Source organism: Pseudomonas sp. NPDC086251 (genome assembly GCF_044746405.1).
Classification (GTDB): domain Bacteria; phylum Pseudomonadota; class Gammaproteobacteria; order Pseudomonadales; family Pseudomonadaceae; genus Aquipseudomonas.
Map to the genome: position 1 here is coordinate 168,288 of NZ_JBIVBY010000009.1, position 53,728 is coordinate 222,015.

44 protein-coding genes and 1 rRNA gene (1 of these 45 running past the window's edge) are annotated in these 53,728 nt (G+C 60.5%); 11 read left to right on the top strand and 34 right to left on the bottom strand.

Annotation, left to right across the window (positions count from 1 at the left end):
* Positions 1-914, bottom strand: partial view of a von Willebrand factor type A domain-containing protein gene (locus tag ACIPL2_RS13440; RefSeq protein WP_401356938.1) — the 5' portion only. The gene continues 775 nt to the left of window position 1, outside the view; only the first 914 of its 1,689 coding nucleotides appear in the window; the start codon lies at positions 912-914; the stop codon falls past the left edge of the window.
* Between the two features lie 85 nt (positions 915-999).
* Positions 1,000-1,560: a YbhB/YbcL family Raf kinase inhibitor-like protein gene (locus ACIPL2_RS13445; RefSeq protein ID WP_401356940.1), complete on the bottom strand. Its 561-nt coding sequence runs from the start codon at positions 1,558-1,560 to the stop codon at positions 1,000-1,002.
* 139 nt (positions 1,561-1,699) lie between these two features.
* Between ACIPL2_RS13445 and ACIPL2_RS13450 the strand changes: the two genes are divergently transcribed.
* Complete coding sequence (locus ACIPL2_RS13450) at positions 1,700-3,223, top strand: FAD-dependent oxidoreductase (protein ID WP_401356943.1); 1,524 nt, start codon at positions 1,700-1,702, stop codon at positions 3,221-3,223.
* Positions 3,224-3,310: 87 nt separating this feature from the next.
* Here ACIPL2_RS13450 and ACIPL2_RS13455 read toward each other — a convergent pair whose 3' ends face one another.
* The 11 genes from ACIPL2_RS13455 to ACIPL2_RS13505 form a co-directional block, all read right to left on the bottom strand.
* Positions 3,311-4,816 carry a YdgA family protein gene (locus ACIPL2_RS13455; RefSeq protein WP_401356945.1) on the bottom strand — a complete coding sequence of 502 codons (1,506 nt, stop codon included), beginning with the start codon at positions 4,814-4,816 and terminating at the stop codon, positions 3,311-3,313.
* Between the two features lie 306 nt (positions 4,817-5,122).
* Positions 5,123-5,758 (bottom strand): NADH:ubiquinone oxidoreductase subunit N, encoded by a 636-nt coding sequence (locus ACIPL2_RS13460; RefSeq protein ID WP_401356946.1) that lies wholly within the window; start codon positions 5,756-5,758, stop codon positions 5,123-5,125.
* 82 nt (positions 5,759-5,840) lie between these two features.
* A complete protein-coding gene (locus ACIPL2_RS13465; protein ID WP_401356948.1) occupies positions 5,841-7,289 on the bottom strand; it encodes an efflux transporter outer membrane subunit in 1,449 nt (482 codons plus the stop codon).
* Positions 7,286-8,173 (bottom strand): efflux RND transporter periplasmic adaptor subunit, encoded by an 888-nt coding sequence (locus tag ACIPL2_RS13470; RefSeq protein WP_401356950.1) that lies wholly within the window; start codon positions 8,171-8,173, stop codon positions 7,286-7,288. The genes ACIPL2_RS13465 and ACIPL2_RS13470 overlap by 4 nt, the downstream gene beginning before the upstream one ends.
* Complete coding sequence (locus ACIPL2_RS13475; RefSeq protein WP_059404133.1) at positions 8,170-8,379, bottom strand: DUF1656 domain-containing protein; 210 nt, start codon at positions 8,377-8,379, stop codon at positions 8,170-8,172. The genes ACIPL2_RS13470 and ACIPL2_RS13475 overlap by 4 nt, the downstream gene beginning before the upstream one ends.
* Entirely contained in the window at positions 8,376-10,448 is a 2,073-nt protein-coding gene (locus tag ACIPL2_RS13480) for an FUSC family protein (RefSeq protein ID WP_401356952.1), read from the bottom strand. Before ACIPL2_RS13480 ends, ACIPL2_RS13475 begins: the two co-directional genes overlap by 4 nt.
* A complete protein-coding gene (locus tag ACIPL2_RS13485) occupies positions 10,445-10,873 on the bottom strand; it encodes a MarR family winged helix-turn-helix transcriptional regulator (protein ID WP_401356955.1) in 429 nt (142 codons plus the stop codon). The genes ACIPL2_RS13480 and ACIPL2_RS13485 overlap by 4 nt, the downstream gene beginning before the upstream one ends.
* Before the next feature lie 391 nt (positions 10,874-11,264).
* Positions 11,265-11,546 carry a type II toxin-antitoxin system RelE/ParE family toxin gene (locus tag ACIPL2_RS13490; RefSeq protein WP_401356957.1) on the bottom strand — a complete coding sequence of 94 codons (282 nt, stop codon included), beginning with the start codon at positions 11,544-11,546 and terminating at the stop codon, positions 11,265-11,267.
* Positions 11,536-11,781 (bottom strand): type II toxin-antitoxin system prevent-host-death family antitoxin, encoded by a 246-nt coding sequence (locus ACIPL2_RS13495; RefSeq protein ID WP_401356960.1) that lies wholly within the window; start codon positions 11,779-11,781, stop codon positions 11,536-11,538. The genes ACIPL2_RS13490 and ACIPL2_RS13495 overlap by 11 nt, the downstream gene beginning before the upstream one ends.
* A 144-nt stretch (positions 11,782-11,925) precedes the next feature.
* Positions 11,926-12,171 (bottom strand): DUF2789 domain-containing protein, encoded by a 246-nt coding sequence (locus ACIPL2_RS13500; RefSeq protein WP_401356962.1) that lies wholly within the window; start codon positions 12,169-12,171, stop codon positions 11,926-11,928.
* A 138-nt stretch (positions 12,172-12,309) separates the two neighbouring features.
* The gene (locus tag ACIPL2_RS13505; RefSeq protein ID WP_401356964.1) at positions 12,310-12,771 is read right to left on the bottom strand and encodes an aminoacyl-tRNA deacylase; all 462 of its coding nucleotides are present in this window, start codon (positions 12,769-12,771) and stop codon (positions 12,310-12,312) included.
* 240 nt (positions 12,772-13,011) lie between these two features.
* Here ACIPL2_RS13505 and ACIPL2_RS13510 point away from each other — a divergent pair, with 240 nt between their 5' ends.
* The gene (locus tag ACIPL2_RS13510; protein ID WP_401356966.1) at positions 13,012-13,542 is read left to right on the top strand and encodes an NfeD family protein; all 531 of its coding nucleotides are present in this window, start codon (positions 13,012-13,014) and stop codon (positions 13,540-13,542) included.
* Between the two features lie 3 nt (positions 13,543-13,545).
* A complete protein-coding gene (locus ACIPL2_RS13515; RefSeq protein ID WP_129439535.1) occupies positions 13,546-14,304 on the top strand; it encodes a slipin family protein in 759 nt (252 codons plus the stop codon).
* Between the two features lie 45 nt (positions 14,305-14,349).
* On the opposite strand, the gene ACIPL2_RS13520 is transcribed toward ACIPL2_RS13515, so the two are convergent.
* The 5 genes from ACIPL2_RS13520 to ACIPL2_RS13540 all read right to left on the bottom strand — a co-directional run bounded on the left by ACIPL2_RS13520 (position 14,350) and on the right by ACIPL2_RS13540 (position 21,449).
* Positions 14,350-15,921, bottom strand: coding sequence for a glycosyltransferase family 39 protein (locus ACIPL2_RS13520; protein ID WP_401356969.1), 1,572 nt, complete (start codon positions 15,919-15,921; stop codon positions 14,350-14,352).
* Between the two features lie 204 nt (positions 15,922-16,125).
* Positions 16,126-17,688, bottom strand: coding sequence for an efflux transporter outer membrane subunit (locus tag ACIPL2_RS13525; RefSeq protein ID WP_401356971.1), 1,563 nt, complete (start codon positions 17,686-17,688; stop codon positions 16,126-16,128).
* Complete coding sequence (locus ACIPL2_RS13530; RefSeq protein ID WP_401356973.1) at positions 17,685-18,749, bottom strand: HlyD family secretion protein; 1,065 nt, start codon at positions 18,747-18,749, stop codon at positions 17,685-17,687. The genes ACIPL2_RS13525 and ACIPL2_RS13530 overlap by 4 nt, the downstream gene beginning before the upstream one ends.
* Positions 18,750-18,775: 26 nt before the next feature.
* Positions 18,776-20,311 carry an MFS transporter gene (locus tag ACIPL2_RS13535; protein ID WP_401356975.1) on the bottom strand — a complete coding sequence of 512 codons (1,536 nt, stop codon included), beginning with the start codon at positions 20,309-20,311 and terminating at the stop codon, positions 18,776-18,778.
* Positions 20,312-20,516: 205 nt separating this feature from the next.
* Entirely contained in the window at positions 20,517-21,449 is a 933-nt protein-coding gene (locus ACIPL2_RS13540; protein WP_401356977.1) for a LysR family transcriptional regulator, read from the bottom strand.
* Between the two features lie 182 nt (positions 21,450-21,631).
* On the opposite strand from ACIPL2_RS13540, the gene ACIPL2_RS13545 reads away from it, so the two are divergent.
* Positions 21,632-22,480 carry an RHS repeat-associated core domain-containing protein gene (locus tag ACIPL2_RS13545; protein WP_401356980.1) on the top strand — a complete coding sequence of 283 codons (849 nt, stop codon included), beginning with the start codon at positions 21,632-21,634 and terminating at the stop codon, positions 22,478-22,480.
* The gene (locus ACIPL2_RS13550; protein ID WP_401356983.1) at positions 22,477-23,508 is read left to right on the top strand and encodes an RHS repeat-associated core domain-containing protein; all 1,032 of its coding nucleotides are present in this window, start codon (positions 22,477-22,479) and stop codon (positions 23,506-23,508) included. The genes ACIPL2_RS13545 and ACIPL2_RS13550 overlap by 4 nt, the downstream gene beginning before the upstream one ends.
* 108 nt (positions 23,509-23,616) lie before the next feature.
* On the opposite strand, the gene ACIPL2_RS13555 is transcribed toward ACIPL2_RS13550, so the two are convergent.
* The 13 genes from ACIPL2_RS13555 to bcsQ all read right to left on the bottom strand — a co-directional run bounded on the left by ACIPL2_RS13555 (position 23,617) and on the right by bcsQ (position 42,349).
* On the bottom strand, positions 23,617-24,483 hold the full coding sequence (locus ACIPL2_RS13555; RefSeq protein WP_401356985.1) for an ABC transporter permease: 867 nt from the start codon (positions 24,481-24,483) through the stop codon (positions 23,617-23,619).
* 21 nt (positions 24,484-24,504) lie between these two features.
* On the bottom strand, positions 24,505-25,365 hold the full coding sequence (locus ACIPL2_RS13560) for an ABC transporter ATP-binding protein (protein ID WP_401356987.1): 861 nt from the start codon (positions 25,363-25,365) through the stop codon (positions 24,505-24,507).
* 5 nt (positions 25,366-25,370) lie between these two features.
* Complete coding sequence (locus ACIPL2_RS13565; RefSeq protein WP_401356990.1) at positions 25,371-26,396, bottom strand: ABC transporter substrate-binding protein; 1,026 nt, start codon at positions 26,394-26,396, stop codon at positions 25,371-25,373.
* A gap of 17 nt (positions 26,397-26,413) precedes the next feature.
* Positions 26,414-27,310, bottom strand: a complete 897-nt coding sequence (locus ACIPL2_RS13570) for a TauD/TfdA dioxygenase family protein (protein ID WP_401356992.1) — start codon at positions 27,308-27,310, stop codon at positions 26,414-26,416.
* 318 nt (positions 27,311-27,628) lie between these two features.
* The gene (locus ACIPL2_RS13575) at positions 27,629-28,771 is read right to left on the bottom strand and encodes a cell division protein FtsQ (RefSeq protein ID WP_401356994.1); all 1,143 of its coding nucleotides are present in this window, start codon (positions 28,769-28,771) and stop codon (positions 27,629-27,631) included.
* 11 nt (positions 28,772-28,782) lie between these two features.
* Positions 28,783-30,198, bottom strand: coding sequence for an MBOAT family O-acyltransferase (locus tag ACIPL2_RS13580; RefSeq protein WP_401356997.1), 1,416 nt, complete (start codon positions 30,196-30,198; stop codon positions 28,783-28,785).
* 18 nt (positions 30,199-30,216) lie between these two features.
* Complete coding sequence (locus tag ACIPL2_RS13585) at positions 30,217-30,885, bottom strand: alginate O-acetyltransferase AlgF (protein WP_401357000.1); 669 nt, start codon at positions 30,883-30,885, stop codon at positions 30,217-30,219.
* Positions 30,885-31,553, bottom strand: coding sequence for an SGNH/GDSL hydrolase family protein (locus ACIPL2_RS13590; protein WP_401357003.1), 669 nt, complete (start codon positions 31,551-31,553; stop codon positions 30,885-30,887). Before ACIPL2_RS13590 ends, ACIPL2_RS13585 begins: the two co-directional genes overlap by 1 nt.
* A 16-nt stretch (positions 31,554-31,569) precedes the next feature.
* Positions 31,570-35,499, bottom strand: a complete 3,930-nt coding sequence (locus tag ACIPL2_RS13595) for a cellulose synthase subunit BcsC-related outer membrane protein (protein WP_401357005.1) — start codon at positions 35,497-35,499, stop codon at positions 31,570-31,572.
* Positions 35,475-36,716: a cellulose synthase complex periplasmic endoglucanase BcsZ gene (gene bcsZ / locus ACIPL2_RS13600; protein ID WP_401357008.1), complete on the bottom strand. Its 1,242-nt coding sequence runs from the start codon at positions 36,714-36,716 to the stop codon at positions 35,475-35,477. Before bcsZ ends, ACIPL2_RS13595 begins: the two co-directional genes overlap by 25 nt.
* A gap of 7 nt (positions 36,717-36,723) precedes the next feature.
* Positions 36,724-38,988, bottom strand: a complete 2,265-nt coding sequence (bcsB, locus tag ACIPL2_RS13605; protein WP_401357010.1) for a cellulose biosynthesis cyclic di-GMP-binding regulatory protein BcsB — start codon at positions 38,986-38,988, stop codon at positions 36,724-36,726.
* The gene (bcsA, locus tag ACIPL2_RS13610; RefSeq protein WP_401357012.1) at positions 38,988-41,210 is read right to left on the bottom strand and encodes a UDP-forming cellulose synthase catalytic subunit; all 2,223 of its coding nucleotides are present in this window, start codon (positions 41,208-41,210) and stop codon (positions 38,988-38,990) included. The genes bcsB and bcsA overlap by 1 nt, the downstream gene beginning before the upstream one ends.
* Positions 41,207-42,349 carry a cellulose biosynthesis protein BcsQ gene (bcsQ, locus tag ACIPL2_RS13615; RefSeq protein ID WP_401357015.1) on the bottom strand — a complete coding sequence of 381 codons (1,143 nt, stop codon included), beginning with the start codon at positions 42,347-42,349 and terminating at the stop codon, positions 41,207-41,209. Before bcsQ ends, bcsA begins: the two co-directional genes overlap by 4 nt.
* Positions 42,350-42,930: 581 nt before the next feature.
* Between bcsQ and ACIPL2_RS13620 the strand changes: the two genes are divergently transcribed.
* Positions 42,931-43,269 carry a tryptophan synthase subunit beta gene (locus tag ACIPL2_RS13620; RefSeq protein ID WP_401357017.1) on the top strand — a complete coding sequence of 113 codons (339 nt, stop codon included), beginning with the start codon at positions 42,931-42,933 and terminating at the stop codon, positions 43,267-43,269.
* A 156-nt stretch (positions 43,270-43,425) separates the two neighbouring features.
* On the opposite strand, the gene lapD is transcribed toward ACIPL2_RS13620, so the two are convergent.
* Positions 43,426-45,372: a cyclic di-GMP receptor LapD gene (lapD, locus tag ACIPL2_RS13625; RefSeq protein ID WP_401357020.1), complete on the bottom strand. Its 1,947-nt coding sequence runs from the start codon at positions 45,370-45,372 to the stop codon at positions 43,426-43,428.
* A 14-nt stretch (positions 45,373-45,386) separates the two neighbouring features.
* On the bottom strand, positions 45,387-46,079 hold the full coding sequence (gene lapG / locus ACIPL2_RS13630) for a cysteine protease LapG (RefSeq protein ID WP_401357022.1): 693 nt from the start codon (positions 46,077-46,079) through the stop codon (positions 45,387-45,389).
* A gap of 230 nt (positions 46,080-46,309) precedes the next feature.
* Here lapG and ACIPL2_RS13635 point away from each other — a divergent pair, with 230 nt between their 5' ends.
* From ACIPL2_RS13635 to ACIPL2_RS13655, 5 genes are all read left to right on the top strand, one after another.
* Positions 46,310-47,020 carry a GntR family transcriptional regulator gene (locus tag ACIPL2_RS13635; RefSeq protein ID WP_401357025.1) on the top strand — a complete coding sequence of 237 codons (711 nt, stop codon included), beginning with the start codon at positions 46,310-46,312 and terminating at the stop codon, positions 47,018-47,020.
* A gap of 658 nt (positions 47,021-47,678) precedes the next feature.
* Positions 47,679-48,455, top strand: a complete 777-nt coding sequence (locus tag ACIPL2_RS13640) for a DUF3050 domain-containing protein (RefSeq protein WP_401357027.1) — start codon at positions 47,679-47,681, stop codon at positions 48,453-48,455.
* A complete protein-coding gene (locus tag ACIPL2_RS13645; RefSeq protein WP_401357030.1) occupies positions 48,452-49,381 on the top strand; it encodes a diiron oxygenase in 930 nt (309 codons plus the stop codon). The genes ACIPL2_RS13640 and ACIPL2_RS13645 overlap by 4 nt, the downstream gene beginning before the upstream one ends.
* Positions 49,382-49,394: 13 nt before the next feature.
* Positions 49,395-52,811, top strand: a complete 3,417-nt coding sequence (locus ACIPL2_RS13650; protein WP_401357033.1) for an amino acid adenylation domain-containing protein — start codon at positions 49,395-49,397, stop codon at positions 52,809-52,811.
* Positions 52,812-52,834: 23 nt separating this feature from the next.
* Positions 52,835-53,302 (top strand): SRPBCC family protein, encoded by a 468-nt coding sequence (locus ACIPL2_RS13655; RefSeq protein ID WP_401357036.1) that lies wholly within the window; start codon positions 52,835-52,837, stop codon positions 53,300-53,302.
* Between the two features lie 333 nt (positions 53,303-53,635).
* Here the strand turns inward: ACIPL2_RS13655 and rrf are convergent.
* Positions 53,636-53,728, bottom strand: a 5S ribosomal RNA gene (gene rrf, locus ACIPL2_RS13660); the annotation flags it as partial.

A 53,728-nucleotide genomic window follows, 5' to 3' on the forward strand; every position in this document is an offset into this window, starting at 1 on the left:
TCGCTGATGCCGACATTGAAGTCACCGTCGGTGGCCAGCAGGATGCGGTTGATGCCTTGGGGAATGAACGCCTGCTGCGCCATTTGATAAGCCAGTTCAATGCCCGACGCGCCGGCAGTCGAGCCGCCTGCGGTCAGGTGATCGATGGCGGTACGAATTTTCGCTTTTTCCCGTCCGGAAGTCGGCTCGAGCACCACGCGCGATTCGCCGGCGTAGACCACCAACGAAACCCGGTCCTGCTCGCGCAATTGCTCGACCAGTAATTTCAGGGTGCTTTTGACCAGCGGCAGACCCTCGCGACGGTCCATCGAACCGGACACGTCCACCAGAAACACCAGGTTCGCCGGAGGCAGCTCGGCGACCGCGCGGTCCGAAGCCTTGATGCCGATGCGCAACAATCGGGTATGCGGGTTCCACGGCGACGGCGCCAGTTCCGTGGTTACGCCAAACGGTGAGCCATCGCTGGGCAAGGCGTAATCGTAGGGAAAGTAATTGACCATTTCCTCCAGCCGCACCGCGCCTTCGGGTGGCAAGCGGCCCTGATTGAGCAAGCGGCGGACATTGGCGTAGGCGCCGGTGTCGACGTCGGCGCTGAAGGTCGAGACCGGTGCTTCGACCACGCTGTGAATCGGGTTATCCGCCAGCGTTTGATACTGCTCGCGCTGCTCGTCCTGATACCCGGGCGCCGGGGCTTCAGACATTGGTGCCGGACGCACACTGCGTTTGGCCATCGACGCGTCCGCCATGACCGCCTCGGTACGCACCAACGCCTCGGTCTTCAACTCCCCCTGAGCCGGAGGCGAAACCGAGGCGGAATCGGGCTTGGATGAAACGCCGCAACCGGCAACGGTCAGCAGCAACCCGGCGGCGAAAGCCTGGGCGGCCGGGCGGAGGAAATGCAGTGGGAGGGACATGGGGCTGACCTCAGGACGAAATTGATTCATTCATCCTCTGAGACGGAATGCCCCCGGGTTCGGGTTAATTCACCTGAAAAATTCTTCAGCGGTGATAACGCCGTACCACGCTGCTGTTTTTCAGCACATGGCCTTGGATTTTTTCCAGCAGTTGTGCGCGCGTCAGGCCGGCGGGCAGCGCCTCTGGCGCCAGATCCAGGGCATACAGCTGAATAATGTAGTGGTGTGCACTGTCACCCACCGGAGGGCAAGGCCCGACATACGTCGTGGTGCCTTTGCTGTTGGTGCCGCCGACGCCTTCGAGGCCCGGTTTGGCGCCGACGCCGGCCGGGATCTGGTGCGTAGTGGCTTTGATGCCGTAATGCACCCAGTGGTCGACCCCTTGTCCTTTCTGGCCATCGGGGTCGTGCATGACAATCGCGTAACTGAGCGTGCCTGCGGGGCCGGTGTTCCAGTTCAATGCCGGCGAAACATTATGCCCGCCGCACCCCGGGGCATCGCTGGCGGCCACCGACGTGAACAGTCGGTCATCCGAAACACCTGGGATGTTCAGGGTGAAACGCTCCTGGGCCTGCGCCGGAAATTGCACGCAAAGGGCGACTGCAACGGCCGCCAGCCAAGGGTTCAGAGAGGTCAATCGGGTCATACCGGAACACCTTTTGCGGGTAGGGCCGTCGTCGGCGTGCAAACTATAGCCGGACCGTTCGTGCGGTGGCAGTGGGAATTGGCTGAACCTCGAGATAAGCGCCAAACTCTTAACTGAAACGCCTGCCAGGAGAGCGATCATGGCACTGCACCGCGTCGCCCGTTTCACCGATGTGCCCGAGCACCGAGGACTGGAAGTTCAGATCGCGGACACCAAAATCGTCTTGCTGCGGGTCGGCGATCAGTTGCGCGCCTATCAGGGCGAATGCCCCCACGCCGGGGCGCCACTGGCCGAGGGTGCGCTGTGCCATGGACGGCTGATCTGTCCGTGGCACAAGGCAGCGTATCGGATTGAGGATGGCGCGCTGTGTGAGCCGCCGTCTCTGGACAGCCTCAAGCGCTATCCCCTGGAAGTGCGCGATGACGAGGTCTGGGTCGACGATCATCCACTTCCGGATCCCCACACCCCGCCGGCCGACGATGAGCGAACGTTTGTGATCGTCGGTGCCGGCGCCGCAGGCACGGCGGGTGCGGCGGCCTTGCGCGAGAAAGGCTTTGGTGGCCGCGTGGTGCTGATCGACCGTGAAGCCGAGGCTGGATACGACCGCACGGTCTTGAGCAAATTCGTGATCGGCGGGGAGATGCCGCCGGAAGAAGTCCCGCCGCTGCGTGATGAAAGCTTTTACCGCGAGCAGCGGATCGAGCGAGTCATCGGTGAAGTGACGCGCCTGGATGCCGAAAACCAGACACTGCAACTGGCCGACGGTCAATCGCTGGACTACGACGCCGCATTGCTCGCCACCGGCGGCACACCCAAGCCTCTGACGCTGCCCGGCGCCGGCCTGCCGCAGGTGTTCGTCCTGCGCTCGAAAGACCAGGCGCAGCAGATTCTGAACGCGGCAAAACCCGGGCAACGGGCGGTGATCATCGGTGACAGTTTTATTGCCCTGGAGGCCGCGTCGTCCCTGCGTCAATTCGGTCTGGAGGTCACCGTCCTGGCTCGCCATGCGGTGCCTTTCGCCAAGCAGTTCGGCGAAGCCGTCGGCAAGGCCATTCGGACGCTGCACGAAGCCAAAGGTGTGGTGTTTCATACGGAGGGCGAAGCAACACACATCGAAGGCACAACCCAGGTCGAAGCCGTGCGCCTGGACAATGGCCAACGGTTACCGGCGGACCTGGTGTTGGTCGGCATTGGCGTCAGCCCGGCCACCGGCGCGTTCACCGACCTGCCCATGGCAAAGGATCAGTCGCTTGAGGTCGACGGCGGGATGCGCGTAACCGATGGGCTCTGGGCCGCCGGCGATATCGCGACCTTCCCGCTCAACGGCCAGCCGCAACGTATCGAGCATTGGCGCCTGGCCCAGCAACAGGCGCGGATCGCGGCGGCGAACATGCTCGGCGGCGACGAGCATTACCTCGACGTGCCGTATTTCTGGACCTGGCATTTCGGCAAGAACTACGACTACCTCGGCCACGCCGATGCCTGGGATGAAGTCGAGTTCAAGGGCGACCCTGACCATCCACCCTTCATCGGCCTGTTTGGCAGGAACGGTGTGGTGGTGGCGGCGGTAGCCTGCGATGAAGAACGGGCGATGGCGATGCTCGCGGAACGGATGAAACAGCCGCTGTCGGTGGACGAGGCCTGGCGCCTGGTTCGGGAGTGAACTGACCCAAACGCTCAAACCCCTGACAGCAAAACGCCCGGCATCTGCATGACACAGAGGCCGGGCGTTGCCCTGTAAGCCTAGGTTTTACTGGACCTGTTCAGGGCCACTGAGTTTGCTCATCACGAAGCCGACAAATTGTTCGACGGTCATTTTCTGGCCATTGAATTCCACCTGATTGTTGGCGTAATGCAGTTTGGTGACGATGTTGTTGCCGTCCAGTTTTGCGAACTGTGTACCGACCGCCATGCCGCCAAACATATCGGCGGTGGCCGTGGCTTGTTCGGCGATGAGCTTGGCGTCGGTCTGACCGTCGATTTCACTCTGCACGGTGAACAGGTCGACGAGCATTGGCTTGGACACTTGCACATTGATGTCCAGCAGCGCGATCAGCTGTTGGGTCAGCTGGTCTGGCGGCAGGTCCATGGATTGTGGTTTGGTCAGGTCGAGCACCAGGTTGGCGCGGCTTTCGCCGTTGGCGGTGTTGAACGAGAGGTTTTCCAGGGCAACTTGCGGGCCGGCGGCCAGCAGTTTCTCCAGGCCGGTTTTCACCTGCGCCTCTTCTTCCGGGGTCAAGACCAACTCGGGTGCCGGTTGACCCGCGGCAGCAGCCTCGGCGGCCGCCCGCTCGTACGGCTGCAGTTTGGTCTGGTAAACCTGCATCAGCGACATCGTTGCGGGGATGTCGAGGTTCTTCAGGCTCATGGCCATCTGCGCAGAGCCGACGGTCTTGCCGTTCAAGGACACTTCGCCGATCTTGTAATCGGCACGCCCCGAAGCGCTGGTGCCCGATTCTTCGGTCTGGTTCTTCATTTCAAACTTCTTCACGCCCAGCACTGACTGCTTGGCGCCGAAAGTGGTCTTGCTGTCGGTCAGCTCAAGCGTGTTCTCGCCAGTGTAGTAACCGTAGGTACTTTTGCTCAGGTTGCTGGCCACGGTCAGGCCGGTCAGCTCGATCTTCACCGGCGTCTGATCTTCGGCGACCGTGCTCAGGGTCAGGCTGTCCATGTAACCGTTGGCCTTGATCTTCTGTGCTTGAGCGTTGGCGGCGACATCCAGGTTCAGCCCGGAAAATTTCAGGTTCGACTTGGCGTCCAGCGCCAAGTCCAGCGGCAGCAATTGCAGGGTGCCGTTGGTGGAATTGTCGTAACCGATGTTGACCACGCCGGTGAGCGGCGATTTGTCCTTGGCGGCGGCGAACCACTTCTCGGTGATCGGGGTTTTTTCCAGCTCGTAGTGACTGGTGGCCAGGACCGGCAGCAATTTCAACGACGTCAGCCGCGAGAATGGCAGCGGGCCGTGTTCGATATGGTCGACGAAGAGCAATTCGACGGGCGCCTCACCGAACATCTCACCTTCACCCTTGAGGCGGTAATGCGCGGTGCTGCTGAATACGCTGCGCTCCAGCGACACCAGTTCCAGCGACGCCGTGCCGTTGGAACCGACCAGCGCGGCTTGCAGCTCTTTGTTGGCGTCGGCGATCGAGGTGTTCAGCACACCTTCGAGTTTGGTGCCGGTGTACCAGGCACCGCCGGCGCTGATTGCACCGATGGCAACGACGATTCCAAGAAGCACGCCTGCTGATTTATTCATGAATGACCCGATCAATGTCCGTTGTTGAAAATGTGGTCGTCTTCCCTGAACCCTTGACGGGGTTGCGGTCGCGACTGCGCTGAAAGTGCGGTGGAGATTAGCATCAGGCGCACGGGGCGACCCAATGTTAAAAGGTTAAAGAGTGTCTATGGACCGCACAGGGAGGGCGAGAGTTCGGCGGGCATGAGATCGCCTTCGCGGGCGAGCCTCGCTCCTACAGGATTTGGGTCGTTCACCATGGCGCACGACGATAACCCTGTAGGAGCGAGGCTTGCCCGCGAAGGCGTCCGTCCAACCAACACAGAATCAGGAATACTGCATTTCAATCTCATCAAGCTGATGATCAAAGCTTTTCAGCCGCGCGGTCCAGGTATACACCAGCACCTCGAAATCCCGGTTGATCACCGCCCCGCCCGTCACTTCCGCGCGTGGGTCGCAGAAGTCCAGTTGATAGCGTTCGCGGGCCATGGCCGTGGCGACATCGGAGAGTTCGCGGGCGTTGTTGAGCCAGTGGCGACCGTCTTCGGCGATCTGCTTGTCCAGCTCCAGGCATTGCTTCTTGAGCGCTTCGAGGCTTTTTTCCAGTGGCGTGCCGGTCAGTTCACCCATGACTTCCTGGAACGTGCGCCCGGGTTGCCAGTAGCTGCCCCAGAAATACCGGTCAAACACTGTTTCGACACGGCGCAACGCCACTTTGGTGTCCCAGATCAGCACCAGGGTCTTGCCGCGTTCGCACTGTCTTTTTTTGACGCGCTGACCCTGCACCGTCGCCACCGCCACCACGACGATCGCCATCACGGCAATCAGTGCGGCGGCGCTGTCGAGAAACACCAGAGCCTTGTCGATCTGGTGAGCCAGCATGATGCCGTAGAAATAGGTGGCCGACAGCAGGACCAATGCCGTAATTGCGCACCAGAAGCCGGGAGCATAAGGGTTTTTCATTATTAGAGTCCCCATGACCAACGCGAGCCTTGATTGATGAGTTTGACGCGCGATCTCATCAAGTCAAAGCATAGCAACGGCCTCAGGGTTTGCCGGAGTTCGAGGCTTGCGTTCGTCCGCTTTCCCAGCCACCGCCCAATGCCAGGAACAAATCGATCTGGCTCATGGCAACTTGCGTATTGGCCGAGGCCAGTTGCGCCGTGACATCGGTGTAGGTGCGAGTGGCTTGCAGGTCCGCCAGGAACGACGCGCGGCCGGCCTGGAAGAAGCGGTGGGTCTGGTCTGCCGCCAGTTGCGCCGATTGCTCGGCGTCGGCCAACGCATCGCGGCGCTGCAGCAACGCCGAGTATTGGGCCAGGCCGGTCTGGGTTTCGCGGATGGCGTTGAGCACCACGCCATCGAAATGCGCCAGTGCGCCCTGAGTCGTCGCTTCGGCCTCACGGATTCGTGCGCGGGAACCGTTGGACGGCACGGTCCAGGTCAGCAATGGGCCGAAACCCCAGCGGTTGGTCGCCGGCTTGCCGAGGTTTTCCAGGATGCCCACGGTACCGACGGTCGCGCCGATGCTGATGTCCGGGTACAACTCGCCAGTGGCGATGCCGATGCCGGCGGTCGCGGCGGCCAGTCGACGCTCGGCCTGACGGATGTCGGGGCGGCGCTTGAGCAACGTGGCGCCGTCACCCACCGGCAACAATTGGGCAATTTTCGGCAGCTCCGCGCAATCGCTGGTGCCGGCCGGCAATTGGTCGACCGGTTTGGCCAACAGCATCGACAAACGGAACACTCCGGCCTGACGCGCCGCCTCATAACGCGGCAGGTCGGCACGCAAGGATTTGAATTGTGTTTGCGAACGGGTGACCTGAGTTTCATCGCCACGCCCGGCGTCGCGCAAACGCTGGATCAGCGTGGTGCTCTGGGCTTGCAGGTCGAGGGAATGCTGGGCGATTTCCCGTTCTTCGTTGGCCGCGCAGACCTGGGTGTAAGCCCGGACCACGTCCGCCACCAAGGTGATGCGTGCGGTATCCGCCGCCGCTTGCGTCGCATCGGCATTGGCTTTGGCCGCCTCGATGCCGCGCTGCAACGTGCCGAACAGGTCGAACTGATACGAGGTGGTAATGCCGATGTCGCCAACGTTGGCCACCGGCACTTTTTCCGGCAGCAAGAACGCTTCGCCAGACTCCTGCAAGCGCTGGGCGCCGATCTTCACGCCGCCGCTCCAGCCGCCCGCCGCCTGCGCTTCGTCGACCTGGGCGCGTGCCCGGGACAGGTTCGCCGCCGCCACGCGCAAGTCGGTGTTGGAGGCCATCGCCTGCTGAACCAATTGGTCGAGGCGCGGATCCTGATACAGGCGCCACCAATCGCTGGGCACTGGTGCGGAGACGACATTTTTACCGTTCACCGCCAAGTCGCCCTGCAAGTCTTCGCGGTGCACGGCGGCTTCGTCCGGCAGGTGATAATCCGGCCCGACCACCTGGCAGGCCGACAGCAGCAAGCCTAATCCGGCGACCGCCAAACCCGAGGCCCTGCTCATTTCGCCGGCTCCTGCTGGTGGTCATCCATAATAGAGACCGTCGCCGTGCGCCCGGCAATCATGCGGAAATCCGCGGGTACGTCGTCGAAGGCGATCCGCACCGGAATCCGCTGGGCCAGCCGCACCCAGCTGAACGCCGGGTTGACGTTGGGCAACAGGTTGCTGCCGCTGCTGCGGTCGCGGTCTTCGATGCCGGCGACGATGCTTTCCACGTGGCCGCGCAGTCGCGCGCGGTCGCCAATCACCCGAATGTCGACGCTCTGGCCGACGTGAATGCCGTCCAGTTTGGTTTCTTCGAAATAGCCGTCGATGTGAAAGGAATTGCTGTCCACCACCGACAACACCGGCCGCCCGGCCGAGACGAATTCCTGGTTACGCGGCGCACGGTCGTTGACGTAGCCGTCCACCGGGCTGCGGATGGTCGAGCGGTCGAGGTTCAGCTGAGCGCTGTCCACCGCCACCTGGGCTTCCATCAACGCCACCTCGGCGCGGGCAACCCGTGACTGGCTTTCTTCCAGTTGCTCGCCGGGTACCAGGTTGCCCAGGCCACGGTTACGCTTGGCTTCGCGCTGCGCCTGAGCCAGGGTTTCCTGGCGGTCGGCGACGGCCGCTTTCGCTTGGCGCAGGGCCAGCTTGAAACGGTCCTGGTCGATGCTGAACAGCACCTGGCCGCGCGTTACCAACTGGTTATCGCGCACTTCCACATGCTGGATCAGCCCGGACACGTCCGGCGCAATCTGCACGATGTCGGCGCGGATGTGCCCGTCCCGGGTCCAGGGCGCGAACATGTAATACATCACCATGCGCCAGACCACGACAACGGCGAAGGTCACGATCAGCAGGGTCAGGACCACGCGGCCGATGGTCAAAAAAGGTTTTTTCATGTCATCAGGTATCGACTGAGTGAGTCCACAGCGCCGAGGAGCAAGGCGTAGAGAGCCACGTTGAACAATGCCCGGTGCCAGACCAGACGGTAAAAGTGCAGGCGCGTGAGCAACCCGTGCACCAGCAGGTAAAACACATACGTGATGCCCATCAGCACCAGCAGCGTGGGCAGGAACACCCCGCTGATATCCAGATCACCGATCATAAAGGCGCTCCATCGATGCCATGGGGCAACGGTTCTTCGAGGTCGCCCGTGCCGAGGAATTCCACCCCCGGCAGCAGCGACAGACGCAGCCCACTCAAGGCGTGCAGCAAATGCAGGCGCGCGCCGTCATCGCACTCGCGGTTCAGCGCGCGTCGCGCACGGTCCATGGTCATCAGCAATGGGCTCGGTGCCGGTAGACGCTCGCCAGCCTTGAGGCAGGCTTTGAAATAGTCGCCGACTTCGGCCACCACTTGATGCAACAACGCTTGCGGAGCGCCCAACACTCGCGGCGTATACGCGAGCAAATCCAGCAGGTTCAGCGCCGTGCGCACTTCGCGCAGCGCAATGCCGGTGTCCTGGCCGGTGATGGCCAGGCGCGGCAAGTGCTGCATCAGGCGATCGAGCATCTGCACGCCCAGGTGTCGGTGCTCGGACAGCGTGGCCGGTTCGGTGAGGCTGACAATGTCGCGCCAGCTGAAACGGGTCAGGCGCTTGGCCGCCAGTTCCGCACCGAACGGCCGGGCGATCAGGGTCCAGACAAACGCGAACAGCAACCCGACCGGACCGGCCAGGTTGGAGTTCACGAAACTCAGGAAATCCGCGTCGTAGACGCCCTGAATGCTGATGAAGGACGAGGTGTTGACCAGGGTCAGCAGCATGCCCAGGTAAAACTGCGGTTTGACCGTCAGGGTGCCGACGCAAATGAACGGCACGGCGAACGCCAGCACCAGCATCGGGAAGTCATGCAGGTTCGGCAGGATCAGAAACAGGTAGAGACTGGCGAACAACACCGACATCGCCGTCCAGAAAAAGAACCGGTAAATCTGCGGTGCCGGGTCGTCCATCGAGGCGAAGAAACTGCACGCCACCGCCGCCAGAATCACTGCGGCGCCACCGTCGGTCCAACCGAGCAAAATCCACAGCACCGAGGCGACGATGATCGCAGTCACCGTGGACGCCGCCGAATAAAGCATCAGCCCACGATCGAGAAACGGTGACAGCCGACCGAGCCGCCAGTGCCGATACACCGCCCGCCAACTGTCCTGGCTTTCGCACTGGATGGCGTATTGCAGGCTGCGGCAGTCCTGCCACACATCGATCCACTCGCCGAGGCGATACAGCGCGTTGGAAAACAGCAGTTGCTTGCGATCGTCCAGCGCCTCGGCACTCGGTTGCAGGGCTTCGAGCTGATCCTTCAGCGCCTGCCAGCGCTCGATGTCGGCATCGGTGTGTTGGAGCCATTCACTGGTTGCAGTCAGCAGCGGCGCGAACCTGGCCACAAGTTCCGGCGTGCGCCGCTCAAGGGCATAGAGCGCATCGTCTAAGGCGTCGATCACCGGCAACAGGTGAATCATTCGCCCGCGCAACTCCTTGGTGTTGCGCACGGTTTGTGGCCGCGCACCCTCGTGGGGCAGTTGACCGATCATCAATTCCAGGGTGTTGAACGTCGCGACCATCGACGACCGCAGCGCACTGACTTCGTCCGGCTGTACGTTGCGACTGAGAAACCGCAGGCTGTAGGTCGAAGCGTCGGCAAACCATTTGTTCACCGAATCATTGAATACTGGCGCCAGCCGTCGCGGCCAGAACATCGCGCCGACCACCGCCGCCACGGCGATGCCGAGGAAGATTTCTTCAGTGCGCGCTTCGGCGATGTCCCACACCGCCAACGGGTTATCCACCACCGGCAGGGCAATCAGCGGCAAGGTGTACCCGGCCAGCATCAGCGCGTAATTGTTAGCGGTACGCAGGTGCATTGAGAGGAACAACAACGTACCGGTCCACAGTGCTATGACCACCACCAGCACATAAGGGCTCTGGACAAACATCGGCACGAAAAAAACCGCCGCCGCGGCGCCGAGCAAGGTGCCGACAGCGCGGTACAACGCCTTGGAACTGGTCGGGCCGACAAACGGGCTGGAAACGATATAAACCGTGGCCATCGCCCAATACGGCCGGGGCATTTGCATGAGCATGGCGATGTACAACGCGATCATCGATGCCGCGAACGTGCGCACACCGTAGAACCAGTCCCGCGCCGGGGGCATGCCGGTCAAAAATCCGTTCAAGGGTGGGCCACCGGCAAATGATTGGCCGCTTCAAAGGCTCTCAACACCCGCAGCGCCGCTTCCAGATCACCCTGGTCTATGCCTTCGAGCACTTCATGACGCAAGCGCACCAGCTCAATCTCGACGGCCTGCACCAGTTCACGCCCAGCCTCGGTCAGGCTCAGGCATTTGGCGCGTCGGTCGTGGGCGTCTGCGGTGCGACGGACGTAGCCGGCATGACACAGCTGATCCAGCAGTCGCACCAACGACGGACTCTCCATCCCCGCCGCCTGCGCCACCGTCACCTGCCGCACACCCTCGCCCAAACGCCCGATCATCAACAACGGAACGGCGCAGGCTTCGGAAATTCCATAGTTGACCAGCGTGGTCTGGCAGATCTTCCGCCAATGCCGGGCGGCCACCACCATGGAGCTGCTGATGTTCATCTGGAGAGCGTCGAGATTCTTCGGCACGGGGGGAATGCACACACTGTTAGTTTGCTAACTATCAATATCGCATTGGAGGGGATTTTCAGTCAAGTTTTGAAACAAATTGGCAGCCATGGCCGTGCCTACCTCGGAAGGAAACGCCATAGCATTCGAAACTGCGTAATGATTTCGCCTATACCGAGACTTTAAAAATGATCGAGCGTCCTGCAGAACCTGAAAATACTGTGGAATCCGAAGACTCAAAGCAGTACCACAATTTCCTGCAAAGAAAAGTGGACGCTGCACGGCTATCACGGAGCAAGGGCCAAGGGAGCAGCAATGAAGAGATCGAAACGGAATTTGCTGCAAGGCGGACGCGAGGGGCAGAATAAAAAAGGTAGCTAGCTATTTAGCGTTTTTTGGCTCGGTCATAAACAGCGCTGCGCTCACGCTTACCCACTGCTACAACGGAAACGACTACACGCTCATCAATTACTTCGTATACCAACCTATACCCCGCTGACCGCAGCTTGATTTTGTAACAGTCAGGCATTCCATGAAGTGAATCTGATGGCACTCGCGGGAGCTCAAGTCGCTCTGCCAGTTTCTTTTTGAATTGATCGCGTAACGTATGACCTAGTTTGTCCCACTCCTTGCGTGCGGACGGCAGGAATTCGAGCTTATAGGTCATCCAGATTTACCGGGATCGACTTTTCGTGCCTGCGTGAGCGAACAATTTCTGCCAGTTCAAGGTCATCGAGTCGCTCCATCATGCTCTCGAAAACATCGGCTGGAACCATGTATCCCATGACGCGATTGTGATTTAGCACCGCAACAGGCCCGCCATGGGCACCGTTCAGTACTGCTGATGGGTTTTTCTTCAATTCAGACACGCTAACAGCGATGTCGGCCAGAACATTTTGCATAATTAAGACCTCAATTAAGGTCGTTATTCTGGTCTATTGATCCTTTCTGAGCAACTCAGAAAAATCAGATGAGCAGCTTTGTGCTTGGATTTTTCTTAACCGCCCAACAGATTTTTTACATTTACTCCTCTTCCTACAGATTTTTTAAACCCCTCGCCCCTTCCTCAACAACACATCCAACTGATCCACCACCTCCGCCCAATCTGCGTCATCCAGAATCTCATCGCGCAAAAATGCCGCCTGGCTCTCGGTCCAGAAAAACGCATCCGCCAGGTGCAATTCAGGCTTTAGCGGTGAATGCGTGGCGATGAATTGATCGATGCTGACCGGATCGTTGTCCAGGCCGAGTTGTTTGAAGAGCGATGGGAGGCTGTGGGTGGGCGATTCCATGACGAGCTCCTTTGTTGTGGATGAATCGGTGACCGCTTCGCAGTCATTCGCGGGCAAGCCTCGCGCCTACAGGGGAACTGCGGTCCATTGTAGGAGCGAGGCTTGCCCGCGAAGGCGTTGTAACTGACACCGAAAAACTTACTGACTCAACTCGCAAACTTCCGCATGCGGCACCAATTTCAGGAATTCCGGCATGCTCATGTGCAGCAGATTGTTGTGGTTGCCAGCCTCCAGGTAGATGTCTTTCTGCCGGGTCAGTAATGGGTCGATGACCATGTCCAGGCCATAGGATTCGCCCAATGCAGGCACGGCACCGCGTTCGCAGTCCTCAAACAGGTGCGGCAGATTGCTTTCCCGGGTGACCTGCCATTCACCGCTGCTGCGTACTTTGCTCAGGTCCAGGTGACGGCTCGCTGGCAGCACGGCCATCAGGTAATGACCATGGTGGTCATCGAGGATGACCGATTTGGCCACCCGTTCGGCAGGAATGCCCGAGACCCGAGCCGTTTCAAGGCTGCTGGCCGAATGTGGGTGGGTAACGATGTCATATTCGCATTGAGCCTGCTCGAGGCTTCTCTGCAGGGTTCTTGCCATACGCATGATGCACCTCGGTGTCCGCGAACAGCTTGGGGCGGACGATGGTTAAACCTTTTGACTCCACTAAAAGTCTAGGCCCGCTGGCGCCATTGCGCGTGAAATCTGCCCGTCGGCCGAGGTCGACAATTGAGCAAAATTCATACAACCCACAGCTCGACTAAACTGTATGTAACGTGGATTGCCTGAATTGGCACGGTGCTCTCAGGTTTATCGCGAGCAGGCTCGCTCCTACAGGAGGGTCACGTGAACATTCGTTGCGGTGCAGTTGCGCTGTTGCTGGCCTTGAGCGGATCGGTTTTCGCGGCGGACACCGTTGTCCTGTTGGTACCCAACCCCATCGGGATCTGGCTGATCACCTTTGGCATCGCGTTTCTGATCGCCGAAGCGGCGTTGCCCAACTATGGCGTGATCGGTTTGGGCGGCATTGTGATGTTCGTGATCGGTGCGGTGATCCTGACCAACACCGAAGTGCCGGTTCCGATGATGATCGGCCTGGGACTGATCAGTGCCCTGCTGCTGATTTTCCTGCTCATCCACGCCCTGAAAACCCGACCGCGCGAAAACGTCAGTGGCGATGCAGGACTGGTGGGCAGCGTGACCCCGGTGATGTCGCTGGCCGGCAATGCCTACAACGGTTGGGTGCACCTGCAAGGCGAAAAGTGGCAAGTACTCAGTGCCACGCCACTGCAGCCCGGGCAACGGGTCCGGGTGGTGGCTCGCAAGGGATTGTTGCTGGAAGTGGCCGCGGCTGACGCGGCGCCGGGTGGAGAATAAACCATGGGCCTGCAACTGGGTTTTGCCGCGCTGCTGTTACTGGTGATTGCACTGGCGGGGTCGACCTTTCGCATCCTGCGCGAATACGAACGCGGGGTGGTGTTCCAGCTCGGGCGCTTCTGGCAGGTCAAGGGCCCCGGCCTTATCCTGCTGATTCCGGTGGTCCAGCAAATGGTCCGTGTCGACTTGCGCACCGTGGTCCTCGATGTACCGCCGCAAGACGTGATCACCCGCGACAACGTCTCGGTCAAGGTCAACGCCGTGCTGTATTTCCGTGTCCTCGACCCGCAGAAGGCAATCATCCAGGTTGAAGACTTTCTCATGGCCACCAGCCAACTGGCGCAAACCACCTTGCGCGCGGTGCTCGGCAAACACGAACTCGATGAGCTGCTGGCCGAGCGCGAACGTCTGAACATCGACATCCAGCAAGTGCTCGACGCCCAGACTGATGCCTGGGGCATCAAGGTCGCCAACGTCGAGATCAAGCACGTGGACCTCAACGAATCGATGATCCGCGCCATCGCCAAACAGGCCGAAGCCGAGCGGGAACGGCGGGCCAAGGTGATCCACGCCGAAGGCGAACTGCAGGCCTCGGAAAAACTCATGCAGGCCGCCGAAATGCTCGGCCGCCAGCCGGGGGCCATGCAACTGCGCTACATGCAGACGCTGAGTTCGATTGCCGGGGACAAGAGTTCGACGATTGTTTTCCCGCTGCCGATCGAGTTGCTCAAGGGCATGGCAGACCTGTCGTCGAAACCTTGAGCCATCCGCGTATCTGGGAAACCGTTCAAGCCGTCGGGCAACGGCTCAATGCAGCACGAACAAACGTGCGTTGGCGCCTCCGGCCCGGGTTTCGCCAACGTTCTGCCAGCCGCTAGGCAATGGCGCGAATTCGTCCGGCACATCCACAGTGCCAATCAACCACACGCGACCCGTGCCTTTGGGTAAGCCGTCGAGGTGATCCAGGTAAATATCCTGAGTCACCAGCGTGCCGAAGCCATAGGCATTCGGTCGACTCGAAGCACCACTGGCCAATGGCGGGGTGTAGAGCAACGGTTTGGCGTTGGTGCGGTTGTAATAGACATAGCTGAGGTACCAGAGCATATCGCTGGTGACGATCCGGTCGCCGCTCACATAATGCTGATTCACGTAGTCGACCATGACGCTGATCTGGTCATTGGTATCCACCGTCGCGTTGTTCTTCAGGCCCACCAGTTCAACGCCGACAAACAGCACCAGCACCGTCAGTGCCAGCACTCGGAAGCCCGAATACAGGCGATCGATGGCCAGCGCGACAATCATCGGCAGCCCCAACGCATAGGCCGTCAGGTAACGCTCGATAAACACCGGCGTGATAAACGACACCGCAAACACCAGCAGTAACGGCAGCCCCGTGTAGATCACCAGCAGAACGCTGCCGCGAAAGACGCTGCGGTCCCGCGCCAGCGCCACCCCCGCAATGGCCAGCAACGCCAGCGGCAGCGCGATAAAGATCAGCGTCGGCAGGTTCTCGCCGTCGTCCTGGGTGAGGAACGACCAGATCATCGAGGGCAGCGAGCCAAACGTGACAGGCGTCTCCCAGCCCACATCGCCATTGGCCTTGAGCTGATCCATGTGCTGGATCAGATCGATCAGGCTCGGCACCCACGGCAGGTACAGCAGCACAATCGCCACGTTCGCCAACCACCAACCGGGACGCTGGATATGCCGCAAGCGATACCCCGGCTGTACGCGGATCAGCCCCAGGTACAGCCAGTGACACAGCACGCACAGCGCAGTGAAGTAATGGGTGTAGAACGCGGCAGTCATCAGCAGCACATACGCCACCAGATACCGCGTGCGTTGGGGGCGCCTGATCCAGTAGGCCAAGGCAATCGTGGCGCCGATCAGCCACAGGCCCAGCAGCGAATACATCCGCACTTCCTGGCTGTAACGTACCGCCGTGGGCAGCAGCGCCAAGAGGAAACCGGTCAGCAACGCGGCACGCCGGGTAGCGAGCAAGTCCATCAGCCAGACGCCGAGCCACACCGTGACGATCCCGGGCAGTGCGCTGAGGCAGCGGATCGAAAAAATGCCGTCGCCGAACAACTCGACCCAACCATGCAGCAGCATGAAATACAGCGGTGGGTGTACGTCATGCGCGGCGTGCACCCAGATGTCGGCCAAAGAATAGTGGCTGAGCAGCAGGCTCGATCCTTCGTCACCCCAGATGGCCGCCGCCGTCAGGTCGTAGAAACGCACCAGCGCGGCCAACGCCAGGATTGGCATCAGCCAATGCTGCTGCGCCCAGCGCAACCAGCGCTGAACAATCGCCCAGACACCGGGCGCCGCGTGCGGGCCCTCAGCGCCATCGAGCGGCGTTTCTCTGCGCGCCTCCATTGCCCCTCCCCAAAACGGCCCGACCCACAAAGCCTGTTGATCACTTTAGGGCGACGCAAGTTCGTCGTCGATGCTGATTTGCGACCGACGACATTTGGCACTACAAGATCTCAATGTGCGAGCCTGCTCGCGAAAGCGCTGGATCAGTCAACATTGATGTTGGATGTGATGACTCTTTCGCGAGCAGACTCGCCCCCACAAAGGTCAGCCCTGCGGATACACCGACTCCCATCCCCCACCCAACGCCTTGTACAACCCGACCATCGCCAGCGAAACCCCGGTCGAACTCTCCACAAACTGTTCCTGGGTCGCCAGCAATGCGCCCTGCACCGTCAGCACGTTGACGAAATCCACCACGCCTTCCACGTATTGCTGTTGCGCGGTGCGCAGGGCGATCTGGTTTTGGCGTACGGCTTCGGCGAGGCTGTCGCGGCGTAGTTGGCTCGCGTTGTAAGTGGTGAGTTGATCGTCGATTTCATGCCAGGCGCGCAGCACGGTTTGCTGGTAGGCGATGGCGGCTTCCTGTTGTTGGGCTTCACGTAAGTTGAGGACGCCGCGCAAGCGTCCGCCGTCGAACAGCGGCAGGCTGAATTGCGGGCCGATGCCGAACGAACGTGAGCCCCAGGAGCCGAAATCACTCAGCTGCATGGCTTGTGAACCGAGGTTGCCCGACAGGGTAATCCGTGGATAAAAATCGCTCTTGGCCACGCCAATGTTTGCGGTGGCGGCGTGCAGACGGGCTTCGGCCTGACGGATGTCCGGCCGGCGTTCGGCCAGTTGCGACGGCAGGCCGATGGCGACTTGACGCGGGGTTTGTGGGACTGGGGCGTCTGTGGATAACTCGGCAGACAATGCCTGGGGTGCCTCGCCCATCAGCAGGCTCAGCGCGTTGATCAGTTGCGATTGGCGCTGCTCCAACGCCGGCAGGCGTGACTCGATGGCCGCAACTTGCGCGGCAGCCTCGGCGACGTCCAGGTCGGTGGCGACACCGTCGGCCAGACGCAGCTGCGAGAGTTTCAGGCTGTGACGGGCGACCTCGAGGTTCTGCTCGGTGACCGCGCGTGTGCTTTGCACGCCACGCAGCTGGATGTAGTCCTGAGCGGTTTCGGCGAGCACTGACAAAAGCACGCTGCGTCGGTCGTTTTCTGCCACTTCCAGGGTCGCGTCGGCGGCTTCGGTTTCCCGGCGCACGCGGCCCCAGAAATCCAGTTCCCAGGATGCGGAGAAACCAGCGTCCCACAGGTTGAACGCCGAGTTGCCATTGTTCCCGGACGGATCATTCAAGCCTTCACCGCTGTTGCGTTTGCGTCCGTAGCTGCCCGTGGCGGCGGTGGTGGGATAGCGCTCGGCGGTGATCACCTGACGCACAGCGCGGCTTTGCTGCAAGCGGCTGCTGGCGAGTTGCAGGTCGAGGTTGTCGGTCAGGGCGCGTTGGCTCAGGGCCGAGAGTTTCGGGTCGTGGAAAACGCCCCACCAGCGTTCGTCCATGGTTTCGGCGACGGCTTGGCTGGGGGCGACTTTTGCCGGTTTTGACCACTCGGCGGCTTGATGTGCTTGAGGCTTCTGGAAATCGGGGCCGACGGTGCAGGCGGAAAGGCTCATGACGAGTACGGCACAGTAGGTTAGTTGAGGCAGCCGGCCTCTTCGCGAGCAAGCCCGCTCCCACATTTGATCTGCTGGGCGCCCACGTTTTATGTTCAAAAGGAGATCAAATGTGGGAGCGGGCTTGCTCGCGAAGGCGTCAGATCGATCAACAAAAATCCTCATCGTTGCGCAACCTCATGCTCACCGGCACTGCCCGTATCAATACTCGCCTCCACCGACATCCCCACCCTCAACCGCTCAGCCAACCGCTGCCCCGGTTCCAGCACGATCTTCACCGGAATCCGCTGCACCACCTTGGTGAAGTTGCCGGTCGCATTGTCCGGTTTCACCGATGCGAAGGTCACGCCGGTGGCCGGTGCAATGCTCTCGACGCGCCCCCGCAGGGCTTCGCCGCCAAGGCTGTCGACGCGCACCTGTACGTCCTGCCCCGGCTGCACATCGGTCAGCTGGGTTTCCTGAAAATTGGCGACCACATACGCCTGCGCCAGCGGCACCACTGCCAATATCTTGCTGCCCGGCGTGACATACGCGCCGACCCGCACCGCGCGCTCACCAACCATGCCGTCCTGCGGCGCGACGATCCGCGTATAGGACAGCTCGAAACTGGCGATTTCCAGCGCTGCTTGCGCTCGTTTCAGCTCACCTTCGGCCGCGTCGCGCTGGGCGGTAAGAATCTCCACCTGCTTGCGTTCCGCCGCCAAAACCGCCGTCACGTTGGCCAACCGAGCGCTGGCTTGATCGATGCGAGTCCGTGCTTGCTGAGCGTTTTGCACCGTGCCGGCACCGACGCCGGCCAGGTGGTTGTAGCGGTTTAGTTCATGCGCGGCGAAGTCCATTTCAGCCTTGGCCGACACCACGCTGGCTTGTGCCTGGGCGATCACCGAGCTCTGGCGTTCAAGTGTCGCACGAGCATTTTGCAGGTGTGCCCTGGCCACCAGCGTCTCCGCGTCAGCGGCTTGAGCAGCGGCGCGTAAATCCCGGTCATCGATCAACGCCAGCAACTGCCCGGCCTTGACCTGCTGGTTGTCTTCCACCAACACCTCCTTGATGAACCCGGCCACGCGCGGCACCACCAGGGTGAAGTCCGCCGAGACGAAAGCGTCATTGGTGTTTTGTTGTGTGCGCTTGCCGAAAAGACCGGGCGCCAGCAGGTAAACCAGTACGCCGATGGCTAACGCTGTGGCAACGCCGACAGCCACTTTTTGCTTTGCATGAGTCGTCATAAAAACCTTCAGTTTCAGTGGAGCCATCAAGTCGGCGCACGCGGCGGATACATTCGCGTCGGCAGCCAGAAAATCAGCAGGATCAGCGTCAGGGCGACGCCCGCCATGCACAGATAAAGATCCGAGGCCGTCAGCACCACGGCCTGCTCATGCAACCGATGAGCGAGGCCCGCACTCTCGCTGTCGGCCAGCGGTGAGTTGCCGAGGCTGTCCACCAACATGGTCGAATGAAAGTGCAGTCTCGAGGTGGTCAACGCCTCGATCACACCGGTGGCAATCACCGCCGACAGACCTTTTACGGTGTTGAACCACGCCGACGCGAACGGCCCTTCCAGCGGGCTGATGCTGCCGGTCGCGAGCATCAACAGCGGCAACACCGCCATGGGCTGACCGAAAATCTGCAGCAGTTGCAGGCCGTAGAAATCGTCGCGAATCCACACCGAGGTCAGCTGCGAACCGCCGATGCACGACAGCGCCAGCAGGCTCAAACCGATCCCCAGCACACAGCGACAATCGACCCAACGCAGGTTGCACAACGCGGCCACCAAGGGCAGTGCGATCAACTGCGGAAGCGCGGCCAGCAGCATGATTGGCGCTGTTTGAATAGGGCGATAACCCTGGACCTGCGCCAGGTAACTCGACGGGATGATGATCACTGCCAGCAACACCACCAGCACGCCGGCCAGGGTCAGCAACGCGAACGACAGATTGCGGATGCCGAGCATCTGCATCTTAAAAAACGGCACCGGCTGCGACCACTCGTTGAGCAGAAACAGCACCAGCAACAGCAGCCCGCCGCCGAGCAATACGCCGATCAGGTTCGATTCGAACCAGTCCAGCCGATTGCCCTGCAGGATGCCGATCACCAGCATGCAGATCGCCGGAAACCCCAGCAGCAAACCGCGCCAGTTGAACTGTTTGAAGCGCTCCAGCCGCATCGGGTCCTGAGGCAGACCGTAAGCCACTGCGAGCATGGAGATCAGGCACGGCGCAATGATTTGCCAGAAGGTCCATTGCCAGCCGACATGCTCCGTCCACAACCCGGCGAGCGGCGTGCCGAGGCCGGGACCAAACGTCGCCGTCAGGGCATATCCGGCCAAGCCGTAAAGCTTCGCGTTGGCCGGCAAAAAGCGTAGCGCGACGGTCATCAACATCGGTGGCAACGCGCCGCCCGCCAGGCCCTGTAAAGTGCGCAGGAGCAACAGGCTTTCGTAGTTCGGCGCGAATGGGCAGAGCACGCCCAGCAAAGTGAATGCACCGATGGCGCACAAGGTGAAACGCCGCAACGAGAACGTCACCGCGCACCACGGCGCGAAGGCCATGGCCGCTACCGAGGTCGCGGTGTAACTGGCGACCAGCCAGGTGCCTTCGTCGTAGCCGATGGCCAACGCGCCGCGAATGTCGGCGAGGGCCACCTTGGTCACCATCTCGTTCAGGCCCGACACCAGCACCGCCAGCAAAACGCCCACCAGGCCGATGATGATCCGCAGACCGAACACCGGTGGCGCAACAGCGACGGGGCTGGCCGCAGCGAGAGGTGCCGGGGCCGTGAGGGAAGTCATTGACTGCAAGCTCCGGGCTTTGAATACCGGAGCAGTTTAAGAAGCGCGTGGCCTGACGAAAATTGACTTATCGGCAGCTTATAAGTGCGTCTGATGCAGCAATACAAACCCCTTGTAGGAGCGAGCTCGCTCGCGAAGAGCCATCATCCAACACTTTCACTGACTGACACACCGCTTTCGCGAGCAAGCCCGCTCCCACAAGGGATCAGTGATCAGCCTGAGCAGGCTGGGTCGCCAGCCACGTCTCATCGCAACAGCTTTTGAGCGTCTCACGCATCCAGCGATGGGCCGGATCCTTGTCGAATCGCGGATGCCAGGATTGAGTCAGCATGATCGTCGGCAATGGAATCGGCAGGGTGAACGAGCGCAGCTTCAAGCCCAGGCGCCGGACACTCAACAGCGCTTCCTTGGGCACCGGCAAAATCAGATCGGAATCAGGCAAGGCAAACATCGCCGCATGGAAACTCGGCGCAATCACCGCCACCCGCCGCTCCAGCCCCAACGCATTCAGCGCCGTATCGATCGGCCCGCGAGCAATACCCCGGCGCGACATGCTGATATGAGAAAACCCGGCGTAACGTTCAGCCGTGATCTCTTCATCGAACAGCGGATGATCCTCGCGCACCAGCCCGACAAAGTGCGTGGAAAACAGATTCTGCACCTTCACTTCCGGCATCACCGGCCGATTGTTGCTGACGCTCAAATCGATCCGTCCTTCGCGCAACGCTTCGTCATCCCCATCGCCCTCCGGCACGAAGCGCAGCTCACAATGCGGGGCCTGGCGCTCCATCGTGTCAAACAGCTTGCCGCCGTAAACACCGACAAAGAAATCGTTGGCGCGAATGCTGAACCGCCGGCGCAAGGTGCCCAACTCCACCTCATCCGCCGAGCGGAACAGCAGCGCAGCCTGTTCCACCACCTCCCGCACCTGCTCGCGCAGCGCCAGCGCCTTGGGCGTCGGCACCAGACCACGACCGGCGCGCACCAGGATCGGATCGCCGATGGCCTCGCGAATCCGCGTCAACGTTCGGCTCATGGCGGCCGGGCTGAGGTTCATCCGCCGCGCCGCACCCACCACACTGCCCTCGTCGAGCAAGGCGTCGAGGGCGACCAACAGGTTCATGTCGGGGAGTTGCATAGCGAGCACTCTTGTCGGATCGGGGCTGATTCAGACGCAATGCTAGCAGCTCTTTCAGAGACTGGCTTTTGGCGTGCTGCACACTGCGAACCTATCAGTTCTGATAGTTCTCAAGCGTGAGTCAGGCGAGTAAAACTAAAAGCCCACATTCTCTTGCGCCCCATTCCTGCGGAGCTCTTTGTATGACGCAAGCCAAACCGGTTGATCAAGAGAACATACGTCGGCAACGCACAGTGCTACTGGCGGTGGATCTGAAAAACTCGGTACTCGCCGAGCTCGACGCCAGTAATCCTAATCGCATGGCGTACTCGCCTTATGGTTATCAATCGGCACAGCGGGGGGGCAAGACACGGCTGGGGTTTAACGGTGAGCTGCTTGAGATGAAACCTGAATGGTATTTGTTGGGCAACGGTTACCGGGCTTACAACACACTGTTTATGCGCTTTCATAGTCCGGACAGTTTGAGTCCGTTTGGTAAGGGTGGGTTGAATGCGTACGGGTATTGCGGCGGGGAACCGGTGATGAATTCGGATCCGACGGGGCAATCGATATTGAGTGTTCTGAAGCCTTTCACCGAACAATTGACAAATGTCGTCACAAAAGTTGTTGGCTCGATGGCAAGTGTGACTAAAAAGGCCGTGAACAGTACCGCGAGCCTGATCGGTAGCAAGATGTCTGGAGTCTCTGAAGCGTTGGGAAGAGCCAAAAAATCCTTGATTGCTATCACGGTGGGGAGTGAGCCGTTTCCTGTTCGACCGAGCGTACTAGTCAAGTCGAGCGCAGCCCATGGTGAACTTCCAAGCCAATTTATTCCCCCCTGGCAACCGATCAAGTCAGCTCGTTTTAGCGGCCAAAAACCGGTGAGTAACTTTCGGTATGAGCTTGCTTCCGGGGATTACCACGTACGAGCATCTCACTCCGCTCGCCAGCACACGCCGTTACTCAATAAGGAAACTGGAAAAATCGTCGCAGTTGTTCGCACCGGTATTAGCCCCCCAAAAAGCACTATTCCCGCGAAGGTTTCAAAATGACTCAAACTAAACAAGAGATCCCGAGCCTTCAACGCGTAGTGCTATTGGCGACCAACAGCAGCCATTCAATCATTGGCGAAATCGTCGATGGCAAGACAAACACCATCGCTTACTCCACCTACGGCGAGCAATCCGCGCAGCAGGACGTCGCGACACGAATGGGTTTCAACGGTCAATTGCGCGAAGGGAATATCGGCTGGTATTTACTGGGCAACGGCTACCGCGCCTACAACCCGCGATTGATGCGGTTTCATAGCCCGGACAGTTGGAGCCCGTTTGGTGGGGGTGGGTTGAATGCGTATATGTATTGCGTAGGGGATCCGGTGAATCGGTCGGACCCGACAGGGCATAACCCTTTTGTCGCGGTGGGACTTTATGCGAAACATAAACTGTCAAAAGCGTACTCTGGATATAAACCCCACCCAGATTTCAACGTCAACCTCGACAGTGCCACCTCCGGTTTGTACGAAATGCAAAAAATCCTGAAATTTGAAAAAACACATGGAGCGTCGGCTGCATCTAAGAGCGCCAGTTACATTTTCGGGCCAAAACCCGGAAACAAATTTATAGGTAAATATCCATCACAGGGTGAAGGAAACAATAATACTTCGGGATCGGTTTTCAGCAGAAATATCTCGATTCCAATGGCAATCGTCGCTACTGCACGGCGAAGTCATGCGCCTCGAAGGCCCCTCCAGGTGGGTAAGGTTGCAGCAAGCCTGACGACATCAGATTTACCACCGACGTATGAGCAGGCTACGTCAGGGAAAAAATACTGGACTTATGACACTCTTGCAGCAGCGATGCAGCCTAACGATTCTGAGGTTAACAGAATGGCCGTAGATCACATGGACAATTTGGGAGCTGCTGCACCCTACCAGGCACCAGCAGCACTGCCACCGACACCGCCACCGACACCGCCAAGGGCGGTGCCACCACCAGGGCCTATGGGTGATGAACTACGCCAAGCTCTTGCAGAAATAGAAGCCATGGAACGGGACATGCTTGCACTTCGGCGCGGCAACTGAACTAAATGTTGAAACTGCTGGGGCACTGCAAGCAACACGATGTCGCGCTTCGATTGTCGGCATTGGCTGACGTGTTAATGGCCTTTCTCGCCAGTACTTTCACCTCCCTCACCGCTGCATCCCCCACCGCTTCACCGTCACCCGCTCCAACGAATCAAACACCAGATTCTCCACCAGCAACCCGATGAGGATCACCACCGCCAACCCGGCAAACACCTTATCCGTATACAGCTCATTCCGATTCTGAAAAATGTACCACCCCAACCCACCTTTGCCGCTGGTCGCACCAAACACCAACTCCGCCGCGATCAACGTACGCCAGGCAAACGCCCAGCCAATTTTCAGCCCGGCAAGGATCGACGGCAGTGCGGCGGGGATCAGGATGAACAGCACAAAGCGCATGCCCTTCAGTCCATAGTTGCGCCCGGCCATGCGCAGGGTTTCCGAGACGCCGAGAAACCCGGCATAGGTGTTCAACGCCAAGGCCCAGAGCACCGAATGCACCAGCACGAAAATCAGGCTGTTCTGCCCCAACCCGAACCACAGCAGCGCCAGTGGCAACAGCGCAATCGCCGGCAGCGGGTTGAACATCGAGGTCAAGGTACTCAACAGGTCGCGACCGAATTGCGTCGACACCGCCAACGTGGTCAGGGCAAACGCCAGGACGATGCCGATCAGGTAACCCTTGAGCAATACGACCAGTGAAATCCACACCTTGCCCAGCAACTCGCCGCTGAGCAGGCCGTCATACAGCGCGCTGGCGGTTTGCAGAAAACCCGGCAGCAGCAGGTCGTTGTTCTGAATACGCGCGACCACTTCCCACAGCACGGCGAGCAGTATCAGGATCAGGCTTTTGCGCAACCAGCCCTGTTGCCACAACCGTTGGCCGAGGGGCAGTTCGCGCTCCAGCGGCACGCTGGTGAGTGGCTGCAATAGGGTTTCGAATTCTTCACGCGGGGATGATAAATGGCTCATCGGGCCCTCCTCTCAACGGGGTCAATAAGCGATGCGGATGTCGGCGAAATCCAGCTCACGCTCGGTTTCCGCTGACTGGCCTTCATCGAACAGCAGCCGATGAATCCGTCGCGCCGATTCCTGAAACGCCACGCCGCCGAGGCTGTGCAAATCGTATTGATGACTGTGGACTTCCGCACGCACCCGGCCCGGATGCGGCGACAGCAGGAGGATGCGATTACCGACCACCAGCGCCTCTTCGATGGAGTGCGTGACGAACAACAGCGTGAAGCGCACCTCTTCCCAGAGCAGCAGCAATTCTTCCTGCATCTTGCGCCGGGTCAGCGCGTCGAGGGCGGCGAAGGGTTCGTCCATCAGGAGGATTTTCGGCTGCATCGCCAGTGCCCGGGCAATCGCCACACGCGCTTTCATGCCGCCGGAAAGCGTGTGCGGATAGGCATCGGCAAACGCCGCCAGACCGACTTTTTCCAGGTAGTGCAGCGCCCGCTCTTCAGCCTCTTTGCGCTTGAGTGTTTTCGACGCCAGCAACGGAAACATCACGTTCTGTTTGACGGTTTTCCACGGCGGCAGTTGATCGAACTCCTGGAACACCACGATCCGGTCCGGCCCCGGCGCGTTGACGGTTTGGCCCTGAAGACGAATCTCGCCTTCACAAGGCTGAATGAACCCGGCAACCGCCTTGAGCAGCGTCGATTTACCGCAACCGGACGGACCGAGCAGCACGAAGCGGTCGGCCGGATCGATCTCGAAACTGACTTGATGAGTTGCACGAACCACTCGCTGTGGCGTGCGGTATTCCAGGCTGACGTTGTCGACAGACAGCAGCGCTTGGGCTGCCGCGATCGGTTTGCTGGCCGTGTGGCCTTGCAAAGGGGCGTTCATCTCGGTCAGCTCCCTTGCAGCGGTTTGGTGTCCTGGAAGAAGTAGTCCTTCCACGAATCCGGTTTGTTTTTGATCGCACCGACGCGGTAGAGAAACTCGGCCAACGGGTAAGTATTTTTCGGCGTGACGCTGAATTCGAACTGCGGGTTGTCGATGATTTTCAGCAGCGCGGCACGATCAATTTTGGCCTTGGTCACGCGAATGTAGGTGTCGGCTGCAGCGCCTTTATCGTTCTGGGCAAACTGCGCCGCTTCGGCCAGTGCTTCGACGAACGCCTTGTAGGTTTTCGGGTTTTCGTCGCGGAATTTTTCGGTGGCGAACAGCACGGTCGGCGAATTCGGGCCGAGCAGGTCGTAGGTGTTCAGCACCACATGCACGTTGGGATTTTCCAGTGCCTGATCCTGGAACGGCGGGTTGGAGAAATGACCGCTCAACTCAGTGCCGCCAGCGATCAGCGCAGCGGTGGCGTCCGGGTGCGGCAGGGCGATGGTGTACTTGTCGAGGCGATTGAATTCCTTGTCGCCCCACTGCTTGGCGGCCGCGTATTGCAGGAAGCGCGACTGCACCGACACGCCCACCGCCGGCACCGCGATGCGGTCCTTCTCGGTGAAGTCGGCGATGGTTTTGACCTTGGGATTGTTGCTCACCAGGTAGTACGGGAAGTTGCCGAGGGACGCCACGGCCTTGACGTTCTGCTTGCCGTGAGTGCGGTCCCAAATGGTCAGCAACGGACCGACGCCCGCGCCGGCAATGTCGATGGAACCAGAGAGCAACGCGTCGTTGACCGCCGCACCGCCGGAGAGCTGAGTCCAGTCGACCTTGATGTCGATGCCTTCCTGCTTGCCGTACTTCTCGATCAGGTTCTGATCGCGCACCACATTGAGCAACAGGTAAACGATGCCGAACTGCTCGGCGATGCGGATTTCACCTTCGGCGTGGGCTACGGTCGGCGCCACCAGGCTGCTGGCAAGCAAGCTGAAGCCCAGACCGATGGCCGCGGCCAACGGTGCCAATGAAAGACGTTTGAGCATGATGAATCTCCGACAAATCAGAAAGGCGCGTCGCCCTGGATGGTGGTGCGATACAACTTGCGGCGCAGGTAGCTGGGGCACCCGGCGGCGAGGTGGATCAGCGAGCGGTTGTCCCAGAACACCAGGTCGAGGGGCTGCCATTGATGGCGGTAGATGTTGTGCGGCAGCACGCTGTGGGCGTAGAGCTCGTCGAGCAGCTGCTTGCTCTCGTCTTCCGGCAAGCCAACGATGCGGGTGGTGAAACCCTCACTGACGAACAACGCCTTGCGACCGTTCTCCGGGTGCGTACGAACAATCGGGTGAACCACTTCGGCGACCTGGGCGAGCTGCTCGGGCGTCAGGGTCGGGCGCCAGTTGCCTTCGAATTTGGTCTCGCTGTAACGCGCCGTATAGGAGTGCGCGGCCGAGCGGCCTTCGACGGCTTTGCGCAGTGCTTCGGGCAGGTTGTCCCAGGCTTTGTGCATGTCGGCGAACAGCGTGTCGCCACCTTCGGACGGCAGCTCCTGGGCGTGAAGCATCGAGCCCAGGCTCGGCAGTTCTTTATAGGAAAGGTCCGAGTGCCAGAACTTGCCAGCGTCACCGAGGCCGACGGACACGCCGTTCTCGATGATGTTGGAAACGATGAGGATTTCCGGGTGCCCGGCCAGCAGGAACTGCTTGAGCACGTGGATCTGCAACACGCCGAAGCGGCGGCTGAAGGCGATTTGTTGTTCCGGGGTAATGCGCTGGTCGCGGAACACCACGACGTGATGATCGAGGTGCGCACGGTGAACGCGGGCGAAATCCTGATCATTGATCGGGCGGGACAAATCGAGACCGATGATTTCGGCCCCAACGGCGCCGCTGAACGGGCGGATATCGAAGGTTTGCGGCGCGATGTTCGCGGCGCTTGAAGACGCAGAGACGGCTGACATGACAATCACTCCCACGCACGGCACGCTCAAGGGCGCGCGCGTCGATCAGAAACTCACGGAGGTCCCGTGTTGGTTCGTGTCGTGCGGCGCGCCGATTGGTCGGCAGGTACGCAGGGGAGTGACTTTATAGGTATAAGAATTAGAATTTAAATACCGTTAGTGAATAACGATATGGCTTTTGATGTGTGTTGTTTTTGAGGCCGCCTTCGCGGGCAAGCCTCGCTCCTACAGGGAGTTTGTGTTGATCAAAAAATGCGTTCGTTACGCAGATCCCCTGTAGGAGCGAGGCTTGCCCGCGAAGAGGCCATCAGCCGCACCTTACTTCGCCCAATCAATCACTTCGCTATACGGCGTCTGCAAATCCCGCTCAGGAATTTCCCAGACAATCAGTTTCGGCGGGGTTTGCTTGAACGCCGGGTTATTGAAATACCCATTGGCCCCGCCGGAGAACTCACCACCGTCCTTGGAGAAGTCGCCGATCGGCGCGCCCAACGCCTGTTGCAGGAAACCCAGGAAGTTGGAATTGCGCGAAAACGAAGTCCCGATCAGCGCCACGTTCGGCAGGTTGTCGTCGCCGAACAGGTCATCGAGGTTGTCGCCGCCGCTTTGCGCTTCGGCAGCCTTCTCGCTGATCTGAGTGGCGGCCACGGTTTCCGGTGTCGGCTGCCAAGCCACTGGCAGCCATTCAAGGCCGGCGAGCCTGACTAGATCGCCAGGACGGCGGACTGGGTCTTGCGCCTTCACCTCGAAGTTTTTCTGCGGCGTGGCGCTGATGCCCATGGCCTTAACTTGCCCGGCCAACGCTTTGGCGGCGGCGGCTGAGCCGGTTTCGCTCCAGTGGGTGTCGGTGCGCAGGAACGCGTCGGCGCCCAAGGGTAGCAGAGTCGGCGCCAGGTCCACGGCGGTGACACCGGCCTTGTTCAGGCCATCGACCCACGTCACGACACGGTCCTGCAGCTGGGCCGGGCGACGCAAGTCACACAGCTGCGCGCTGGCGATACGACTCTTGTCCGGCACCACCGCCACCAGCAGCGTAATGCCGCGCTTGGCCAGGCGTTGCTGGATATCACGCACCACATTGGCCTTGGTTTCAGCGTTGGCTTGAGCATGGCGATTGATCTGCATTTCACTGGTCAGGAACAACCAGCCCGGGCAGCCTGAACGCACACGCGGGCCGGTATCGTGCAGCACCAGCCAACTCGCGCCGCGCTCCAGGTCCGCCGCCCGCTCGGGCACCGCTGCCTTGGACAGTTGCTTGGCGATCTTGTGGGTGACATCGCCTTCGAGTGCGGCCTGACGGGTGAGCTTGGGCGGCAGCATCTCGACTTTTCCGCTCAACAGCAGCCAGGAGCAGGAGGCGAAACCAATCGCCAGAAAAGTCACGAACACAACGCCCGATACTTTGCTGATACGGGCAGTCAGTTCGCTGGGTTGAGCCGGTGCAGGGGACGAGGAAGTCATGGGCGCGGTCATCAGAACTGGAAGTACAGGAAGGGCACCGCTTCACGGCTCGCGATCAACGCGAACGAGAGCAGGAAACCCGCCACCGGCCACACGGCCGCCATCGGTGCAAACAGCGCATGGCCGCCAAATCGTTGCTCATAACGGTTGTGCAGCAACGGCGCGATGATGCACACCACACCGAGTAGCGCCGCGATGCCATGGGCCGGGCGCAGCGTCACCGCCAGCGCATCACCCAATGCAAACCCGTGCAGGCCGAACTGTCCGGCATACATCGTCATCGCCGAATGGAAATCCGGCGCGCGGAACAAGGTCCACGCCAGGAACACAAACAGCAGCGTCAAGGTGTGCGACAACACGGATGGAATCCTCGGCAAGCTTGAGCGCGACCAAAGACGATCGGCGCACAAGGCAATGCCGTGGGCCGAGCCCCACAACAGATAGTTCCAACTGTCGCCGCCATGCCACAGACCGGCGATGGCCATGGTCAGGAACAGATTGCGATAGGTCTTCCACGCGCCCTTGCGGTTACCGCCGAGGGCGATGTACAGGTAGTCACGCAGCCAGCTCGACAGCGACAAGTGCCAGCGCCGCCAGAAGTCCTGAATGCTACTGGCCAGGTACGGCCGGTTGAAGTTTTCCGGGAAGTGGAAACCCAGCATCAGGCCCAGGCCGATGGCCATGGCGCTGTATCCGGCGAAGTCGAAAAACAGTTGCAGCGAGTAGGCCAGGCAGCCGATCCAGGCGTCGACGAAGGAGGGATTTTCCAGGTGGAACGCGACGTCCACCAGCGGCGACAACGTGTCCGCCACCAGCACTTTCATGCACATGCCGATCATGAAACGCCGAGCGCCCAGCGAGAAATTCTGCCAACCGAAGTAGCGCTGCGTGAGCTCACGGCGCACCCAGTCATAACGAATGATCGGCCCGGCAATCGAGTGCCCGAACATCGAAATGTACGTCGCGTAATTGATGAAGCTGCGCTCCACCGGCACCGTGTGGCGGTGCACGTCCACCAGGTAGGAAATCGCCTGCAAGACGATGAACGACAGGCCCGCCGGCAGCGCCACCCGCTGCCACTCCAGCGGCATCGCACCGTAGTAAGTGATCAGCTCGCTCCAGGTCCCGGCCAGGATGTTGGCGTATTTGTACCAGCACAGCACGGCGGTGTTGAACACGATCAGCGCGATCAACAGCCGCACGCGCCCCTTCGAGTCCTCGCGGGAACGGTCCACCAGCAAACCACCGACCCAGGCAACGATGGTCAACACCACGTGCAGGGTCAGGAACAGCGGGCTCAGCCAGCCATAGAACAGCCAGCTGCCGATCAACAGGATGACGTTGCGCCAGGCCGGTTTGCCCAGGGCATACACCAGCAAAAACGCAGGCAGGAACAGCGTCAGGAACTCGAGTGAGGCGAAGACCATGGCAGCGGCAGAATCCGATCAGTGGGACAGAGTGTCCGTGGCGTTCAAAAGACGCGGCCCGGTGGCCGAAGGCACCAGCAGCACGCTGTAACGCTCACCCGCTTTGAGTTCGCCCAGGTCCAGCGGCGCACCGACGTTGGCGTTCGCGCACACCAGCTGCACCGACAGGCTCACCGGATTGATCGAGCGACGTTGCAAGCTATCGACCGGCACTGCCTTGAACAGGTCGGCGGGACGCCCGGCAGGCCGCAGGCTCGCGTCGGCGCACGAAGCGTCGACGTTGAAGAACGCCAGCGACGCCTTCAACCCATTGAAATCGTCCGGCTGCTCGCGCACGGCGATTTGCTTGATGCCCGTGCCGTCCGGCACCGCGACCACGGTGGCGAATTCACCGGGCTCGATTTTCAGGTCCATGGCCAGTTTTTGCGCGCCGCTGACCAAGGTGCCCTTGACCGGACTGCTCGACTGCACCGGGAAAAACAGCGACACCGGTTGCGTCGCTTCCAGGCGCATCGGTGGCTGGCCGGCCTGGGCGATCACGTCCAGCGGCGCCGTGCTGGCATTGACGAAACGGATGAACGCCGCGTCCTCACTCGGGCCGGTGGGGTACAGCGCGAATTCAGCAGCCAGGACGCTGACGCTGGAGAACAACGCCGCCACGGCGCAGACAGCAGACAGACCGCGCATTACTGCTTCGCTCCCTTGTTGCTGACCGCATCGGCCGGCAGTTTGGCCAGTGCGCCGCCGATGGCGTTGGCCCAGGATTTATAGCCGGCCACGGTGAAGTGCTGACCGTCGGTGGTGACCCACTCGCCCGGTTTGGAGAACGTCAGCGAGTCGATGTAGGTGCAAGGCGCCACGTTGGTCGACAGGAACGCCGACATCAGTTTGGTCCGCGCATCGTTCTTCTTGTACATGCCGCCTTCCTTGCCCCAGGCCGGCCCGACCCACGCGCATTTGGCGCCGTTGGCGGTGATTTCCTTGGCCAGTGCGGTCACGTTCTGCCAGGCCCAGGCTTTCGGGAACACCGGTTTGTCATAGGACGCCATGGTGTCGCCGATCACCAGCACCACCAGGTCAGGCTTGTCGGCGGCAATCAGGTCTTTGATCGGGGTGGTGGTCGCTTCACGGCCCTTGATGACGATCTTGCCATCGCCTTTTTGCTCGGCGCCGCAATCGACTTTCTTGGTGATCAGCCAATCGCCGGCGCTGGCGCCGCAGGCACCGATCGAATGGACGATCGCGCCTTGCTGGGTCAGGTTGGCTTGCAGTGGCTCCATCAAGTGGTCCGCCAGGCTCATGTGGCTTTCACCCAGAACCAGAAGGGTCATACCGGCAAGAACGGAAGAAGGCATTTAAGTCTCCAGGAAATCAGTTGGAATAAGGGGAACGGTAGGGGCTGACCGGCAGTTCCATCGCGCCGTTCATGTCTTCGAACATGTAGCGCAGGTACATGGCCCCAGTGAATTGCTTGTAGTCCTGAGCGTTGTCGAGGCCGAGGTTGGCGCCGAGGAAAAAGCTCGAACCGAATTTGTATTCGCCGGCACCGCTCAGGCTGTAACCCACGCCGGTCTTGTTCTGGCCTTTGTATCGCTGGTTGTTGGCCGCTTGCAGGTCTTTGTCGTTCGGGAAGTAATCAACCGCGTCCTGCTCAAAGTACTGAACGCCCACCGAGCCCTTGACCTGATAGGAGAACCGTTCGGTGCGCTGCGCCCACGTCACCGGCACACCCAGGGCGAAATAGCTTTGCGGGCTGAAGTAGCCGCCATGGCCGTAGGTGAAGAAGTCCTGGTTGTTCTCGAAGCTCAGGCCGGTGGCACTGAGGCCCAGCGTCAGCTTGCTGTCCTCGGCATTGCGCAGGTACCAGTACACGCCGCCGCCCAGTTCGGTACGGCTGTTGGATTCGACGTTGTGGCCCAGCAACTTGTGCCACGAACCGTAGCCATAGCTGCCCACTTCCTGGTTGTCATAGCTGAGCTGTGCACGACCGCCGTTGGCCGTCACACCGCCCCACGACTGGCCGGTGCGTTCGTCGGTGGTGCCGGCGAACGACGTGACGCTGTCGGTCACCGGGCGCCGTGAAACGGCGACGCCGTAACGCATGTTGGAGTTGTCGGCGAACGGCCGGTCAACACTCACGCCACCCGCTGCGGTGCTGTACTTGAAACCGATCGGCGTGGTGCCGATGTCAGCCTTGATGCCTTCGTCCGGTCGGGCATACGCCACGCTCAGGCCGACGCCTTTGTCGCGCTGGGAACCGATGCCATCGGAGGAAGCTCCGCCGCTGCCGAAGCGCGTGGCGGCATCGCTGCCGACACTGCCGGCATTCAGCGACACCGGGGTCACGCGCACGGCGTAACGGTTATCGCCCGCGGGAACGTTGATTTCCAGCGGCGTTTCGACGTCGGTCATCTTGCTCAGGCCGGACTCGCTGTCGTTGCTGCGAATCGTCACGCCTTGGGTCACGTAACCGCTGCGTTCCTGAAGAATATTGTCCAGGGCGCGCTGGGCCGAACTGGCTTGATCGACCGCCACGTTGACCGTGGCTTGCGGTGCGAACGGGTTACCCGTGGCACCGGCGAAGCGTCCGGCCGGCAATGCTTGTCGCTCCACACCCGAGGCGATCATGCGCGGCTGCGCCTGACCTGGGTAAGCATCGACGGGCAGTGCAGCATTGCTGGCGACCATGACCGGTGCGGCGTCAAGTTGTGCCAGCGCCGGTGCCGGAATGCTATCCACGGGCGTGCGGCTCACCTGATTGCGCTGGCCCGGCAACCCCACGAACGGGTTCGGCGCGACATTCAGCGTATTGGCCTGGGCCGTCAGGCTGCGTTTCTGTTCATTCTGTTCGATGGCCACGGCTTTGCGCAGCAACTCGGTGGCCTGGCTGCTCTTGCCCATGCTGCGGTAGATCCGCGCCGCTTCGGTCAGCGATTGCGGGTCGTAGGTTTCCAGCTTGAGGAATTGCTCCAGCGCCCGATCGGCATAGCCAATGTCGTGGGCCTGAACCGCTGCATCCGCGGCATTCAGCAAGATTTGCGGATCGTTGGGCTGATGCTGCAACAGCGGTTTGTACAGTTCAAACGCCTTGGCATTGTCGCCGCTGCTGGCATACATCCGCGCCAGCGCCGAGACCGCGCCCGCATCCCCCGGACGCGAAGCCAGCGCCGGTGCCAGCGTGTCGTAGGCCGCCGCCAGATCGCCGTTTTCGCGCAGGATATCGGCCTGACGAATACGGTATTGGTACAGCACGTCGTCGTAGCGTTTGCGCGTGGCCACGCTCATCTGCTGATTTTGCAAACCGCGCAGGATCGAGTTGACCTGCGCGTCGTCGCCCGTCTTGAGCTGCAGGTTGGCGTATTGCAGCATCAGGTCTGCGGACGGCGTCGGCGTCCGCGCGATCACGTCGCGCATCATCGATTGCGCGCGAGCCGGATCACCGGCGTCGACATAGGCGGCGGCCAGGGTCGCCATGCGCTCAGGGCTGCGACTGGCGACGGGCTGCAAGCGGTCGAGCAGGGCCAGGGCTTCCTGACGCTGGCCACGCTTGGCGATGCTCGCTGCCAGTTTGATCTGCACGGTGAGGGTGATCTGGTCGGCCAGTTCCTGCATGTCAGCGGTGCGACGCTCGACCGGAATGCGGCTGATGGTCGCTTGCGCGGCGTTCCACTGTTCCATCTCGACCGAGAGCAAGGCGCTGGTGTACAACGCATCGATGTTGGTCGGATGGGCTTTCAAATAGCTGTCGATCAGGTCGCGGGCTTTTTGTGATTCGCCGGTCTTGAGGTACAGGCGCGCCAGGTCGAAACGGGTCCAGACGTTATCCGGGTCATCCTGAACGGCTTGCACCAAGGCTTGCTGCGCACCACGCGTATCTCCGCGTTGCTCGGCCAGTTTGGCCGCTTGCGTTGAACGCAATGCGCGCAGGCGAGCGCCACCGCCCATCTCGGCTTGCTGGGCTGCGGGCAAGGTGTCGAGCAAGCGCAAGGCCTCGTCGGCCTGACCGGTTTGCGACAGCACATTGACCAGGCCCTGAGCGGCCTGAACATTGCCGCGCTGCACGCTCAACACCTGACGATAATTGGCCTGGGCGGCATCCAGTTGCCCGGCCTGAGCCTGAATGTCAGCGAGGGTCAGGCGCGCATCGATACCGTTCGGATTCAGGCGCATCGCCTGAGCGATGGTCGCTTGCGCCTTGGCCGGTTGCGTCTTGGCCTGGTCGCGAGCCTGTTGCAGCAAGGCCCAGTAGCGCACGTTGTCGAGGGCCGGCTTCCAGCGTGTACCGCCATTGGCGATGGCACGGTTGAGCAGCTGCTCGGCTTCGCCAAAACGGTTCTGTTGCTGACGCACTACGCCGAGGCCGCCGAGGGCATCGGCGTCGTCGGGTTTGTTTTTCAAGCGGGCCGCGAATGCCTGCTCGGCACCGGCCTGATCGCCCTTCTCCAGCGCCTGAAGTCCGCGAGCCACTAACGGATCTTGCTGCCACGCCGGCGCACCCGTGGTGCTCGACTGCGACTTCCCTTTGTTCATCAGGTCACGGATTTCCTGATCGTCCGGATGCACCTTGAGGAACTCTTCGAACAACGGCACTTGCGCCGCCGTCGGCGCCCCGGTCCAGACCAGCGCCAGGCGCCAGCTCTCGTCGGCGTCACCGGCGATATCGGTACGGGTCGACAACTTGGCCAGGGCACGAATGCCATCCGGGCGGCTGTCTTCGTGACGCACCAGATGCTTGGCCAGGAACAGCGCCAGGATCGAGTCATTCGGCGTCTCGCGCAGCAAGCGCTCCAGGCCTTTGCGGGCCTCGGGCCAGCTGGCGTCATTGAAGGCCAGGTTGGTGTAGAACTCCCGGCCGACCTTGCCTTCGGGCGTACGACCGGCGAACAGCTTACGGAACACTTCGGTGGCCTGGTCACGCTGGTCACCATCGGCCAGGCGTCGGGCTTCATCGAGCAGGGCGATGTTTTGCGGCTGGGCCAGGGCGATGTCCTGTTCCAGCTGCGCCGCCAGCCATGGCCGCGGCGCCAGCGCCTGCAAGCGCGCCAGGTATTGCTGCGCCTGCTCGGGTTTGTTCTGTTTGACACCGATCAGGCCCATGCCGTAGAGCGCATCGGGCTGGTTAGGGTCCAGGCGCAGGACTTTTTCCCAGGCTTCTGCCGCGCGCGCAGCGTTGTCCCGGGTCTGCCAGTATTGGCCTTGCTCAACCAGACGCGCTTGCACGTCAGTGGTTTCAGCGTGCGCAGCGGTGCCGATGAGGGCTGTGAGAATACCGATAGCTAGCGTGTGACGGCGCGGACGCATGACGTCTCCCAAGACAATTTGAGTGTTCCGTCATCACGAAACTGATAGCGTTTTTCAGCCCAGCCGAGTGCGAACAGACTAAGCATGGCGTTGTAATACAGCGGTTCGGCACTTGCACCTTCGGCTTTAGCCAGCGCCGCGTTCAAGGCCTCTTCGGCCCGACGTTGCTGCTGCTCGGCCAGCCACGGCTGCCCCTTGGCCTGGAAGTACGGAATCAGCGCGGCAGAATAGCCGAACGGGCCCTGGCCTTCGAGGGCACCACTGAGGACCTGGACTTTTTCCGGCGGAATGCCGGTGGACGCGGTGCTGCCCGACATACCGTCCAGCCGTGCCAGCAACGGCGCCGCCAACGGGTCGGACTTGGGCGTCATGCCGGCCCACAGGTAGACGCGGATGGCGTCATAACTGCCCAACTCGCCCTTGATCGGATCGACCACGAACAACCCGGCTTGCGGCGCGGTGGCGCGGTAGCCGATCCAGTCGGCCACGTAGCCTTTGGGACTGGAGGCACTGACCATTTTCACGCTGTTTGCAGCGATTTCTTTCCAGGGCCCGGTCGGCGCTTCCTTGGCCAGTCGACGCAGCAGCGGCAGCGGCAAATAGCTTGGGTTCAGGCGCCACAGGTGATCGGGCTGCACGAAACCTTCCGGCCCCGGCAACACCATTTTGCCCAGGCCCGGCAGGGTGACCACCAGTTTGGTTTCAATGTTCTTGAGCAGGCGCAGGGCGTCTTCGCGATAGTCCGGACGCTGCCACAGCCGTGCCGCTTCGAGCAGCGCGTAGGTGATCCACAAGTCCGAATCGGACGCCGAGTTGGCGTCCTGCAATTGCCATTTGCCGTCCTTGCCCTGCCCCCACAACCAGCCCGGCAGACGCTGGCTGACGTCGGCGCCGGCCATGTTGGCGGCGGTCCATTTCCACAACGCATCGAAGCGCTCGCGGTCGTTGCCGATCAACGCAAACACCATCGCGTAGGACTGGCCTTCGGAGGTGCTGTGATTGGGCTCGACGCTGGACTCCAGCAGGCGCCCGTCGTTCTGCACGTAGCGTGCGGCATAGGTTTGCCACAGCGGCCAGTCGGCGCTTTTGCACGCTGTCGCGTCAGCCATGACCGGCGCCAGGCTCAGGGACGCCAGCGTACCGGCCAGCCACAGCACGGCCCGGCGCCAGCGGCGCGCGGGGGTCAGGTCATAACGGTTGATCCCGAGGCTATTCATGGTGGACTCAGTGACCCAACCGCTGTTTGGCCCGCGAGCGCAGCGCCAGATAGGCCAGGCAGCTGAGCAACAGCACACCGAGGCCGGTCAGCAGCAGCGTCAACAGCACATGGCGCGACATCAGCCATTGCAGGTATTTGATCGGGCCCAGGTTACCGACGTAGTACTGCTCGTCCGCCACCAGCGGTTCGATGGTTTTGCCGCGCACCACCACCAGGCTGCCCTGGATCGACTGGGTGTAATCTTCGCCACCGATCAAGGCGTTGGTCGCTTCCGCCAGACCAGCCGGCTGACCGCTGGCGATCACCACCACACTGCGGCCACTTTTCAGCGGCGATTCGAAACCGGTCAGGTAGGTGCTGCGCTCACCACCAGAGAACGCCATGGCCAGACGCGCCTTGCGCTGATTGGCGTCCGGATCGGGACTGAACCAGTCACGTACACGCATCGGCAGGTCAGACAAATGGAAGCTCTGCTGGCCACCGGTATCGGCCGCCGGCAGGCGATCCGCCCACTGGGTCAGCAATGGCTGGTTAGCGCCGGAAGCCAGCACCAGCAAATCTTTATCCGCCGCCGCCTGGACCTGCGCCGCCTGCATCACCTGCACGCCTGTGGCCGGATAACCGGTGGACTGGCCAAAACGACCGAGCACGGTCAGGTAGGTATCCAGCTCGGGAGCACCGGCATTGTCCGGCAGCACCACGGCGGTTTGCGACAGGTCAGCGAGGCGCGTGAACGGGAAGCCCGCATCCTTGAACACGCCGAGGTTCGGCATCGCCATGAAGTGGTCGTAGCCGCTCAGGTCCAGGGTCGATTCCGGATCGACGCTGCCGCGCATGTTGTCGATGATGATGTCGCCACATTCGCCCTGCTTGATGTAGTCGAACATGTAGCGCAACTGCAGGCGCGATTGCAGGGCCACCGAATTCAACGGCAGGCGCACACGGGTTTCGCGACCCAGCGTGTCGTTGAGTTTCAGCGCGCTGAGCACACCGCTGTCGAGCTTGTCCTGGGACAGCAGGCTTTGCGACTGAATCAAGGCATCGTTGAAGCTGATGATGAACGATGAATTGGTCGATTTTTCTTGTGGCGTGTAGCGGTACTTGAGGTTCAGTGGTGCGCCTTCATCACGCCAGGTAAACAGGTCGGGCGGGAAGTTCAGCGGCACGGTGATGTCGCCCGGGTTGTAGCCGGAGACGTTGAATTGTTTGGCCGGCAGCAACTCGCCGAGCTTGACCGGGCGATCGCTCGGCAACCAGTTCGGGGCGTCGTACGGCTTGCGCGGTTGCAGCGCATCGAGGCGATCGATCACCACGCTGCTGCCCGACAACGCCTGGCTGCCGAGTACCAGTGCAGTGACGGCACGCTTGAGTTCGGTGCTGTCGCGACCGGTGATCACCAGCAACTTGCCGTTGGCGTCGTTGGGGTTGCTCATCACGGACAGGGTCGGGCCCTTGGCCGCCGGCAAGCTCAGCCCGCCGAGTTGCAGCGCGTCGGGGCCACTCAGCACCACGACGGCGTTGCCGTGGGCCGGAATCTTATTGAAGCGCGTCGAGAACGTCGCGCCGCGATAACTGGCCTGGGCCCCGAACCAAGACGACAGTGCGCCGGCAGCTTCCAGGGTGGTGTTGTCCGGTGCGCCGGCGAATACGAATGGCAGGTTCAACGCACGGGCATCGCGACGGTCGAAGAACGGCAGCGGCATGATCGACAAGTCGTTCGGCAAGGCCAACGGCGATACTTCAATGCTCAGCTCGGTCGCGTTGCTGATTTTCGCCCACAGGCTGGAGTGCTGAGGGTCTTCACAGCCCATGGTGTAGTGACCGACGAATTGCAGGCTCAAGCGGTTGAATTCAGTGATCAGGTGCGCCGGAATATCGACCACCTGCTTCTGCAGTTGCCCGGCGTTTTCCTTGGGCAATGGCAGGCTCGCCGCCACTTCATCGTTGACGATGACGTTGATCTGCGAGAGCTCGGCCAGGAGCGCCGGCGAATAGGTGTACTGCAACGTCAGCTTGGCGCCGGTCACAATTGAATCGGCACGCACATCGAAGTTGACGCTGTCGGTGGACTCCACCCCGCGCAGGCTCATCGGATAGTTCCGGCCCAGCTGCTTGAGCGTCACGCTGTAGCTATTGGCCCCCGGCGCCACGTCGACTGGCGCGGTCTCGGCGAATGCCGTCGCGCCACCACCCAAAGCCAGAAAGGCGCACGCCAGGCGTGTCAATGCGCGGTCGCGCAGGTTACCGAAAGCGAAAGACTTCGAGTTCATCACTTGTCCAAAACGTTTTCTAGGGGGGGTGAGGTGGGGCGATGCCGGCGGAACAGGTTCCGCACTTCCATGGCCGTGGCTTTGAAGAGCTCGTAGATACCGCGAAGGCCGATACCGCTGACATCGCGCAAGGCGGCCAACGGTGTATCGACTTGACCGCTGCCCCAGGTCGATGCCCAGGTATCGGCACGCGAGAAGGTCAGGCGAACCAGTTCGCTTTGCTGGCGCAGACTCAACTGATCGAATTGCGCCCCCAGCAGCCCGTCGCGACTGAACACGACGATGGCCGGAAACACACTCAGTTGTTGATTACGGAACAGCGAGATCTGCACGCGCTCGCCTTGGGGAACGCTGACGCCGTCCGGCAACCGGAAGCCCAGGCCTTTTTGCGAAAAGTCCTGGGTCACGCCGTCGATAGTGCTGCCGTCGGCACGGGTCAGGCGCATCGGCAAGGCCGCCGCCACGCGCGGTTCGGAGCGGACCTGACGGGTTTCGCTGGCCACCGCCACCGAGGCACTGGTGATGATGATGTTGTAGACGGTCCACGCCAGGTTGATCAGTATCGTGGTCATGGCGCCTTCAGCACCTTCCGTCAGCCGCACCACGCCGTAGATCAGGCCGGCGACGTTCAAGGTCAGCAGGACGATGTAGGGACGGGCGAGTTTCCATTCAAAGAATTTCTTGTCGATCACCCCGCCCTTGTCGGTCACGTTGAAGCCACCGAACTTGGGATTGACCAGCGCCATCAGCACCGGGCCCATGATGTACCAGGCCAGCACCGTCTCGTAGACTTCGTTCCAGAACGAGTGGCGGAAACGCCCCTGAATGCTGGAGTTGGTCAAGCTGGCGTGCAGGATGTGCGGCAACACGTAAGCGGTAATCATCAAAGCCGAGGCGTGGAAAATCTGTGCATCGAAAAACAGGAAAGCCAAGGGCGCGGTGAGAAACGCCAGGCGCGGCAATCCGTAGAAAAAGTGCAGCATGGCGTTCAAGTAGCACAGACGCTGCCCCAGCTTCAGCCCTTTGCCGAACAGCGGATTATCGGTGCGGAAAATCTGCGCCATCCCGCGTGCCCAACGAATCCGTTGGCTGATGTGCCGCGACAGGCTTTCCGTCGCCAGGCCTGCCGCCTGAGGAATGGCCAGGTACGCGGTGTTGTAGCCGGCGCGGTTCAGCTTGAGCGCAGTGTGCGCATCTTCGGTCACGGTCTCGACGGCCACGCCACCGATTTCCAGCAGCGGCTCACGACGGATGACCGCGCAGGAACCGCAGAAGAAGGTCGCATTCCACAAGTCGTTGCCGTCTTGCACCAGACCGTAGAACAACTCGCCTTCGTTCGGCACGGAACGGAAGGTGTTGAGGTTTTTCTCGAAAGGGTCGGGCGAGAAAAAGAAGTGCGGCGTTTGCAACATCGCCAACTTCGGGTCCTTGATGAACCAGCCGATGCACACCTGCAGGAAAGAACGCGTCGGCACGTGGTCGGCGTCGAAAATGGTCACGTACTCGCCACTGGTGACCTTGAGCGCTTCGTTCAGGTTGCCGGCCTTGGCATGGCGGTTGTTGTCACGAACGATGTAACCCACGCCAATTTGCTCGCAGAACTCGCGAAAGTCTTCACGGCGACCGTCATCCAGCACATGCACGCGCAACTTGTCCTGAGGCCAGTCGATGGCCTGGGCGGCGAAGATCGTGACTTTTACGATGTCGAGGGTTTCGTTGTACGAAGGGATGAACACATCGACCGTTGGCCATTCGTTCGGCGGGCTGCTCATCAGTACCGGTTTGCGACGCAACGGCCACGCGGTTTGCAGGTAACCGAACACCAAAACAATCAATGCGTACAACTCGGCCATGACCAAACCGTAGCCGAACAGCATGTCGACCCAACCCTCGAATCCGAGCGTCGAGGTGAGTCGCCAGTACATGTAGCGCAGGGACGCGGTGAGTGACAGCCCGATCAGTATCAGCACCGTCAGGCGCCCGGGAATCTTGCGCAAAACCATGGCGGCTATAAAGCAGCCGAGGGCGAAAATGCACTGCGAATACAACTCGAAGGGCACGGTAATGATGAACAGCGCCAGCAAGCCGCACAGCAGCGTCACGCCTAGCGTCAGCGCCCGACGCAATGCCTTGGGCAGGTTGTCCAGGCGATCGGAGACCGCTTGTGCCCAACGCTGCGAACGAGTCAGGGTGACCGTGTCTTGAACCGGGGTGTTAATCACGAGGCGAATGACTCTGCAACATCCATTGATTTCAACTGCGCCTTGAGCCTGTCACTCAGCATCAGCATGTCTTGGCAGGCCGGGGACGACTCAGCTTCCAACAGCGGGTTTTGACCGTAGGCCAACGCCTCGCCGACGGCATGATCCAGCGCCACGACACCCAGCAGCTGTGAGCCCAGGCGACGCTTCAGCACTTCGTGCATGTCCCGGCAGAACACCCGGGAGCTGTCGAACTGGCTGATCACGTAATTGCACTGCGGCGCCTGACCGTGGGTCATGCACTCGTCCAGCAAGCGCTCCATCGGGTCCAGCGTGACGAAACACGCTGCATCGGCCGTGACCACGACCAGCACTTGATCGGCCACCATCAATGCCTGATCCAGGTAAGTCGTGCGCCCCGGCGGCGTATCGAGAATCACCACATCGTTTTCGCTCAGGTCCATGCCCGCCAATTGACGGGCCAGCCAATAACGATCGTGGTCCATGTAGCGTTCCAGCGTCCGACGCTCGTCTTCAGTCACCGAGCCGTATGGCAGCAGCAATGAACCTGCGGAGCCGGCCAACAGCAGTGAATTCCAGCTTTCACCCTTTAGGCTGGCCGTGGCCATGCCCGCCACATCTGGCTCGGCACCCAAGTGGTATTGCAAGGCGTTTTGCGGATCGAGGTCGATGGCCAGCGTGCGGCCGCCATCTACACGCAAAGCGGTGGCCAGTGCCGAGGCCAGCGTACTTTTGCCAACGCCGCCCTTGGCCGATACCAGCGCAATAACGTGGGCCCTGGTCTTGGCCGGACGCCCGAGGGGCAGCACCCGACGCAGTGCCTCATCGTTGCGTGCTTGCGCTTCGGCCTGACGTGCGAGTGCTACTTCCGCCAGCAAATGGCGAAGCGGCGCCGCTGGCTGCGCGGTTTTGACGGGCGGCAATGGGGTTTCGTTATCGACTGCAGAAACCACCCGCGAGGGTTCGTTGACCTGAATCGTCGACTCGACTAACTCGACGACAGCCACCGGCTCGGGCGTAGTCGGCACGAGTGCCAACGGCTTTTCCTTGTAGTCGAAATCGCTGCCGAACTCGAGATAACTTTCCGCACTTGCTCCGAACCTGTTGAACAGGTTCGATATATCGTCGGTACGATTCATAAAAAGATTATCCGAGCCGCTGGCAAAAGAGGGAGCAGGTCGCTCCAGAATTCATCGAAGCGCGCCATCAAAATGATATCGTCAATATTTTGAATGCCGCAAGTGTAATATTCGATCGCGATTAAAAAAACCTTTTTTATCGCCATAATTTTGACGACGAGCGCTATTTTAAATTTGGCGCGCTTTTCCCGCAACTGCGTCCGATTGCGCCAGAAGCGCCTGAATACGGGGCCTGAGTCGGCGGCGCGCGATTATCCAGCAAGCACCCCGGGCGCGCATATGTTTTGCGCCGGATGGCAGTCCGTTGGATGAACGGCGGTCCGCGAATGGCACAAAACATCGAAGCAATTAGCGGACCATATGAACTACGGCCATCTAAGCCATAGTTAATGACTTATACATATTGATTTAAATCAATGTCTTAGTTGTAAATAAACCGGTCTTTGGTGCAACGAGCGCTGCGTGAACCCGTTTAGTTAAATTATCCGTGCGCAATATGTAAGGCGCACGCGCCCTTAACTGGCGCGACGTTGGCTATGCTGCTGACAGCATGACGCGGGTTCATTTCAGAGGGATGTTCAATGTTCTACGTGCAACGCAATGCGCAAGGCCAATTGATGCGCGTCGAGGCCCAGGCCTACGCCGATTCCACGGAAACGCTGCCGGCCGATCATCCTGACGTCAGGGACTGGTTCGCCAGCGAAAAACTGGCCACCAACCTGAAGCTGCTCAAGCAGAGCGACCCGGAAATGATCCGGGTACTCGACGACTTGATCCAGGTGCTGATCGACAAAGGCGTGATCCGCGTCACCGACCTGCCCGCCCCCGCACAAGCCAAGCTCATGGACCGGACGCAGGCCCGTGAGGCGTTGGGTGGGTTGAGTCATCTGGTAGATGAGGATGAGGATCGATTGATTTGAGCCTGCGCTTTTTTGGTGTCTGCACTGGCGCCTTCGCGGGCAAGCCCGCTCCCACATTTGATCCCGGGTGTTCACAAATAATATGTTCACTGAAGATCGAATGTGGGAGCGGGCTTGCTCGCGAAGGCGTCGGTGCCGACGACGCATCTCAAAAGCCTACTCCCAAGCCTTCGGCTCCCCAAACAACCGCCCCTGAACCCCATACACGCCCATCTCGCGTATCACCGACAACTCTCCTTCGGTCTCGACCCGCTCGGCAATCAACGGCAGATCAATGCTATGAGCCGCCCGCTGAATCGCCTCGATAAAGAGGCGCTTGTCACTTTCCTGATCAATCGCCCGGATGTAACTGCCGTCGATCTTCAGGTACGCCAACCCCAGCCGTGCCAGGTTGCCGATCATGCTGAAGCGCCCGCCAAAATGTTGCAGGCTCAGGGAGAAACCGAGCTCGCGCAACCGTCGCGTCAGCGCTTCCAGCACCGCTTGCTCCGGCAGTTGCTCCTCGCCGATTTCCAGGGTCAACCGAGGCCCCAGATGGGCATGCGAGCGCAAAATGTCGAAGGCTTTATTCAGCGCCTGCGGGTCCGCCAGTGTCGCCGAGGACAGGTTCAACGCCAGCGACTCTTCGTGGCCGGCCATCTGCTCCAGCACTGACTCCAACATCAAGCGGTCCAGCCGCGCGGTCCAGCCAAAACGCTCCAGCCACGGCAGGAAACGCCCGGCGGTGATGCTCTGGCCCTGGTCGTCGATCAAGCGCGACAGCACTTTGTAGTGCAGCACCAACTGCGTGTCCTGGCTGGCCACCACCGGTTGGAAAAACAACTGGAAACGCCGCTGGTTCAACGCCTGATCGAGCAAGGTGTGCCAGGCATGATGATCATCGCCAACACTATCCGCCGCACTGTGATCCAGACAGACCCAGTTCGAATCGCCCTGGCCTTCGGCCTGCGCCAAGGCTTGATCCGCCAGGCCGAGTACCGCTTGCGGCGAGTCGCCGTGAACAAACGGTGCCAGGCCGATCGCGGCGACCGATGCCACGTCGGTGGCACCGGTCGCATGCAGGCTGATCAAGGCACTGTCGAGGTTCTGCGCCAGATGCAGCGCTTCTTCACGCACCAGCCCCGGCGCCAACACGGCAAATTCGCCACCGCGAATCCGGGTGACGAGGTTCAGCGTTTCCGGGTATTTGGCGCACTCTCGGGACAGTTGCTCGCCGACCGCGATCAATAGCTCATCGGTGTGTTGACCGCCCAAGCGCTGGTTCAAACCGGCCAGATCCTTGACCCGCAACAGCAGCAGGTAACCCGAACTGGCCTGCTCCGGGTTGCTCACACGCGCGTTCAATTGCATCTCGAAATAACGGCGGTTGGCCAACCCGGTCAAGCTGTCCTGATAGGACTCGACCCGCAGTTTTTCGCTGCGCTCGGCCTGCTCTTGAAACAGCGCCTTGAGCTTCTCGACCATCTGGTTCATGGCTTGGACCACGCGGCGCAGTTCCGGGGTGCGCGGTAAGTCTGGCAGGCTGAGGAATTCGCGGCGGGCAATGGCGTGGGACTGCTGGACCATGTAGTCCAGCGGCTTCAATTGCCGGCGCAGCAACAGCGCGCCCAGCACCGCGCTCACCGCGCCGCAGATCAGCAACCAGACCAGGCTGCCCAACGCACTTTGCCAAAGCTTGGCCAACGCGAACATCGGGTGGCTGACGACTTCGACCCGTGCGGCCTGCTCCCAGCCCCGGCTGACGATCGCATCGCCGCCCGCGGCTTCGAGGCCGATCAGTTTGACGAACCAGTCCGGCACGTTGGTGACGGCCGGAATGCCGCTGCGCTCGACGATCGTCTGGTCGTTCGCCAGATCGACCACGCGGATGCTCGCGTAATAACCGCTGTCGAAGATCGAGCTGACGAGCAGTTCCACCATCGCCGGGTCATCGATGTTTGGCGTCAGGGACAGCGCCAGCGCCGTCGCGGCGTCCTGGGCATGGGAGCGCAACTGATTGACGTACTGGGTGCGCGAGCTCTCCAGGCTGACCATGAAGCTGCCAGTGAAGGCGACCACCAGGAACAGACAGATTGCGATCAACAGCTGTTTGAACAAAGACATCTGGGCGCGTACTCCTAGTGGTTCGTCTCGACCGGAAATCCTTCGGCCTGCATTTTCTTCAACACATCCTGCCAACGGGACAGGCGTTTGGTGTCGCCGACTTTTTTGTTGCCCTGGGCGCCCGGTAACCACAACCCTTCGGCATTAAAAGAGTAGACCGGCAATAAATCGGTTCGTTGGCTGGCGGGTTCTATTGCATCGATCAGGCTGTCGAGAACCAATGGCATCGCTTCGGGGCTTGAGTAGTAGGTGAGCACCATGTGCGCACGGTTCAGGCGCAAAGCTTTTACGTAGGTGATGCGCAGCTTGTCGCTGGACACACCGAGATGACGCAGGCTGAAATACTTGGCGATGGCAAAGTCTTCGCAGTCACCGGCGCCTTTCCACAAGGCTTCGATCGGGGTTTCCCAGTAATCGACCTGGTGCCACAGGTCGATGTCCTCTGCGTAACGCACTTGCCTGTTGAAGAAGTGGTTGACCACGTTGAGCTGTTCCAGCTCGCTGACCTGCTTCTGCGAGGCCAATAAATGCTGCCAGGCGTCGATGCGCTGCTGACCTTCGCCCAAAGGTCCGTACAATGCCTGCGCCCGGCGGCTGATCAGGGAGAAATCCCAGTCGGCTTGCAAACCGCCCAGCATGACGCCGGCCAGCAGCAACGCGCAGCCTAGCCAGCGCACAGTCCGAGGGATCGCGAGACGTACCGCCAATGCGTGGCATCCAGGATAGGCAGGTGGAAGTCGGTTGATGGTGGAGCTTAGCCCGGCAAAAGACAATGGCACGGTGAGATCACCGCGGGCGGCTAAACTTTGTATGGCAGGTGTCATAAAAAATATCGTGGCGCGTCGGACCTGGATTTTTGTCGGTTTGACAACCTGTCAGGCAGTGCCTAGTGTCATCTTGGATCCAAAATTATTTCTATCAAACAGGGTGCGTAGTTGTGACACAGAAGCCCAATCCTCTGAACAGCATCAAGGTCAACGGGCCCATTCCCGCTCATCTGGCACGCTCGGTGATTGAAGAAACCCTGCGTTCAGCCATTCTCGACGGCCGCATTCCCTGCGGTACCGCCCTGCGTCAGCAAGATTTGGCCGACCTGTTCGGCGTCAGCCGCATGCCGGTACGCGAAGCCTTGCGCCAACTTGAAGCGCAAGCGCTGCTCAATGTCATCGCCCACAAAGGTGCGGTGGTCGCACCGCTGGTCCAGGGCGATGCCGTGGAAACCTACGCATTGCGGATCCTGCTGGAATCCGAAGCGCTGCGCCTGTCGATTCCATTGCTTGATGCGGCAGATCTCGAAACGGCTGCCCGCTACATCGACGAACTGGAAACGGAACACGACTACACCGAGATTGGCCGGCTCAATCGCCTGTTCCACATGTCGTTGTATTGCAAGGCACCGAACCGACGGTTATTGAGGCTGGTTGAAGACGGCTTGAACGAGGAAGAGCGCTTCCTGCGTTTCAACCTGGAAGCCATGGGCCTGGGCAAGCTGTCTCAGGAAGATCACCGGGCGCTGTTACGGGCGGCGGAAGACCACGACATCGAACGCTCGGTGAAGCTGCTCGAAAATCACCTCAACCGCGGCGTAGAGGTCATAACGCGCTACCTCAACAGCCCTGAAGGCCAGAGCAAAAAAACCTCGACGTAAAACCCGTCAGTTTATCGTGAGACCTGTGGCCCGCGCCCGCGCCACGGGTTCCGCGCCACGCCGATAGCCGAACCATCCGCTTACATTTCCCCCTCCCTTGCGTCCAGCCCCGAACCCCACACTTCGGCGATAGCGGCTGCCTTGAATTACGCTCACTCTTGGGTTGCCAACGAATAATGAACGGGTGACGCGCCGCCTGAGCGGCGCAGTCCCCGCATCAAGGACCTACGGAAGGAGTCTTGCCACGGGAAAGGAAGAATCGGCGTTGCTCCCGGCCAACTTCCCCCTCAAATCACGTCAACGATCCTTATTTGAAAGTTGCTTCGAGTGAGGCATTCACTCTTTATTAAAATTCCGACTTATATAAGTCGGAAGGAGCAACTACGCCCCAATAAAACCTTATCCAAAAGTTTTATTGAAACTTGTCACGCCCGAAAAAGTTAAACTTTTAAATAATACAAAAATAACTTGCCCCGAACTTTATTCGTGTATTAGCTTTTCTCCGCCGCTACCCAACCTGCGGCCAGGCTGTCATTCAAAGACTTGTACATCACAACGCAGATCAATTTGTTTGAGGCACCCGTTCGCCAAACGAAAACTTCAGCTCGCCGTTACTTATTGATCGCACCTTATTCCAGATCAACTTATAGGTTCGCCCATGACATCGACTAAAGACCGTCTTGATCAGAAAAAAGCGCAACTTGGTTCGCACCCGATTTTCTCCGAAATACATTCGCTGTCGGTACTGCAACGCTTCATGGAGTCCCATGTATTTGCGGTGTGGGATTTCATGTCGCTGACCAAGCGCCTGCAACAGGAACTGACCTGCGTGCAGCTGCCCTGGCTGCCGCCCTCGGACCCTCAAGCGGCGCGGTTGATCAACGAGATCGTGCTCGGTGAAGAATCCGATGACCGTCCGGCCCAAGGTCACTACAGCCATTTCGAGTTGTACCTGGATGCCATGCGCGAAGTCGGCGCCAGCACGGTTGCCGTCGAACGCTTCGTGGCGCTGCAAAAAGAAGGCGTGAGCTACGACGTGGCGTTGCAGAGTGTGGACATTGACCCGGCGGCCGCGCAGTTCGTGCGGCATACCTTGCACACCGCGTTGCATGCGCCCGGCCACTGCGTTGCGGCGGCGTTCCTGCATGGCCGCGAGAGCGTCATCCCGCAGATGTTCCAACGCATTCTCGAAGATTGGGGCATCGGCATCGAGCAGGCGCCGACCTTCCGTTACTACCTCGAGCGGCACATCGAAGTCGACGCCGAAGACCACGGCCCGGCCGCCGAAAAACTGCTCGCACGGCTGGTCGATGGCGATCCGCAACGCGAAGAAGACGTCTATGCCAGCGCCATTGCGGCCGTGGAAAGTCGTATCGCCCTGTGGGATGGCTTGCGGCTGAGCATGAGCGAACCTGTCGCGGAGATGAACGCATGAACGCCGCCGACTACCAATCCTTCGCCGACGCCTGGGAGAGCCGCGCGACCATCCGCACTCGTCCTCGTCGCGTCCTCGAGAACGACGACAAGCTGATCTATCCCTTGAGCCGCCAGCCACTGGTGCTGAGCGAAACCTTCCTGCGCGAATGCCCGGAACAACGCGACTTCGCCCTGGTGCAGACGCTCTACAAATTCATCAACGACGTGGTGATTTTCGAAACCGAGATCGTCGACAAGACCGCTCGCAGCATCGCCAAGAACCGCTTTGCCATGACCTTCCCGTTCGCCTGCCGTTATGACGCCATGACGGTGGTGGTGGACGAGGATTACCACGCATTGGTGGCGATGGATTTCATGCAGCAGACCGTCGCCATGACCGGCATCACGCCCATTGAGCTGCCGGATGAAATCGAATTGAGCCGCGCCATTCCCGCCGCTGTGGCACTGGCACCGGAACACCTTCGCGGCGCTGTGGAGTTGATCTGCGTGGCCATTGCCGAGAACACCGTAACCGGTGACGTGGCAGCGTTCGCCAAGGACGACACGGTCAAGCAATCGATCAAGGGCCTGATGGCCGACCACTTGCTGGACGAGGGTCGCCACTCAGGATTCTGGTCGCGGATGGTGCGCATCTACTGGCACACCGCGAGCGACGACGACCGCCAGTGCATCGCGCAGATCCTGCCAGTGTTCATCGGCCATTACCTGACCAACGACATCCAGAAATCGTTCGACTTCCGCCTGATCGAATCCTTGCACATCAGCGATGCGGCGCGCCGTGCACTCAAGAGTGAAGTGTCGGGGCTGGCCTTTCCGATCAACCGCCATCACCCACTGGTTGCCAACATCGTGCGGTTTTTCCGTAGCAGTTCGCTGCTCGATTCGCCGTGTGTGCAAGGCGCCTTGAGCGACTACCTGATCTGACGAGGAGTACATCATGAGACGTCTCGACATTCTGCTCATCGGACACAGCCAGGCCCTGAGCGACCTGGCGCTGGAACTCGAACAACACGGTCATTCCCTGGCGCGGCTGACGGCCGTCGATGAGCAACCGCTGGGCCAGTTTGATTTGCTGATCGACGACGCCAGCCTGGCGCTTCGCAATGTCGGCACGGCGCCGAGGCTGATCGTGCAACTGGGAGTCGGACTGCCGGGCGCGGGCGGCCTGCCGTCGCTGAACCTGCTGTGCACGCACAATTCGACACCGCTCACCTGCGTGCCGATTGCCGACGAACCTTCGGGCAACGGCCAGTCCTTGCGCCTGCGGGCGGTGGCAGAGCTGGTGGATCACGTGGCGCTGCTCGTCAGTCGCTACTCCCGGGACGCCGAGTATTTTCTGCTCACCGAACCCGGCGCTCCGGTTCACTTCGAACGCGTGGAAAATCTACGGTTTCTGGAAAGCCTGGCCTTCATCCATCAGCGCAATGTGACTGCTGAACCCTGGTTACTGCAACTCGCGCAGGTTCCGATGATCGAGCGGCTCGAGCAGCGCTTCATCCAGTACGCCGACCGACCGGCGCTGAACATGGCTGGCACGTCCCTCAGCTATCGCCAATTGCATGCCTACAGTCGTGCGATTAGCCAACGTTTACAGCCATTGCTTGATCAACATCCAGGCTCGGTGGTGGTCGGGATTTGCCTGCCGAAATGCGCCGCGTTGTATGCGGGGATTCTGGCGACTCTCGGCAGCGGTGCCGTGTATCTGCCGCTGGAGCCGAGCCATCCATTGCCGCGCCAGCAATACATTCTGTCGAACGCTGCAGCGGTGTTGTTGCTGCATGACGGACAGCATCCGCTCGCCTTGGATATGCCAGGGCTGGATATCACCAGCATCGACTTCGACGAGGTGAATCTCGATCAACCGTTGATGCGCCAGCGCCCCAATCTCGATGCGCCGTGCATGGTGCTCTACACCTCGGGCACCACCGGTCACCCCAAAGGCGTGTTGCTCAGTCAGGCCAACCTCGCGCACTTCACCGCGTGGTACGCCGACTATGTGCAGCTGACCGAACAGAGCCGCGTGTTGCAGTTTTCATCGTTGAGTTTCGACTCGTCGCTGATCGATATTTTCCCGACCTTGCTGCAGGGGGCCGAGCTGATCGTGCCCAGCGACGATCAACGCCGCGATCCGCTGCAACTGGTGGAATTGATCCGACACCAGCAGCTGAGCCACGGGTTTTTGCCACCGGCCTTGTTGAGCATCTTGCCGCTGGATCAGTTGCAGTGTCTTGAGCACATCATGACCGGCGGCGACGTCTGCGAGCCCTGGGTCATAGAGCAGCTCACTCGTCAGGGCAATCTCTACAACCTCTATGGCCCGACCGAAGCCACGGTGCTGATCACCGCGCGGCAACTGCGTGCAGGTGACAGCAATCGCGCCCTCGGCGCGCCGATTGCCAACAGCCAGGTGCTGATTCTCGATGAGGATTTTCAACCGGTGGCCGAGCAGGCCGTCGGCGAGTTGTACATCGTTGGGCCGGGCGTGTGCCTGGGTTACCTGAACAACCCCGAGCAGACCGCCGAACGCTATCTGAAGCTGAGCTTGCCGGACGGCCAGACCCTGCGCGCCTACCGTACCGGCGATATGGCGAAGTGGACTACCGACGGCATCGAGCTGTGCGGACGGCGCGACCATCAGGTGAAGATTCGCGGCTTCCGCGTTGAGCCGGAAGAGATCGAGCGTTGCCTGCGCGACAGTCAGTTGTACCGTCAGGTGGCGGTGGTCATCGACAGTCAGCGGCGGATTCTGGCGTTCCTCAGCCAACCTCAGGAGGATCAACCCGGTGCCGCGCGTGAAGCGCTGAAAGCCCACACGGTGCAGTTCCTCCCGGATTACATGCAGCCCAGCGCCTGGACCGAACTGACGAGCATGCCGTACGCCAGCAACGGCAAGGTCGATCGCAACGCGCTGCTGGCGTTGCCCGTCAATGTTGTCGAGAGCACCTTGCGGCGACTGCCCGCCAGTGCCGATGAAGCGCTGTTGCTGGAGATCTGGGCCGAGCTGTTGGAACTGCCCGCCAGTGACATTTCCACTGATGAAAGCTTTTTCAATCTGGGCGGCCACTCGATCCTGCTGTCGCGCATGCTCCTGCGTTTGCGTGAGGAATTCGGGCGCAGCATCTCGATCAACCGCTTCATCGAACTGCCCACCATCACGAAGCTGGCAACGCTGGTGCGTGGCTCAGGCACTGAAGAAGTACTGAGCGAGCAGGCCATGGCCGACGCCTTCCGTGACCTGGATGTGCAGCCATTGCCGGTCAGTCGCATGGGCGATGTGCACAAGGTGATCGTCACCGGCGCCAACAGTTTTGTCGGTGTGCACATTGTCGAGGCGCTGCTGGCGTGGGGGGCCAGCGAAGTCGCTTGCCTGGTACGCGATGGCGGCGGGCAATCGGCGGCAGAACGCTTTGCCCAGGCATTGCGGGAGAACCGCCTGGAGCATCTGGACCTGAGCCGGGTTCAGGTTTACGCGGCGGACATGACTCGTCCTCAACTGGGTCTGACTTCGCAGGTATATGAGCGACTGGATCGAGCGTTCGGTGCGTTGGTGCACAACGCCGCCAACGTCAATCACGTCCTCGATTACGAGTCGTTGGCACGGGACAACGTCGAGCCGATTTTCGAGTGCCTGCGACTGTGCGAAGGGCGCAGCAAAAAGATCTTCAACTTCGTCTCGACGCTCTCGGCGTCCAGCACGATTTCCGCCGATGGCCGGGTGCTTGAGTTGCCCGCCGCGCAGACCCCGCCGATCTACATCAAGAACGGCTACAACCTCTCCAAATGGGTCGGCGAGCGAATCCTCGAACGCGCGCGTGAGCGTGGGGTGCGGGTCAATCTGTTTCGCCCCGGCAACATCAGTTTCAACAGCCTCACGGGGGTCTGCCAGCCGCACAAGAATCGATTGATGCTGATGCTCAAAGGCTCGATCCAGCTCGGCCAGGTGCCGGAGTTCGCGCTGAATTTCGACTTGATGCCGGTGGACTTTCTAGCCCGCTTCATCGCCTTCCACGCCAGTCGTTATCAACCGGAAAAAGCGGTGTTCAACCTGCACAACCCCGAGCCGTTGAGCTGGGACGACTACGTCGCATCATTTCGCGAGGCCGGCCGGGAATTCTCCATGGTCAGCGTCGCCGACTGGCAGCAGCAACTGGGCCGGGTCGACAGCAACAACGCGCTGTTCGGTGTGCTCGGTTTCTACCTCAATGGCTTCGAGGAAGACATCGGCGACATCTCAATGATCGGCCACGACAACGCCCAAGACGGCATACGGCAGATGGGCGCGCACTACCCGGAAAAATCCCCGGCGCTGCTGCGTCGCGGCTGCGATTACCTCAAAGAAATCAATTTCATCTGAATCACTCAACCGGAGCAAAAACCATGAAAACCCTGCAACCCGATACCCTGATCAAAAACCCACAAGGCTGCCACGTTGTGTCTTCGGTGGAAGTACCGGCCGAGGCCACGCAAGTCTGGGCGGTGGTCGGCAACTTTGCCGGCTTCGATCAATTCATTCCGGCGCTGTCGCACATCGAGATGACGGGCGAAGGCGTGTCGTCCCTGCGCAAGAAATTCTTCAAGGACGGCAACCTGGTGGTGGAGCAACTCAACTCCCGGGATGACCAGGCACTCAACATGACCTGGACCACGATCTACAACACATTGGGCGTGGCCAATTTGTGGGCGGCGATGAGTGTTGAGCCGCTAGAGGCGGGCAAGTCCCGGGCGACCTGGACCATCATTGCCGAACCTGCTCAGGGTGGCGTGGAGGCCTTGCCGGGGTTCAAGGATTTCGTACAGGGCTTTGCTGATGATGCGATGAGCAATGTGCTGAAACTTTTTGTGTAAGGCGCTGGTTTGGCGGTGACTGGTGCACCGCTTTCGCGAGCAAGCCCGCTCCCACATTCGATCTGCGTCGTACACAAATGCTGTGTTCACTGCAGATCAAATGTGGGAGCGGGCTTGCTCGCGAAGAACGATAACGCGGTCTAACAGACGTTGAGCTCAGCAGCGGCGAGGAGCGCAATGTCTCCGAAGGTGAGCTACCCGTTCTCATCTCGCGTTGTTGCTAAAAAGCCGGCCCCTGAATTCAGGAGTCGGCTTTTTTGTGTCTGCGGTTTTTGGGTAGCCAAAACGACAAAACCCCTGTCTGCGTTAGCAGACAGGGGTTTCGGAATTCAATCTTGACGATGACCTACTCTCACATGGGGAAACCCCACACTACCATCGGCGATGCATCGTTTCACTGCTGAGTTCGGGATGGGATCAGGTGGT

Coding starts and splice junctions, on each gene's coding strand:
- ACIPL2_RS13445 (WP_401356940.1), bottom strand. CDS start 1,560: ATGACCCGATTGACCTCTCTGAACCCTTGGCTGGCGGCCGTTGCAGTC.
- ACIPL2_RS13450 (WP_401356943.1), top strand. CDS start 1,700: ATGGCACTGCACCGCGTCGCCCGTTTCACCGATGTGCCCGAGCACCGA.
- ACIPL2_RS13455 (WP_401356945.1), bottom strand. CDS start 4,816: ATGAATAAATCAGCAGGCGTGCTTCTTGGAATCGTCGTTGCCATCGGT.
- ACIPL2_RS13460 (WP_401356946.1), bottom strand. CDS start 5,758: ATGAAAAACCCTTATGCTCCCGGCTTCTGGTGCGCAATTACGGCATTG.
- ACIPL2_RS13465 (WP_401356948.1), bottom strand. CDS start 7,289: ATGAGCAGGGCCTCGGGTTTGGCGGTCGCCGGATTAGGCTTGCTGCTG.
- ACIPL2_RS13470 (WP_401356950.1), bottom strand. CDS start 8,173: ATGAAAAAACCTTTTTTGACCATCGGCCGCGTGGTCCTGACCCTGCTG.
- ACIPL2_RS13475 (WP_059404133.1), bottom strand. CDS start 8,379: ATGATCGGTGATCTGGATATCAGCGGGGTGTTCCTGCCCACGCTGCTG.
- ACIPL2_RS13485 (WP_401356955.1), bottom strand. CDS start 10,873: ATGAACATCAGCAGCTCCATGGTGGTGGCCGCCCGGCATTGGCGGAAG.
- ACIPL2_RS13490 (WP_401356957.1), bottom strand. CDS start 11,546: ATGACCTATAAGCTCGAATTCCTGCCGTCCGCACGCAAGGAGTGGGAC.
- ACIPL2_RS13495 (WP_401356960.1), bottom strand. CDS start 11,781: ATGCAAAATGTTCTGGCCGACATCGCTGTTAGCGTGTCTGAATTGAAG.
- ACIPL2_RS13500 (WP_401356962.1), bottom strand. CDS start 12,171: ATGGAATCGCCCACCCACAGCCTCCCATCGCTCTTCAAACAACTCGGC.
- ACIPL2_RS13505 (WP_401356964.1), bottom strand. CDS start 12,771: ATGCGTATGGCAAGAACCCTGCAGAGAAGCCTCGAGCAGGCTCAATGC.
- ACIPL2_RS13515 (WP_129439535.1), top strand. CDS start 13,546: ATGGGCCTGCAACTGGGTTTTGCCGCGCTGCTGTTACTGGTGATTGCA.
- ACIPL2_RS13520 (WP_401356969.1), bottom strand. CDS start 15,921: ATGGAGGCGCGCAGAGAAACGCCGCTCGATGGCGCTGAGGGCCCGCAC.
- ACIPL2_RS13525 (WP_401356971.1), bottom strand. CDS start 17,688: ATGAGGATTTTTGTTGATCGATCTGACGCCTTCGCGAGCAAGCCCGCT.
- ACIPL2_RS13530 (WP_401356973.1), bottom strand. CDS start 18,749: ATGACGACTCATGCAAAGCAAAAAGTGGCTGTCGGCGTTGCCACAGCG.
- ACIPL2_RS13535 (WP_401356975.1), bottom strand. CDS start 20,311: ATGACTTCCCTCACGGCCCCGGCACCTCTCGCTGCGGCCAGCCCCGTC.
- ACIPL2_RS13540 (WP_401356977.1), bottom strand. CDS start 21,449: ATGCAACTCCCCGACATGAACCTGTTGGTCGCCCTCGACGCCTTGCTC.
- ACIPL2_RS13545 (WP_401356980.1), top strand. CDS start 21,632: ATGACGCAAGCCAAACCGGTTGATCAAGAGAACATACGTCGGCAACGC.
- ACIPL2_RS13550 (WP_401356983.1), top strand. CDS start 22,477: ATGACTCAAACTAAACAAGAGATCCCGAGCCTTCAACGCGTAGTGCTA.
- ACIPL2_RS13555 (WP_401356985.1), bottom strand. CDS start 24,483: ATGAGCCATTTATCATCCCCGCGTGAAGAATTCGAAACCCTATTGCAG.
- ACIPL2_RS13560 (WP_401356987.1), bottom strand. CDS start 25,365: ATGAACGCCCCTTTGCAAGGCCACACGGCCAGCAAACCGATCGCGGCA.
- ACIPL2_RS13565 (WP_401356990.1), bottom strand. CDS start 26,396: ATGCTCAAACGTCTTTCATTGGCACCGTTGGCCGCGGCCATCGGTCTG.
- ACIPL2_RS13570 (WP_401356992.1), bottom strand. CDS start 27,310: ATGTCAGCCGTCTCTGCGTCTTCAAGCGCCGCGAACATCGCGCCGCAA.
- ACIPL2_RS13575 (WP_401356994.1), bottom strand. CDS start 28,771: ATGACTTCCTCGTCCCCTGCACCGGCTCAACCCAGCGAACTGACTGCC.
- ACIPL2_RS13580 (WP_401356997.1), bottom strand. CDS start 30,198: ATGGTCTTCGCCTCACTCGAGTTCCTGACGCTGTTCCTGCCTGCGTTT.
- ACIPL2_RS13585 (WP_401357000.1), bottom strand. CDS start 30,885: ATGCGCGGTCTGTCTGCTGTCTGCGCCGTGGCGGCGTTGTTCTCCAGC.
- ACIPL2_RS13590 (WP_401357003.1), bottom strand. CDS start 31,553: ATGCCTTCTTCCGTTCTTGCCGGTATGACCCTTCTGGTTCTGGGTGAA.
- ACIPL2_RS13595 (WP_401357005.1), bottom strand. CDS start 35,499: ATGCGTCCGCGCCGTCACACGCTAGCTATCGGTATTCTCACAGCCCTC.
- bcsZ (WP_401357008.1), bottom strand. CDS start 36,716: ATGAATAGCCTCGGGATCAACCGTTATGACCTGACCCCCGCGCGCCGC.
- bcsB (WP_401357010.1), bottom strand. CDS start 38,988: ATGAACTCGAAGTCTTTCGCTTTCGGTAACCTGCGCGACCGCGCATTG.
- bcsQ (WP_401357015.1), bottom strand. CDS start 42,349: ATGAATCGTACCGACGATATATCGAACCTGTTCAACAGGTTCGGAGCA.
- ACIPL2_RS13620 (WP_401357017.1), top strand. CDS start 42,931: ATGTTCTACGTGCAACGCAATGCGCAAGGCCAATTGATGCGCGTCGAG.
- lapD (WP_401357020.1), bottom strand. CDS start 45,372: ATGTCTTTGTTCAAACAGCTGTTGATCGCAATCTGTCTGTTCCTGGTG.
- ACIPL2_RS13640 (WP_401357027.1), top strand. CDS start 47,679: ATGACATCGACTAAAGACCGTCTTGATCAGAAAAAAGCGCAACTTGGT.
- ACIPL2_RS13645 (WP_401357030.1), top strand. CDS start 48,452: ATGAACGCCGCCGACTACCAATCCTTCGCCGACGCCTGGGAGAGCCGC.
- ACIPL2_RS13650 (WP_401357033.1), top strand. CDS start 49,395: ATGAGACGTCTCGACATTCTGCTCATCGGACACAGCCAGGCCCTGAGC.
- ACIPL2_RS13655 (WP_401357036.1), top strand. CDS start 52,835: ATGAAAACCCTGCAACCCGATACCCTGATCAAAAACCCACAAGGCTGC.